The 55,350-nt window shown below is 68.4% G+C and carries 53 protein-coding genes, 1 other RNA gene and 2 riboswitches (2 of these 56 cut by a window edge); of the genes, 27 read left to right on the top strand and 27 right to left on the bottom strand.

The genetic code is table 11. The features are described from left to right. Positions 1 to 296: the 5' end (the start) of a 2-C-methyl-D-erythritol 4-phosphate cytidylyltransferase gene (gene ispD, locus D8S75_RS13555; protein ID WP_119966882.1), read on the bottom strand. It extends 544 nt beyond the left edge of the window; 296 of the gene's 840 nt are visible here — the first part of the coding sequence; it begins with the start codon at positions 294 to 296; the stop codon falls past the left edge of the window. Positions 297 to 439: 143 nt separating this feature from the next. Between ispD and mfd the strand changes: the two genes are divergently transcribed. The 4 genes from mfd to D8S75_RS13535 all read left to right on the top strand — a co-directional run bounded on the left by mfd (position 440) and on the right by D8S75_RS13535 (position 6,069). After that, a complete protein-coding gene (gene mfd, locus D8S75_RS13550) occupies positions 440 to 3,910 on the top strand; it encodes a transcription-repair coupling factor (RefSeq protein WP_119966881.1) in 3,471 nt (1,156 codons plus the stop codon). A 171-nt stretch (positions 3,911 to 4,081) separates the two neighbouring features. Then, complete coding sequence (locus D8S75_RS13545) at positions 4,082 to 4,726, top strand: hypothetical protein (protein WP_119966880.1); 645 nt, start codon at positions 4,082 to 4,084, stop codon at positions 4,724 to 4,726. Between the two features lie 47 nt (positions 4,727 to 4,773). After that, positions 4,774 to 5,490 carry a phosphoserine phosphatase SerB gene (serB, locus tag D8S75_RS13540; RefSeq protein WP_119966879.1) on the top strand — a complete coding sequence of 239 codons (717 nt, stop codon included), beginning with the start codon at positions 4,774 to 4,776 and terminating at the stop codon, positions 5,488 to 5,490. A 15-nt stretch (positions 5,491 to 5,505) separates the two neighbouring features. Further along, the gene (locus D8S75_RS13535) at positions 5,506 to 6,069 is read left to right on the top strand and encodes a TlpA family protein disulfide reductase (RefSeq protein WP_119966923.1); all 564 of its coding nucleotides are present in this window, start codon (positions 5,506 to 5,508) and stop codon (positions 6,067 to 6,069) included. A gap of 16 nt (positions 6,070 to 6,085) precedes the next feature. Here D8S75_RS13535 and D8S75_RS13530 read toward each other — a convergent pair whose 3' ends face one another. Beyond that, complete coding sequence (locus tag D8S75_RS13530) at positions 6,086 to 6,571, bottom strand: RrF2 family transcriptional regulator (protein WP_119966878.1); 486 nt, start codon at positions 6,569 to 6,571, stop codon at positions 6,086 to 6,088. Positions 6,572 to 6,666: 95 nt separating this feature from the next. Between D8S75_RS13530 and ytfE the strand changes: the two genes are divergently transcribed. Then, complete coding sequence (ytfE, locus tag D8S75_RS13525; RefSeq protein ID WP_119966877.1) at positions 6,667 to 7,410, top strand: iron-sulfur cluster repair protein YtfE; 744 nt, start codon at positions 6,667 to 6,669, stop codon at positions 7,408 to 7,410. Between the two features lie 70 nt (positions 7,411 to 7,480). Here ytfE and D8S75_RS13520 read toward each other — a convergent pair whose 3' ends face one another. From D8S75_RS13520 to D8S75_RS13510, 3 genes are read right to left on the bottom strand one after another with little or no spacing between them, the layout of a single operon-like run. After that, the gene (locus D8S75_RS13520; RefSeq protein ID WP_119966876.1) at positions 7,481 to 7,696 is read right to left on the bottom strand and encodes a DUF3820 family protein; all 216 of its coding nucleotides are present in this window, start codon (positions 7,694 to 7,696) and stop codon (positions 7,481 to 7,483) included. Next, positions 7,696 to 8,064, bottom strand: a complete 369-nt coding sequence (locus D8S75_RS13515; protein WP_198673208.1) for a translation initiation factor Sui1 — start codon at positions 8,062 to 8,064, stop codon at positions 7,696 to 7,698. Before D8S75_RS13515 ends, D8S75_RS13520 begins: the two co-directional genes overlap by 1 nt. After that, a complete protein-coding gene (locus D8S75_RS13510; protein WP_119966921.1) occupies positions 8,061 to 8,537 on the bottom strand; it encodes a DUF2721 domain-containing protein in 477 nt (158 codons plus the stop codon). The genes D8S75_RS13515 and D8S75_RS13510 overlap by 4 nt, the downstream gene beginning before the upstream one ends. Positions 8,538 to 8,625: 88 nt before the next feature. On the opposite strand from D8S75_RS13510, the gene D8S75_RS13505 reads away from it, so the two are divergent. The 3 genes from D8S75_RS13505 to D8S75_RS13495 all read left to right on the top strand — a co-directional run bounded on the left by D8S75_RS13505 (position 8,626) and on the right by D8S75_RS13495 (position 11,937). Then, positions 8,626 to 9,894 (top strand): DEAD/DEAH box helicase, encoded by a 1,269-nt coding sequence (locus D8S75_RS13505; protein ID WP_119966875.1) that lies wholly within the window; start codon positions 8,626 to 8,628, stop codon positions 9,892 to 9,894. A 108-nt stretch (positions 9,895 to 10,002) separates the two neighbouring features. Further along, complete coding sequence (locus D8S75_RS13500; RefSeq protein ID WP_119966874.1) at positions 10,003 to 11,295, top strand: sensor domain-containing diguanylate cyclase; 1,293 nt, start codon at positions 10,003 to 10,005, stop codon at positions 11,293 to 11,295. Between the two features lie 42 nt (positions 11,296 to 11,337). Continuing rightward, a complete protein-coding gene (locus tag D8S75_RS13495) occupies positions 11,338 to 11,937 on the top strand; it encodes a 3'-5' exonuclease (protein ID WP_119966920.1) in 600 nt (199 codons plus the stop codon). Positions 11,938 to 12,074: 137 nt separating this feature from the next. Here the strand turns inward: D8S75_RS13495 and D8S75_RS13490 are convergent, their stop codons facing one another. Beyond that, entirely contained in the window at positions 12,075 to 13,265 is a 1,191-nt protein-coding gene (locus D8S75_RS13490; RefSeq protein ID WP_119966919.1) for an aminotransferase-like domain-containing protein, read from the bottom strand. 225 nt (positions 13,266 to 13,490) lie between these two features. Between D8S75_RS13490 and D8S75_RS13485 the strand changes: the two genes are divergently transcribed. From D8S75_RS13485 to D8S75_RS13465, 5 genes are all read left to right on the top strand, one after another. Then, positions 13,491 to 18,254 carry an NAD-glutamate dehydrogenase gene (locus tag D8S75_RS13485; RefSeq protein ID WP_119966873.1) on the top strand — a complete coding sequence of 1,588 codons (4,764 nt, stop codon included), beginning with the start codon at positions 13,491 to 13,493 and terminating at the stop codon, positions 18,252 to 18,254. A gap of 4 nt (positions 18,255 to 18,258) precedes the next feature. Next, positions 18,259 to 18,897, top strand: coding sequence for an endonuclease III (gene nth, locus D8S75_RS13480; protein WP_119966872.1), 639 nt, complete (start codon positions 18,259 to 18,261; stop codon positions 18,895 to 18,897). Between the two features lie 154 nt (positions 18,898 to 19,051). Further along, complete coding sequence (locus D8S75_RS13475; RefSeq protein ID WP_232829046.1) at positions 19,052 to 20,185, top strand: GGDEF domain-containing protein; 1,134 nt, start codon at positions 19,052 to 19,054, stop codon at positions 20,183 to 20,185. A 122-nt stretch (positions 20,186 to 20,307) separates the two neighbouring features. Continuing rightward, positions 20,308 to 20,721: a VOC family protein gene (locus D8S75_RS13470; RefSeq protein ID WP_119966871.1), complete on the top strand. Its 414-nt coding sequence runs from the start codon at positions 20,308 to 20,310 to the stop codon at positions 20,719 to 20,721. 485 nt (positions 20,722 to 21,206) lie between these two features. Next, the gene (locus D8S75_RS13465; RefSeq protein ID WP_119966870.1) at positions 21,207 to 21,896 is read left to right on the top strand and encodes a hypothetical protein; all 690 of its coding nucleotides are present in this window, start codon (positions 21,207 to 21,209) and stop codon (positions 21,894 to 21,896) included. A gap of 215 nt (positions 21,897 to 22,111) precedes the next feature. Here D8S75_RS13465 and cobT read toward each other — a convergent pair whose 3' ends face one another. From cobT to D8S75_RS13395, 14 genes are all read right to left on the bottom strand, one after another. Then, positions 22,112 to 23,176: a nicotinate-nucleotide--dimethylbenzimidazole phosphoribosyltransferase gene (gene cobT, locus D8S75_RS13460; protein ID WP_119966869.1), complete on the bottom strand. Its 1,065-nt coding sequence runs from the start codon at positions 23,174 to 23,176 to the stop codon at positions 22,112 to 22,114. Between the two features lie 97 nt (positions 23,177 to 23,273). After that, positions 23,274 to 24,035, bottom strand: coding sequence for a 5,6-dimethylbenzimidazole synthase (gene bluB / locus D8S75_RS13455; RefSeq protein ID WP_119966868.1), 762 nt, complete (start codon positions 24,033 to 24,035; stop codon positions 23,274 to 23,276). 46 nt (positions 24,036 to 24,081) lie between these two features. Then, positions 24,082 to 24,272, bottom strand: a riboswitch (cobalamin riboswitch). A gap of 21 nt (positions 24,273 to 24,293) precedes the next feature. After that, complete coding sequence (locus tag D8S75_RS13450) at positions 24,294 to 25,763, bottom strand: cobyric acid synthase (protein ID WP_119966867.1); 1,470 nt, start codon at positions 25,761 to 25,763, stop codon at positions 24,294 to 24,296. After that, positions 25,763 to 26,206 carry a 6-carboxytetrahydropterin synthase QueD gene (gene queD / locus D8S75_RS13445; RefSeq protein ID WP_119966866.1) on the bottom strand — a complete coding sequence of 148 codons (444 nt, stop codon included), beginning with the start codon at positions 26,204 to 26,206 and terminating at the stop codon, positions 25,763 to 25,765. Before queD ends, D8S75_RS13450 begins: the two co-directional genes overlap by 1 nt. Positions 26,207 to 26,221: 15 nt before the next feature. Continuing rightward, a complete protein-coding gene (gene queE, locus D8S75_RS13440) occupies positions 26,222 to 26,857 on the bottom strand; it encodes a 7-carboxy-7-deazaguanine synthase (protein WP_119966865.1) in 636 nt (211 codons plus the stop codon). Positions 26,858 to 26,893: 36 nt separating this feature from the next. After that, positions 26,894 to 27,874 carry an aminotransferase class I/II-fold pyridoxal phosphate-dependent enzyme gene (locus tag D8S75_RS13435; RefSeq protein WP_232829045.1) on the bottom strand — a complete coding sequence of 327 codons (981 nt, stop codon included), beginning with the start codon at positions 27,872 to 27,874 and terminating at the stop codon, positions 26,894 to 26,896. Next, positions 27,867 to 28,952 (bottom strand): adenosylcobinamide-phosphate synthase CbiB, encoded by a 1,086-nt coding sequence (gene cbiB / locus D8S75_RS13430; protein WP_119966864.1) that lies wholly within the window; start codon positions 28,950 to 28,952, stop codon positions 27,867 to 27,869. The genes D8S75_RS13435 and cbiB overlap by 8 nt, the downstream gene beginning before the upstream one ends. 88 nt (positions 28,953 to 29,040) lie before the next feature. Next, positions 29,041 to 29,610 carry a cob(I)yrinic acid a,c-diamide adenosyltransferase gene (gene cobO, locus D8S75_RS13425; protein WP_119966863.1) on the bottom strand — a complete coding sequence of 190 codons (570 nt, stop codon included), beginning with the start codon at positions 29,608 to 29,610 and terminating at the stop codon, positions 29,041 to 29,043. A gap of 26 nt (positions 29,611 to 29,636) precedes the next feature. After that, positions 29,637 to 30,416, bottom strand: a complete 780-nt coding sequence (locus tag D8S75_RS13420) for an ABC transporter ATP-binding protein (protein WP_119966862.1) — start codon at positions 30,414 to 30,416, stop codon at positions 29,637 to 29,639. Then, complete coding sequence (locus tag D8S75_RS13415) at positions 30,413 to 31,498, bottom strand: FecCD family ABC transporter permease (RefSeq protein ID WP_119966861.1); 1,086 nt, start codon at positions 31,496 to 31,498, stop codon at positions 30,413 to 30,415. Before D8S75_RS13415 ends, D8S75_RS13420 begins: the two co-directional genes overlap by 4 nt. Then, positions 31,495 to 32,409 (bottom strand): ABC transporter substrate-binding protein, encoded by a 915-nt coding sequence (locus D8S75_RS13410; protein ID WP_119966860.1) that lies wholly within the window; start codon positions 32,407 to 32,409, stop codon positions 31,495 to 31,497. Before D8S75_RS13410 ends, D8S75_RS13415 begins: the two co-directional genes overlap by 4 nt. Beyond that, the gene (locus D8S75_RS13405; protein ID WP_119966859.1) at positions 32,406 to 33,005 is read right to left on the bottom strand and encodes a bifunctional adenosylcobinamide kinase/adenosylcobinamide-phosphate guanylyltransferase; all 600 of its coding nucleotides are present in this window, start codon (positions 33,003 to 33,005) and stop codon (positions 32,406 to 32,408) included. Before D8S75_RS13405 ends, D8S75_RS13410 begins: the two co-directional genes overlap by 4 nt. Then, positions 33,002 to 34,339 (bottom strand): cobyrinic acid a,c-diamide synthase CobB, encoded by a 1,338-nt coding sequence (locus D8S75_RS13400; protein WP_119966858.1) that lies wholly within the window; start codon positions 34,337 to 34,339, stop codon positions 33,002 to 33,004. The genes D8S75_RS13405 and D8S75_RS13400 overlap by 4 nt, the downstream gene beginning before the upstream one ends. A gap of 163 nt (positions 34,340 to 34,502) precedes the next feature. Next, positions 34,503 to 36,416, bottom strand: coding sequence for a TonB-dependent receptor domain-containing protein (locus D8S75_RS13395; protein ID WP_119966916.1), 1,914 nt, complete (start codon positions 36,414 to 36,416; stop codon positions 34,503 to 34,505). An 81-nt stretch (positions 36,417 to 36,497) separates the two neighbouring features. After that, positions 36,498 to 36,736: riboswitch (cobalamin riboswitch) on the bottom strand. Between the two features lie 37 nt (positions 36,737 to 36,773). Between D8S75_RS13395 and D8S75_RS13390 the strand changes: the two genes are divergently transcribed. The 4 genes from D8S75_RS13390 (at position 36,774) to D8S75_RS13380 (ending at position 38,445) form a co-directional block, all read left to right on the top strand. Next, positions 36,774 to 36,995, top strand: coding sequence for a DUF904 domain-containing protein (locus tag D8S75_RS13390; protein WP_119966857.1), 222 nt, complete (start codon positions 36,774 to 36,776; stop codon positions 36,993 to 36,995). After that, positions 36,992 to 37,339, top strand: coding sequence for a cell division protein ZapA (locus D8S75_RS13385; protein WP_119966856.1), 348 nt, complete (start codon positions 36,992 to 36,994; stop codon positions 37,337 to 37,339). Before D8S75_RS13390 ends, D8S75_RS13385 begins: the two co-directional genes overlap by 4 nt. Before the next feature lie 35 nt (positions 37,340 to 37,374). Beyond that, positions 37,375 to 37,554, top strand: a non-coding RNA gene (gene ssrS, locus D8S75_RS17985) — 6S RNA. 72 nt (positions 37,555 to 37,626) lie between these two features. Next, positions 37,627 to 38,445: a sulfite exporter TauE/SafE family protein gene (locus tag D8S75_RS13380; RefSeq protein ID WP_119966855.1), complete on the top strand. Its 819-nt coding sequence runs from the start codon at positions 37,627 to 37,629 to the stop codon at positions 38,443 to 38,445. On the opposite strand, the gene D8S75_RS13375 is transcribed toward D8S75_RS13380, so the two are convergent. The 4 genes from D8S75_RS13375 to hemN form a co-directional block, all read right to left on the bottom strand. After that, entirely contained in the window at positions 38,432 to 40,882 is a 2,451-nt protein-coding gene (locus tag D8S75_RS13375; protein ID WP_119966915.1) for a sensor domain-containing protein, read from the bottom strand. The two genes, D8S75_RS13380 and D8S75_RS13375, sit on opposite strands and share 14 nt — an antisense overlap. An 8-nt stretch (positions 40,883 to 40,890) precedes the next feature. Continuing rightward, a complete protein-coding gene (locus D8S75_RS13370) occupies positions 40,891 to 42,228 on the bottom strand; it encodes an HD-GYP domain-containing protein (protein ID WP_119966854.1) in 1,338 nt (445 codons plus the stop codon). Between the two features lie 113 nt (positions 42,229 to 42,341). Next, positions 42,342 to 43,061, bottom strand: a complete 720-nt coding sequence (locus tag D8S75_RS13365) for a sulfite exporter TauE/SafE family protein (RefSeq protein WP_119966853.1) — start codon at positions 43,059 to 43,061, stop codon at positions 42,342 to 42,344. A gap of 41 nt (positions 43,062 to 43,102) precedes the next feature. Then, a complete protein-coding gene (gene hemN / locus D8S75_RS13360; protein ID WP_119966852.1) occupies positions 43,103 to 44,485 on the bottom strand; it encodes an oxygen-independent coproporphyrinogen III oxidase in 1,383 nt (460 codons plus the stop codon). Positions 44,486 to 44,703: 218 nt separating this feature from the next. Here hemN and fnr point away from each other — a divergent pair, with 218 nt between their 5' ends. The 8 genes from fnr (at position 44,704) to hemP (ending at position 51,798) form a co-directional block, all read left to right on the top strand. Continuing rightward, positions 44,704 to 45,426 (top strand): fumarate/nitrate reduction transcriptional regulator Fnr, encoded by a 723-nt coding sequence (gene fnr / locus D8S75_RS13355; RefSeq protein ID WP_119966851.1) that lies wholly within the window; start codon positions 44,704 to 44,706, stop codon positions 45,424 to 45,426. 233 nt (positions 45,427 to 45,659) lie between these two features. After that, the gene (locus D8S75_RS13350; RefSeq protein ID WP_119966850.1) at positions 45,660 to 45,977 is read left to right on the top strand and encodes an SWIB/MDM2 domain-containing protein; all 318 of its coding nucleotides are present in this window, start codon (positions 45,660 to 45,662) and stop codon (positions 45,975 to 45,977) included. 370 nt (positions 45,978 to 46,347) lie between these two features. Then, complete coding sequence (locus D8S75_RS13345) at positions 46,348 to 48,522, top strand: TonB-dependent receptor (protein ID WP_119966914.1); 2,175 nt, start codon at positions 46,348 to 46,350, stop codon at positions 48,520 to 48,522. A gap of 62 nt (positions 48,523 to 48,584) precedes the next feature. Then, positions 48,585 to 49,268 (top strand): Fe2+-dependent dioxygenase, encoded by a 684-nt coding sequence (locus D8S75_RS13340; RefSeq protein WP_119966849.1) that lies wholly within the window; start codon positions 48,585 to 48,587, stop codon positions 49,266 to 49,268. 406 nt (positions 49,269 to 49,674) lie between these two features. Beyond that, on the top strand, positions 49,675 to 50,373 hold the full coding sequence (locus tag D8S75_RS13335; protein ID WP_119966848.1) for an energy transducer TonB: 699 nt from the start codon (positions 49,675 to 49,677) through the stop codon (positions 50,371 to 50,373). 15 nt (positions 50,374 to 50,388) lie between these two features. Beyond that, on the top strand, positions 50,389 to 51,108 hold the full coding sequence (locus D8S75_RS13330) for a MotA/TolQ/ExbB proton channel family protein (RefSeq protein WP_119966847.1): 720 nt from the start codon (positions 50,389 to 50,391) through the stop codon (positions 51,106 to 51,108). Positions 51,109 to 51,110: 2 nt separating this feature from the next. Continuing rightward, positions 51,111 to 51,518 carry an ExbD/TolR family protein gene (locus D8S75_RS13325; protein ID WP_119966846.1) on the top strand — a complete coding sequence of 136 codons (408 nt, stop codon included), beginning with the start codon at positions 51,111 to 51,113 and terminating at the stop codon, positions 51,516 to 51,518. Positions 51,519 to 51,594: 76 nt separating this feature from the next. Further along, a complete protein-coding gene (gene hemP / locus D8S75_RS13320; protein WP_119966845.1) occupies positions 51,595 to 51,798 on the top strand; it encodes a hemin uptake protein HemP in 204 nt (67 codons plus the stop codon). A gap of 196 nt (positions 51,799 to 51,994) precedes the next feature. Here the strand turns inward: hemP and D8S75_RS13315 are convergent, their stop codons facing one another. Next, a complete protein-coding gene (locus D8S75_RS13315) occupies positions 51,995 to 52,402 on the bottom strand; it encodes a GlcG/HbpS family heme-binding protein (RefSeq protein ID WP_119966844.1) in 408 nt (135 codons plus the stop codon). Between the two features lie 218 nt (positions 52,403 to 52,620). Between D8S75_RS13315 and D8S75_RS13310 the strand changes: the two genes are divergently transcribed. Together D8S75_RS13310 and D8S75_RS13305 are read left to right on the top strand one after the other, a co-directional pair. Further along, entirely contained in the window at positions 52,621 to 53,319 is a 699-nt protein-coding gene (locus D8S75_RS13310) for a Bax inhibitor-1/YccA family protein (protein ID WP_119966843.1), read from the top strand. Between the two features lie 123 nt (positions 53,320 to 53,442). Then, entirely contained in the window at positions 53,443 to 53,796 is a 354-nt protein-coding gene (locus D8S75_RS13305; RefSeq protein WP_198673207.1) for a hypothetical protein, read from the top strand. A 4-nt stretch (positions 53,797 to 53,800) separates the two neighbouring features. Here the strand turns inward: D8S75_RS13305 and rlmD are convergent, their stop codons facing one another. Continuing rightward, entirely contained in the window at positions 53,801 to 55,261 is a 1,461-nt protein-coding gene (rlmD, locus tag D8S75_RS13300) for a 23S rRNA (uracil(1939)-C(5))-methyltransferase RlmD (protein WP_119966841.1), read from the bottom strand. A gap of 44 nt (positions 55,262 to 55,305) precedes the next feature. Then, positions 55,306 to 55,350 carry the final stretch of a hypothetical protein gene (locus D8S75_RS13295; protein ID WP_119966840.1) on the bottom strand. Its footprint extends 264 nt past the window's final position, so the window shows 45 of its 309 coding nt (coding positions 265-309); its start codon lies off the right edge, out of view — the gene reads right to left on this strand; it ends in the stop codon at positions 55,306 to 55,308.

Raw genomic sequence — 55,350 nt, 5'->3', positions numbered from 1 at the left:
ACCGTGAAAAAGGAGGGGTTGGCATAGGCGTCGAGAAAATGATCGCCGGGCGCCACCGCCACCAGCGTCCCACGCAAGCGCGCCACACCGGCGAAGGCCGCCAGCGTGTGCAGCACCATGGGCTGGCCCGCCACCGGCTGGTACTGCTTGGGCAGCCCGGCATGGGCGGCCGGCGCATCGGCCGCCACGGCGCGCGAACCCGTGCCCGCGCAGGGCAGCAACGCCCAGAAGTCCCCCGGCGCCGAGGGAGACACGCCGATGGACGTGGCCAATGGAGGGATCAGGGGTTCGGTCATGGGGGGATTCTAAGAACCTGCCAGCGATCCTGGTGACAGGCCAGCCAGAATGCCGGGCAGGTTTTAAAATCGCCCCCTCCCGCTGCGTCCGGCTGGCGCATCATTGGCTCGCCGCGCATGCCTGCGCGGCGCATTTCCCGCGCATGGATCTACCCAAACTCTCCCCCGGCAAACGTTTCACCCTGCCCCGTCCCGCTGGCAGCGCCGACGCGCTGCTGCTGGCGCGCCTGGGGCAGCAGCAGAAGGCCGCGCACCGCACCATCGCCATCATCACGGCCGACGCCACCGACGCGCAGCGCCTCATCGACGAGATGGCGTTCTTCGCGCCCGATCTGCGCTGCGCGCTGTTCCCCGACTGGGAAACCCTGCCCTACGACCAGTTCTCGCCGCACCAGGACCTCATCAGCGAGCGCCTGGCCACACTCTGGCGCATCAGCCAGAAGGACCGCGACACCGGCGCCGACGTGGTGCTGGTGCCCGCCACCACGGCGCTGTACCGCCTGGCTCCGCCCTCCTTCCTGGCGGGCTACACCTTCCATTTCAAGGTCAAGCAGAAGCTCGACGAAGCCAAGCTCAAGGCCCAGCTCACGCTCGCGGGCTACAGCCATGTGACGCAGGTGGTGAGCCCGGGGGAATACGCGGTGCGCGGCGGGCTGATCGACCTGTTCCCCATGGGTTCGCTGCAGCCCTACCGCGTGGACCTGTTCGACGACGAGATCGACTCCATCCGCACCTTCGACCCCGACAGCCAGCGCAGTCTCTACCCGGTGCCCGAGGTGCGCCTGCTGCCCGGGCGTGAATTCCCCATGGACGAGGCGGCGCGCGCGCGTTTCCGGGCCCGCTGGCGCGAACTGCTGGAAGGCGACCCCACCAAGAGCCGCATCTACAAGGACATGGGTGCGGGCGTGGCCACCGCCGGCATCGAGTACTACCTGCCGCTGTTCTTCGACGAGACCGCTACCGTGTTCGACTACCTGGGCGACGCCGCCACGGTGGTGCTGCACGGCGACCTGGAGCCTGCCTTCCAGGGCTTCTGGCAAGACACGCGCGAGCGCTTCCGCTTGCTGCAGGGCGACCCCGAACGCCCGGTGCTGCCGCCCGATGCGCTGTTCCTGAGCGCCGACCAGTTCTACACCCGCTGCAAGGAGCATGCGCAGCTGGCGCTGCGGCCCGGCGTGGAGGATGTGGCCGACAACGCGCATTTCCAGCCACACACCGACCTGTCGGTGGTGCGCGGCGCCGAGGACCCGCTGGCCCGCCTGCACGCGCACATCCAGAGCACGCAGCACCGCGTGCTGCTGCTGGCCGAGAGCGATGGCCGGCGCGAGAGCCTGCTCGACTTCCTGCGCGCCTCGCAGCTCAACCCGCCGACCTTCGATTCGCTGGCCGAGTTCCAGCAGGACGGTGGCGAGAAGGTGGGCATCGCCACGGCCGCGCTCGCCACCGGATTCCGGTGGATGGAAGAAGGCCTGGACTTCGTCACCGAGACGGAGCTGTTCGCCGCCGGCCCCACCACGCGCCGACGCAAGAAGCAGGAGCAGGTGAGCGACGTCGAGGCACTCATCAAGGACCTCTCGGAACTCAACGTGGGCGACCCCGTGGTGCACAGCCAGCACGGCATCGGCCGCTACCGCGGCCTGGTGAACATGGACGTGGGCAACAAGAACCCCGACGGTTCGCCCGCGCTGCAGGAATTCCTGCACCTGGAATACGCCGGCGAGGCCGTGCTCTACGTGCCCGTGAGCCAGCTGCAGCTCATCAGCCGCTACACCGGCGTCTCCGCCGACGAGGCGCCCCTGCACAAGCTGGGCAGTGGCCAGTGGGAAAAGGCCAAGCGCAAGGCCGCCGAACAGGTGCGCGACAGCGCGGCCGAGCTGCTCAACATCTACGCCCGGCGCGCGGCGCGCGAGGGCCATGCCTTCCGCTACAGCCCACAGGACTACGAGCAGTTCGCCAACGACTTCGGCTTTGAAGAAACCGCCGACCAGAACGCCGCCATCCACGCCGTCATCCAGGACATGATTTCGCCGCGCCCCATGGACCGCCTGGTCTGCGGCGACGTGGGCTTCGGCAAGACCGAAGTCGCCCTGCGCGCCGCCTTCGTGGCCGTCACGGGCGGCAAGCAGGTGGCCTTTCTCGCGCCCACCACGCTGCTGGCCGAGCAGCACTACCAGACGCTGGTGGACCGCTTCAGCAAATGGCCGGTGAAGATTGCCGAGGTCTCGCGCTTCCGCTCGGGCAAAGAAATCACGGCCGCCATCAAGGGGATTGCCGACGGCACGGTGGACATCGTGGTGGGCACGCACAAGCTGCTGTCCGAGTCCACCAAGTTCCACAACCTGGGCCTGCTCATCATCGACGAGGAACACCGCTTTGGCGTGCGCCACAAGGAACAGATGAAAGCCTTGCGCGCCGAGGTGGACGTGCTCACGCTCACCGCCACACCGATCCCACGCACGCTGGGTATGGCACTGGAGGGCCTGCGCGATTTGAGCGTGATCGCCACGGCACCGCAGCGCCGCCTGGCGATCAAGACCTTTGTGCGCAACGAGGGCACGGGCGTGATCCGCGAGGCGGTGCTGCGCGAATTGAAGCGCGGCGGGCAGTGCTACTTTCTGCACAACGAGGTCGAAACCATCGAGAACCGGCGCCAGAAGCTCGAGGAGATATTGCCCGAAGCGCGCATCGCCGTGGCCCACGGCCAGATGCCCGAGCGCGAGCTGGAGCGCGTGATGCGTGACTTCATCGCCCAGCGCTTCAACATCCTGCTGTGCTCGACCATCATCGAGACCGGCATCGACGTGCCCACGGCCAACACCATCATCATGAGCCGCGCCGACAAGTTCGGCCTGGCGCAGCTGCACCAGCTGCGCGGACGCGTGGGCCGCAGCCACCACCAGGCCTACGCCTACCTGATGGTGCCCGACATCGAAGGCCTGACCAAGCAGGCCCAGCAGCGGCTCGAAGCCATCCAGCAGATGGAAGAGCTGGGCAGCGGCTTTTACCTGGCCATGCACGACCTGGAGATCCGGGGCGCGGGCGAGGTGCTGGGCGAGAACCAGAGCGGCAACATGCTGGAGGTGGGCTTCCAGCTCTACAACGAGATGCTGGCCGAGGCCGTGCGCTGCCTCAAGGCCGGCAAGGAGCCCGACCTGCTCGCTCCGCTGTCCGTCACCACCGACATCAACCTGCACGCCCCTGCCCTGCTGCCCGACGACTACTGCGGCGACGTGCACCTGCGCCTGTCGTTCTACAAGAAGCTGGCCACGGCCCGCACCAACGACCAGATCGACAGCCTGCTCGAAGAAATCGTGGACCGTTTCGGAAAGCTTCCCGTCCAGGCACAGACGCTGATCGACGTGCACCGCCTGCGCACCCTGAGCCAGCCCTACGGCGTGGTGAAGGTGGACGCGGCCCCCGGCGTCATCCACATCACCTTCAAGCCGCAGCCACCAGTGGACCCCATGGCCATCATCGGGCTGATCCAGAAGAACAAGCACATCAAGCTGGCCGGCAACGAGAAACTGCGCATCGAGCGCGAACTGCCGGACCCCAAGGCCCGCGCCCAGATGGTGCGCGACGTGCTGCGCAGCCTGGGCCAGCCGCTGGCGTGAAACGGAACACCCCCTGTGTCGCTTCGCTCCTTCCCCCCCCTCTCTCGCTACGCGTTACTTCGCGGGAGGGGGACGACGCCAGTGCGGCGGGGCGGCCCTTGCGCGGCGTCTGCTGGCCTGGGCTGCGCCAGTGGCAGCCATTGCCGGCGATAGGCCACACCGTCTGCCGCCATGTTGATCGAGCTGTTCATCGCCGTGCTGGTGCTCGCCGCATCGCTGGCCACGCGCCCCTGGCGCCTGCTGGCGGGCATGCCAGGGCCGGATGGAACACAGCAGGCCAGCCCGCTGCTCACGCCGCTGCTCGCCACGCTGGTGCTGCAGCCCTGGCTGTGGGCCCTGCCCGCGCTGCACGCCATGCCGCTGCAGTTGCAATGGTCGGGCGCCTGCTTGGTGGTGCTGATGCTGGGCTGGCCGCTGGCCATGCCGGTGATGCTGGGCGTGGGTGCCATCACCGGACTGGTCTCGCCCATGGACTGGCAGCAAAGCCTGCATGCCGCCGTCTGGCAGGGCATGGTGCCCGGCACGCTGGCCCTGCTGCTCGGTTCGCTGCTGCGGCGCCTGACTGGCGAGCAGATGTTTGTCTACATCCTCGGCCGGGCTTTCCTGGGCACCGTGCTGTGCGTGTTCGCCACCGCCGTGCTGGAGCGCTGGCTGGGCAGCCCCCTTCCGGGCGTGGACCTGCAGCTTTCGCTGGTGGCGCACTGGCTCATGGCCTGGGGCGACGCCATCGTCACCGGCATGCTCTGCGCCATCTTCGTGGCCTTCCGGCCGCAGTGGCTAGCCACCTGGTCCGACCGGCTGTACCTGCGCCGCTGACAGCGGCTCGCTTTAAGATTCTCCCTTCACGCAGAGCTTTCCACACCATGACCCACGCCACCGAATTCGCACCCGGCATCATCGTCCAGCGCATCACCCCGCCCCTGAAGCTCTCGGACTTCAAGCTCATCGCCTTCGACATGGACTCCACGCTCATCAACATCGAGTGCGTGGACGAGATCGCCGACGCCGCCGGCCGCAAGGCCGAGGTGGCCGCCATCACCGAGGCGGCCATGCAGGGCGTGATCACCGACTACAAGGAAAGCCTGCGCCAGCGCGTGGCCCTGCTGCGCGGAGTGCCCGTGTCCCACATGGAGCAGGTGCTGCGCGAGCGCATGCAGTTCAACCCGGGGGCGCAAGCGCTCGTGGCGGCCTGCCGCAAGGCCGGCCTGGCCACCCTGCTGGTCTCGGGCGGCTTCACCTTCTTCGCCGAGCGCGTGCAGGCCGGGCTGGGCATCCAGTTCTCCCGCTCGAACCTTCTGGAAATCGAGAACGGCCAGCTCACCGGCCGCATGGTGGACCAGGACTGGGGCGACATCTGCGACGGCGCGGAAAAGCGCCGCACGCTGCTGGAGCTGGCGGCGCTCATGGGCATCCACCCTTCGCAAGCCATCGCCGTGGGCGACGGCGCCAACGACCTGCCCATGATGGAAGCCGCGGGCCTGTCGGTGGCCTACCGCGCCAAGCCCTCGGTGCGCGCGCAGGCCCATGTGGCCATCAACAGCGGCGGCCTCGACCGCCTGCTGGAAGTGGTGCAGGCCTGACCCCGGGCCATGGGCATGCCCTTCGCGGCCCGCCTGTGGGGCCGGCTGCGCCAGAACTGGCGCTCGCACCTGGGCACGCTGCTGCTCGTGCTGGCCGTGTTCACGGGCGCGCACCTCTGGCAAACGCGCCACCTGCCAGCCGGTGCGGCACCTGACCTGTCCCTGCGGCTGAGCAGCGGCGAAACGCTGCGGCTGTCGGATTGGCGCGCCCGGTTCCCGGACCGGCCCGTGGCAATCCATGTCTGGGCCGAGTGGTGCCCCATCTGCCGCGCCGAAGAGCACAGCATCACGCGCCTGCAGGCCGATTGGCCCGTGCTCACGATCGCCATGCAGTCGGGCGGCCCCGAACAGGTGCGGCGCGTGCTGGACCAGCGCGGCCTGCCGTGGGCCACCGTGGTCGATGAAAGGGGCGATGCCGCGCGCCGCCTGGGCGTGCATTCCGTGCCGGCCCTGCTCGTGCTGGATGCACGGGGCCATGTGCGCGCCGCCTCGGTGGGCTATACCAGCGAGGCCGGCATGCGCCTGCGGCTGCTGTGGGCCATGCTGCGCGGCGACGACGCCGCGCCACGGCCGGGCTGATACCGCCGCGCGGCGTTCAATCAGGTGCGCGGGGCAGGCCCGGCACCAGCGGAATGTAGCCGTAGCCTGTGGGCGTGTTCGCCGGCGCCGTGGCCGCCGGGAGCATGAGGTCGGCCAGCGTCAGGTTGTCGAGCACCGAGAAGAAGCTCTTCATGGCCTGCCCCAGCACGCTCTGCAACCGGCAGTGGCTGCTCAGGCGGCACTGGTTGTTCTCGGGGTCGAAGCATTCGACCACCGTGAAGTCGGTTTCCGTGGCGCGCACCACCTTGCCGATGTTGATTTCCTGCGCCGGTTTCATCAGACGCATGCCACCGCCCCGGCCCCGCGTGGTCTCCAGCAGGCCCATGGCGGACAGCTCCTGGACGATCTTGGTCAGATGGCTGCGTGAGATGCCATAACTGTCCGCCACCTCGCTGATGGTGACGGGTTGTTCACGGTCCTCGCAAGCGGCGCAGTACATCAGCACCCGCAAGGTGAAGTCAGTCCACTGGGTAAGCCTCATGGAGATTGCCGTAGATCAAGGAAAACAGGCATGCAAAGTGCATTTTATCATATAAAATGCATACACATTATGCACCTTTATAAGGGATAACCCCCATGAACGCCATCGCCACCCCCCAAGAAATCGCGGCATCTCCGGTCGATGCCAGCCAATCCATCGGCCAGATCGCTGTCGAACTGCCTGGCGCGACCGCCGTCTTCCGCCGCCTCAAGCTTGATTTCTGCTGTGGCGGCCATCTGAGCCTGGCCGTCGCCGTGGCCGAGAAGGGCCTGGACCTGCAGGCCGTGCAGGCCGAGCTGTCGCAGTTGCAGCGCAACGACACCGCGCCGGAAGCATCGGACCCGATCGCGCTGATCGACCACATCCTCACCCGCTACCACGCCGTGCACCGCGAGCAATTGCCCGAGCTGATCCGCATGGCCCACCGCGTGGAAACCGTGCACCGCGCCAATCCCGAGGTGCCCGCCGGCCTGGCCGAGCTGCTGGAGTTCATGCAGGCCGACCTGCTCTCGCACATGCAGAAGGAAGAAGGCATCCTGTTCCCCATGCTCAAGTCCGGCGGCAACCCCTTCGTCACCCAGCCCATCAGCGTGATGCGCTCGGAACACGTGAGCCACCTCGGCGTGATCGAGCGGCTCAACGCCCTGACGAACAACGCCACCCCGCCCGCAGGTGCCTGCAACACCTGGCGCGCGCTGTTCACCGGCATCGGCCAGCTCATCGAGGACCTGATGAACCACATCCACCTGGAAAACAACGTGCTGTTCCCGTACTACGAAGCCAAGGTGCGCCAGAGCGCCGGTGGCTGCGGCGGTTCGGGCGGCTGCCAGTGCAGCTGACCCACGGCAGCGCCGTGCACCCTCCGCCCAGCGGCGGTGGATGACCCCAGGGCCCGTCGCGGGCCCTTTTTTATTCCTTCGGGCGCAGCGGATCGAGCAGCGCCGACAGGCCGTTGTGGTCGATCTCGTGCATGAGCGCCAGCAGGCGCCCGATCTCCCCTTTGGGGAACCCCTCGCGCGCGAACCAGTTCAGATAATTGCCGGGCAGATCGGCCAGCAGGCACCCTGCGTGCTTGCCGAAGGGCATGCGCGTTTCCACCAGTTTCTGCAGCAGCTCGGGGTTCATCAGCCGCCCGCGCGCCGGGCCTTGTGGCCCCACTTCTGCAGAGCCTCCAGCACGCGCTCCACATGGTCGCCCTGCACCTCGATCACGCCGTCCTTCACCGTGCCGCCGCTGCCGCAGGCCGCCTTGAGCTGCTTGCCCAGTTGCGCCAGCGCCACCGCGTCGGCCGGCACCCCCTTGACCACGGTGACGGCCTTGCCGCCGCGTCCCTTGGTTTCGCGCGAGACACGCACGATGCCATCGCCCGCCGGCAGGGGCGCCGCCTTGCAAACGCACTGCGCCTGCGGCTGGCGGCAGCCGGGGCACATGCGGCCATGGTCGGTGGAGTAGACCAGGCCGCCCAGCCCCGCCAGATCGCGCAGCGACTTCATGGCGCGGGCCGCTGCGCCTGTTCGTGCGAGCGCAGCATGTGGAAGTTGAGCAGGCGCGTGGCCATCACCGTCTCCACGAAAAAGATCACCAGCGCCAGCAGGAACGACAGCACGCCGGCCAGGAAGGTGCCCATGGCCCAGGTGTGGCCTCGGAAATTGATGGTCTCGCCAAGGAACAGCAGGATGATGGTCACCCCGATGAGGAAGCCGCACAGCGTTAGCAGGCCGATGCAGCCGTTGGCCATGCGCCCCCGGGTGCGCAGGTAGCCCAGTTCCAGCACCGCGCGCGCCAGGAATTCGCCGTCCTGGGTGCGGTTCGCCCGGTCCTCCACCACCCGGGCACGGTCGATGATGCGCGCCAGGCGCCCGGCCACGGCACCGATCATGCCCGCCACGGCGGTGAGCAGGAACACCGGCGCCACGGCCAGCTGGATGCTGTGGGTGATGCTGGAGGAATCAACGACAAGGCTCATGGTCAAGCGGGACAGAGGCAGGGCCGGGGCCGCGATTATCGGGCACGGCGCGGGCTGCCGGGCCGGCGCCTGGCGCACAATGCCCACCATGCCCTTTTCCTCCCTCGGCCTTTCTCCGTCCCTCGCCAACGCAGCCCATGCGCTGGGCTTCGCGGCCCCCACCCCCATCCAGACGCAGGCCATTCCCGCCATCCTGCGTGGCTCCGACGTCTGGGCCTCGGCCCGCACCGGCTCCGGCAAGACCGCCGCCTTCGCCCTGCCGGCGCTGCAGCAGCACCAGGACCTGTGCCTGCAACGCCGCCCCGGCGGCCCGCGCCCCGTGCACACGCTGGTGGTCGTACCCACGCGCGAACTGGCGGCCCAGGTGGGCGAGGTGCTGCGCAGCCTGGGCCAGCCCCTTGCGCAGCCACCCAAGGTGGCCGTGGTGTTTGGCGGCGTGTCGATCAACCCGCAGATGATGGCGCTGCGCGGCGGCGCCGACATCGTCGTGGCGACGCCGGGGCGCCTGCTCGATCTGGTGGAGCACAACGCGCTGCGCCTCTCAGCCGTGCGCCTGCTCGTGCTCGACGAAGCCGACCGCCTGCTGGACCTGGGCTTCGCCGAGGAACTCCAGCGCGTGCTGGCCCTGCTGCCGGCGCGGCGCCAGACCCTGTTCTTCTCGGCCACCTTCCCCGACAGCGTGCAGGCGCTGGCGGGCAGCCTGCTGCGCGACCCGGTGCGCGTGGAAGTGGACCCCGCCGAGGCCAGCGCGGACGGCGGCGCCACCATCCTGCAGCGGGCCATCGCCGTGGACAGCACCCGCCGCACGCAGTTGCTGCTGCAGTTGACACGGCAGGAGAAGTGGGAACGCGTGCTGGTGTTCGTGGCCACCAAGTACGCGGCCGAGCATGTGGCCGAGAAGCTCTACAAGGCCGGCGTGTACGCCACGCCCTTCCATGGCGACCTGAGCCAGGGCGCGCGCCAGCAGGTGCTCGACGAATTCAAGGCCGACCGCTGGCAAGTGGTGGTGACCACCGACCTGGCCGCGCGCGGCATCGACATCGCGCAACTGCCCGTGGTGGTGAACTACGACCTGCCGCGCTCGGCGGTGGACTACATCCACCGCATCGGCCGCACCGGGCGCGCCGGTGAAAGCGGCCTGGCGGTGAGCTTCGTCACCCCCGCGAGCGAGGCGCACTGGCGGCTGATCGAGAAACGCCAGCACCTGAGCCTGCCGCGCGAGCAGGTGCCCGGTTTCGAGCCCACCGAGAGCCCCCCGCAGGCCAGCGCCGCGGGCACGGGCGGCATCAAGGGCAAGCGCCCCAGCAAGAAGGACAAGCTGCGCGCGGCGGCGGCCCGTGGCACGCCCCCGGGGTAGGCCGGGACAGCTCCCCGGCCCCGTGGCTGGTCGGGCACCGCGCCAGGGTGGCATTCCATAAACCCCGCACTGATGCCACAATGGGTTACAACTCAGGTAGCCCTGCCCATGCTCACCGATCCCGAACTGCTGCGCGTCCTCCCCGTGGCCGTGCTGATCACCCAGCAAGGCGTGATCCGCGTCGCCAACGAAGCCGGACTGGCGCTGCTCGAAGCGGACGGTCCGGAGCAACTGCTGGGGCGGCCGCCCTCGGACTTCGTCCACACGCTGGACAAGCTGCGCTCCAGCAACCGCATCCACCAGGCCAGCGAGCCCGATCAGGCCGGCCGGCCGAACAAGCCCTCCGAGTTCCGCATCCGCACCTGCCAGGGCAACCTGAAGATGGTGCTGATCTCCACCGTGGCCATCGATCTCGACGGCGAACCCGCCCTGCTGATGTGCGGCATGGACGTGACGCACCAGAGCGAGATCCAGGACCAGCTGCGCGAGAGCGAGCAGGCCTTCCGCCGCCTGTTCGAGAGCATGCAGGATGTCTACTACCGCACCGACGCGCAAGGCGTGGTGCAGCACGTGGGCCCCGGCGTGCGCCGCGTGCTGGGCTACGAGCCGCACGAGATCGAGGGCCGCACGGCCGAGTCGTACTACCCGCACAGCTCCGACCGCGACGCCTTCAAGGCCGCCATCATGGCGCACGGCGAGGTGTCCGACTTCCCCGGCCAGATGGTGCGCAAGGACGGCACCGTGATCGACATCTCCATCAGCAGCCACGCGCTGTTCGACCACAACGGCAACTTCGCGGGCGTCGAGGGCATCTACCGCGACGTGACCCAGCGCAAGAACCTGGAGCGCGAGCTGCAGCGCCTGGCCACCACCGACATGCTCACCGGCATGGCCAACCGGCGGGCCTTCCTGGAAACCGCCGAAACCGCCTACCTGCGCGCCCGTGCCGGCGGCGAGCCCCTGACCTTGCTGATGCTCGACCTGGACCACTTCAAGAGCATCAACGACCGCTTCGGCCACCTGGAAGGCGACCGGGTGCTGATTGAGTTCGCACGCACCATCAAGTCCCACCTGCGCGCCAGCGACACCGTGGGGCGCCTGGGTGGCGAGGAATTCGGCCTGCTGCTGCCGCTGACCACGCCGGCCGAGGGCGCCGACGTGGCCGCGCGCATTCTCGACGCCATCCGCGCGCTGGAGCTGACCGACAGCGCCGGCCAGGGCTACCGCATCACCACCAGCATGGGCCTGGGTGCGCTCCACCCCTCCGACCGCAGCCTGCGCGACCTGCTGGACCGGGCCGACCAGGCGCTCTACCTGGCCAAGCACCGTGGCCGCGACCAGCTCGCCATGATCGACAGCGACGACGCCTGCGGCGCGCCGCTGACCGAAGCACCGCACTGACCCGCGCGGCGCGGGCACGGCTCCATGCCGCAGAATGCGCCCATGCAAGCCCATCCCCCCATTCCCGGCAAGGAGCAGATCGCCCTGCTCGAACCCTTCGACCGTCTCGGCCTGGACCGCATCCACCTGGTCAGCACGCGCACGCAGGCCGAGCAGGCCCGCGACGCCCTCGCCGCCACCCGCTTCTGGGGTTTCGACACCGAATCCAAGCCCACCTTCGCCAAGGGGCAGGAATCCGAGGGGCCGCACATCGTGCAGTTCGCCACGCTCGACAGGGCCTGGGTTTTCCAGCTGCACGACCCGGGCTGCAGCGCCCTGGTGGCCGATCTGCTGGCCCGGCCCGGCGTGGCCAAGGCAGGCTTCGGCCTGGGCGACGATCGCAAGCGCATCCAGGCCCGGTTGGGTGTGGCACCCGAGGGCGTGCTGGAACTCAATACCGTCTTCCGCCAGCGCGGCTACCGCAAGGACATGGGCGTGAAGGCCGCCGTGGCCGTGCTGTTCAACCGCCGCTTCATCAAATCGAAAAAAGCCGCCACCTCCAACTGGGCCAGCCCGCGCCTGACCGAGGCGCAACTGGTGTACGCGGCCAACGACGCCTACGCGGCGGCGCATGTGTTCCAGGCACTGGGCCTGGCGGATTGAGCAGGCCCACGGGCGCTACTGATTCAGGAGCGCCTTGCGCTTGATTGGCATGGTTTTCAAATAGAAAACCCTCTGAATCTATTACAGATACTGCGGCTGCAGCTCCTTTTTTGGAAGCAGCCGCATGCAAGCCCCGGTCAGAGCGCCTGCGCCAGGCGCGCCACGCCCTCGCGGATCTTCGCCACATCGGCCGTGGCGAACGACAGGCGCAGCGTGGCGGGGTCGGGATGGGCGCAGAAGAACGGCGTGCCGGGCACGAAGGCCACGCCCTTGTCGATGGCGCGCTTGGCGAACACATTGCCATCCGCCACCTTGCCGCCCGCGCCCGTGAGGCGCGCCCACACGAACAGGCCGCCCTGGGGCTGCACGAACTCGATGGCGTCGCCCAGGTCGCTGCGCAGCGCGTCGCCCATGGCCTGGGCGCGCTCGGCGTACACCTTGCGCACATGGGCCAGCGTGGCGGGCATGCGGCCGGCCTTGAGGTACTGCGCGGCCGTGGCCTGGGCGAAGGTGCTGGTGTGCGCGTCGCTGAACTGCTTGCACATGATGGCCTTGGCCAGCAGGTCGGCCGGGGCGATCATCCAGCCCACGCGCAGGCCGGGCGAGAGCACCTTGCTCAAGCTGCCGCAGTGCACCAGCAGCTCGCGGCTGCCCGGCACGGTGGCCGACAGGTTCAGCAGGCTGGGCGGCGGCGCCTCGCCAAAGTACAGGTCGCCATAGGGGTCGTCCTCGACCACCACGGTCTGGTACTTCACCGCCAGTTCCAGCACCTTCTTGCGGCGCTCCAGGCTCAGCATGGCGCCGCTGGGGTTGCCGAAGGTGGGGATCAGGTAGACGAACTTGGGCTGGTGCTCGGCGATGAGCTTTTCCAGTTCATCGGTCTTCACGCCGTTGCCGTCGATGGGCGCGCTGATGAGCTGCGCGCCATAGAGGCGGAAGCACTGGATGGTGGCCAGGAAGGTGGGGCCTTCGACGATCACCTTGTCGCCGGGGCTGATGAGCGTCTTGCCCAGCAGGTCCAGCGCCTGCTGGCTGCCGGTGGTGACGATGAGGTTCTCGGGCGCCACGCCCTGCGCGCCCTTGCTGGCCATGAACTGGCTGAGCTGCTCGCGCAGCGGCTGGTAACCCTCGGTGGCGCCGTACTGCAGGGCGGCGCCTGCTTCTTCGGCCAGGGCCTGGTTCACGGCGGCCTGGATGCCGTCCACGTCGAACATGGCGCTGTCGGGGAAGCCCCCGGCGAAGCTGATGATGCCGGGCTTGCCCAGCAGCTTGAAGAGCTCGCGGATGGCGGAGGTTTCGACGTTGTTCAGGCGGTCGGCGAATTGCATGGCGTAGGCGAAGAGGGTTGGCGAAGAATCCCGCATTGTCGCCAATCGGCGCGCAGGTTTCCTGCTTGCACGGGTCCGCCCCCGGCCATGGCGCAGCTTGCGTGCGCTTCCATGCCACTCTGGCATGAACCGATGCATTGCCGCGAGCGCGCATGGCGCGACAGGCAGCGCGCTCCTAGAATCCATCAGGACCCGGTTCACGTTCGTCAACCCAAGGAGCACAAGATGACCCATTCCGCGCTCTCGGACCTGCTCGCCTTCACCCAGGAACACGCAGGGCCCCATCCCGGCAGCATGGGTGGCTTCATCGCCGCCTACTACGAAAACGCCGATCCCGACGAACTGCAGACCCGGGGCCCCGCCGCGCTGTACGCCAACGCCACGGCCCACTGGCGCCTGCTGCAGGCCCACACCGCCACCGACAGCGCCCAGGTGCGGGTGTTCAACCCCACGCTGGCCGAGGACGGCTTCGTCAGCGAGCACACCGTGGTGCACATCGTGCACTCGAACATGCCGTTCCTGGTGGATTCGGTCACCATGGCCATCAACCGGGGCAACCGCACGGCCCACTGGATCGTGCACCCGCTGATGGCCATCGGGCGCGACGCCAGCGGCAAGGTGACCGCCGCCTCCAGCGCGGCCAGCGCCAGCGCGGCCGGCGGCGGGACGCCGGTCGAGTCGGTCATCCTGGTGGAATGCGACCGCATCGTGCACGCCCAGGACCGCGAGGCCCTGCGGGCCGATCTGCAGCGCGTGCTGGGCGACGTGCGCGCGGCCGTGCAGGACTGGGAGGCCATGCTGGACCGCGCGCGCACCGTGGCGCAGGCGGCCGCCCACTCCAGCCTCTCGCCCAGCGGCCGGCAGGAAGGCACCGACTTCCTGAACTGGCTGGAAGACCGCCACTTCACCTTCCTGGGCGCGCGCGACTACGACCTGGTGCGCGAAGGCAGCACGGTAAGCATGCGCGCCAAGCCCGGCACCGGCCTGGGCATCCTGCGCGGCGCGGCGCAGACCGCGCAGACCGTGCTGCCGCCCGAGGCCATGGCCCTGCTCGAATCGAACGAGCTGGTGCTGATCACCAAGGCCATGTCGCGCGCCACGGTGCACCGCCCGGCCTGGCTCGACTACATCGCCGTCAAGCGCTTCGACGCGGACGGCCAGATCGTGGGCGAAACCCGCTTCCTGGGGCTGTACACCTCCACGGCCTACACGGCGGCGGTGAGCGAGATCCCCCAGGTGCGCAGCCGCGTGGCCGCCGTGATGGCCGCCGCCGGCGTGGTGCCCGAAAGCCACGCCGCCAAGTCGCTGCAGTCCATCCTGGATGTGTACCCGCGCGACGAGCTGTTCCAGATCGACACCCCCACCCTCACCGAGCACGCCATCGGCATCCTGCGGCTGCAGGAGCGCCAGCGCACGCGCGTGTTCCTGCGCCGCGACGTGTTCGGGCGGTTCACCTCGGCCCTGGTCTTCGTGCCGCGCGAGCGCTTCAACACCGAGCTGCGGCTCAAGATCGGCGAGGAGCTCATGGCCGTGCTCGACGGACAGTCGGTGGAGTTCACCCCCATGCTCACCGACAGCCCGCTCGCGCGCATCCACTACCTGGTGCGGGCCCGGGAGCGCGCGCCGCAGAACGTGGCCCTGCATGCGCTGGAGGCGCGCATCGCCCGCCACACCCAGCGCTGGGAAGACCACTGCACGGCCGAATTCCTGCGCATCCACGGCGAGGGCCCCGGCCTGGCGCTGGCGCACCGCCATGCCAACGCCTTCCCCACGGCCTACCGCGAGCAGTTCTCGCCCCAGGTGGCCGTGGAAGACGCGGACATCCTGGCCACGCTCTCGGCCACGGCCCCGCTGGCCGTCAAGCTCTACCGCCCGCTCGACGCCGGCCCCGGCGCGCTGCGCCTGAAGGTGTACAGCACCGCCAAGGTGGCCTTGTCGGACTCGCTGCCCGTGCTCGAACACCTGGGCGCGCGCGTGCTCGACGAGCACCCCTACCGCATCGGCCACGACGGCGATGCACCCTGGATCCACGACCTGGGCCTGCAGCTGCCGCCCGGCACCGACCTGGCGCGCGTGAAGCAGCGGTTCGAGGAGTTGTACGTGGCCGCCTGGCGCGGCGAGGTGGAGAACGACGACCTCAACCGCCTGGTGCTGGCCACCGACCTGGACGCGCGCGCCATCGGCGTGCTGCGCGCCTACACGCGCTACTTCAAGCAACTGGGCTTCGCCTACAGCCAGAGCTACATCGAGGCCACGCTGGCGCGCAACCCGCAGCTCACGCAGGCCATCGTGGACCTGTTCATGGCGCGCTTCGACCCGGCGCGGGAAGAAGGCCGCGAAGAACGGCAGCAGGCCCTGCGGCGCGGCATCGACGCCGAACTGTCCAAGGTGGCCAGCCTGGACGAAGACCGCATCCTGCGCCAGTTCGTCTCCACCCTGGCCGCCACCCTGCGCACCAATTTCTGGCAGCGCACGGCCGACGGCCAGGCCAAGCCCTACCTCAGCTTCAAGCTCAACCCGCGCGAAGTGCCCGGCGTGCCCGAGCCCAAGCCGCTGTTCGAGATCTGGGTGTATTCCCCGCGCATGGAAGGCGTGCACCTGCGCGGCGGGCGCGTGGCCCGTGGCGGCCTGCGCTGGTCCGACCGGCGCGAGGACTTCCGCACCGAGGTCCTGGGGCTGGTCAAGGCCCAGCAGGTGAAGAACACGGTCATCGTGCCCGTCGGCTCCAAGGGCGGCTTCGTGCTCAAGAACCCGCCGCCCGCCACCGACCGCGAAGCCTACCTGGCCGAAGGCGTGGCCTGCTACCAGACCTTCCTGCGCGGCCTGCTGGACCTGACCGACAACATCGCCAAGGGCGCCACCGTGCCCCCCGCCCAGGTGGTGCGGCACGACGGCGACGACCCCTACCTCGTGGTGGCCGCCGACAAGGGCACCGCCACGTTCTCCGACATCGCCAACGGCGTGTCGGCCGAGTACGGCTTCTGGCTCGGCGACGCCTTCGCCTCGGGCGGCTCGGTGGGCTACGACCACAAGAAGATGGGCATCACCGCGCGCGGCGCCTGGGAGTCGGCCAAGCGGCACTTCCGCGCGCTGGGCGTGAACACGCAGACCACGCCGTTCACCGTGGCCGGCATCGGCGACATGTCGGGCGACGTGTTCGGCAACGGCATGCTGCTGTCCGAGCACATCCAGCTCGTGCTGGCCTTCGACCACCGGCACATCTTCATCGACCCCAGCCCCGACACGGCGGCCTCGTTCGCCGAACGCCAGCGCCTGTTCCAGTTGCCGCGCTCCAGCTGGGACGACTACGACAAATCCCTCATCTCGCCCGGCGGCGGCGTCTACCCGCGCACGGCCAAGTCCATCCCGCTGAGCCCCGAAGCCCAGGCCGTGCTGGGCACCAGCGCGCCCGAGATGGCCCCGACGGAACTGCTCAAGGCCATCCTGCAGGCCCCGGTGGACCTGATCTACAACGGCGGCATCGGCACCTACGTCAAGGCCAGCTTCGAGAGCCACGCCCAGGTCGGCGACAAGGCGGGCGACGCCTTCCGCGTCAACGGCAACGAACTGCGCTGCAAGGTGCTGGTCGAGGGCGGCAACCTGGGCTGCACGCAGCGCGGGCGCATCGAATACGCGCAAAAGGGCGGCCTGATCTACACCGACGCCATCGACAACTCGGCCGGCGTGGACTGCTCCGACCACGAGGTGAACATCAAGATCCTGCTGGGCGCCGTGGTCGAGGCGGGCGACCTCACCCTCAAGCAGCGCAACGACCTGCTGGCCTCCATGACCTCCGAAGTGGCCGCGCTCGTGCTGCAGGACAACTACTACCAGCCCCAGGCCCTGGACATTGCCTGCCACCGCCCGCTGTACGTGCTTGACGGCCAGCAGCGGCTGATGCAATGGCTCGAAGGCGGCAAGCGCCTGAACCGCGCCATCGAATTCCTGCCCACGGACGAAGAGATCGCGCAGCGCCGCGCGCGCAAGCAGGGCCTGACCGCCCCCGAGAACGCCGTGCTGCTGGCCTACGCCAAGATGGCCGTGTTCGACGAACTGGTGGCCAGCAACCTGCCCGACGACCCCTTCTTCGGCCGCGCGCTCCAGGCCTACTTCCCCAGCGTGCTGCGCGAGAAGCACGCGGACGCCATGAACGCGCACCCGCTCAAGCGCGAGATCATCGCCACCTTCATCACCAACACGGTGGTCAACCGCACCGGCGCCACCTTCATCAACTTCCTGGCCGCTGAATCGGGCGCGGCCACGGCCGATGTCATCCGCGCCTTCACGCTGGCGCGCGAAATCTTCGACCTCGAACCCCTGTGGGACCAGATCGACGCCTTGGACTACCAGGTCGGCAGCACGCTGCAGCTGGACCTGCTGCACAAGCTGATCGCCATCGCCCAGCGGGCGTCGCGCTGGATTCTGCGCATCCGCTCTTCGGACCAGACCGACCTGCCCACCCTCATCCAGCGCTACCAGGGCCCGGCGCGCGAACTGCGCACCCACCTGGACGACTGGCTGCCGCCCGGCGCCGTGCAAGGCTGGCAGCAGGCCACGGCCAGCCTGGTGGGCGCGGGCGTGCAGCAGGCGCTGGCGCACAACCTGACCGCGCTGGACTACACCTTCCCGGCCCTGGACTTGGTGGATCTGGCGCAAGACACCCCGGCCAGCCTGGAACAGGCCGCGCGCGCCTATTTCGGCATCGAGGCCCGCCTGGACCTGGCCCAGTGGCGCACACAGATCAACCGCCTGCCCACCGAAACCCTCTGGCAGACCCAGGCCCGGGGCAGCGCGCGCGACGACGTGTACTCCATCGCGCGCCACATCACCCAGGGCCTGCTGCAGCGCCAGGAAAGCCTGCCCAGCTGGGAGGCGCGGCATGCCCGCCCCATCGAGCGGCTGAACCACCTGCTTACCACCGTCGGCACCCAGGCCCCCGACCTGGCCCCCGTATCGGTAGCGCTGCGCGAGCTGCGCCATCTAGCCTGAACCCATGCACCCTTCCAAGATCGAACCCTTCTTCGCCGCCCTGAAGGCCGCCAACCCGCAACCCCAGACCGAACTCGAATACACCAGCGTGTTCGAGCTGCTGGCCGCCGTGCTGCTGTCGGCCCAGGCCACCGACGTGGGCGTGAACAAGGCCACGCGCAAATTGTTCCCGGTGGCGAACACGCCGCAGGCCATCCTGGACCTGGGGCTCGAAGGGTTGGAGGGCCATATCAAGACCATCGGCCTCTACAAGAGCAAGGCGCGGCACCTGATGGAGACCTGCCGCATCCTGGTGGAGCAGCACGGCGGCGTGGTGCCGCGCACCCGCGAGGCGCTCGAAGCCTTGCCCGGCGTGGGCCGCAAGACCGCCAACGTGGTGCTCAACGTGGCCTTCGGCCAGCCCACCATGGCGGTGGACACGCACATCTTCCGCGTCAGCAACCGCACCGGCCTGGCGCCGGGCAAGAACCCGCTGGCGGTGGAGCAGCAATTGCTCAAGCGCGTGCCCGCCGCCTATGCGGTGGACTCGCACCACTGGCTCATCCTGCTGGGCCGCTACGTCTGCCAGGCGCGCAAGCCGCGCTGCTGGGAATGCGTGGCGGCACCGCACTGCGACTTCCGGCCCAAGACCCCCGCCCCCTGAATTAGCTACATATTTGATAGCTGCAGGCGCTTGATGTGCAAGGCGCCATGCCGTTTTTCGTCAAAAAACAGACGCGCGCGCGCCCCGTGACGTTTTCCGGCGGCCATGGCTATACTGAATCGCATCGCTCCCACACAGCGCCACCACCCGCCCGATGACACAGCTCGATCCGCGCTCACTGATCGCCATGGCGGGCTTCATGGCGGCCCTGATGGCCGTGGTGCTGCTGCTGATGCGGCGCTACTACCCGCCCAGCATCCTGGGCGTGGGCGCCTGGGCCTGCGCACCCCTGCTGTGGCTGGTGGCCTCGGCGCTGTTCAGCGCCCGGGGCGTGCTGCCCGACCTGCTGACCCTGGTGCTGGCCAACCAACTGCTGTTCCTGGGCTCCACCATCTACTACATCGGCTGCCGGCGCTTTCTCGGCCACACGAACGGCTGGCACCCATGGGCCGTGGTGGTGGTGCTCACCACGCTGGCACTCACCTGGCTGACCTACGTCCAGCCCCACTACGCCGCGCGCCTGGTGCTTTTCACCGCGATGATGATCAGCGTCTATGCCGCCAGCCTGCGCTTCCTGCTGCGCCATGGCGGCAACCGCTTTCCCGTGCGGCTGGTGGAGGCCGTGATGGCCCTGCACATCCTGGCCCTGCTGGTGCGGCTGGCCACCGCGCTGACCGGCAAGGCAGGCACCGACCTGATGGAGGCCTCGCTGTACCAGACGCTCCACGTCGGCGCCTACGCGCTGGCGGTGCTGCTGCTGTCCATCGGCGCGGTGCTCATGGCCACCGACCGCCTGGCCACCGAACTGCAGCACCTGGCCACGCACGACACGCTCACGCAGTCCCTCAACCGCCGCGCCCTGCTCGAACGCTGCACCGACGAGCTGGAGCGCTGCGAGCGCTCGGGCAAGGGCCCGGCCCTCATGATGCTGGACCTGGACCACTTCAAGGCGGTGAACGACACCCACGGCCACCAGCATGGCGACGCCGTGCTGGTGCACTTCGTCCAGCGCGCCCAGGCCGTGCTGCGCCGCGCCGACCGGCTGGGCCGCTACGGCGGCGAGGAATTCCTGGTGCTGCTGCCCGAGACCGACGCCTACGCCGCGCGCGGCGTGGCCCAGCGCATCCACGCCGCCGTGGCCACGGGCCACGCGCTGGACTGCCAACTGAGCATCGGCGTAACCACCTGGCAAGGCCCGCAAGACACGCTCGACGCCATGCTGGCGCGCGCCGACAAGGCCCTGTACCAGGCCAAGGAACAGGGGCGCAACCAGACCTGCGTGGCCTGACGGCGGCGCGCTTGCACCCACCCGCCGCCTGGGCGGGACCACGGCCTCTTGCCAATTTAACTGTATGCAAATACAGTATCGATGTGCGGCTCGCGCACGCCCATCCCACACAGGAGCACACCATGCTTGACCACATGACCTTCCGCGTCACCGACATCCAACGCGCCAAGGCGTTCTACAGCGCAGCCCTCGCACCCCTGGGCTACAGCGTTTGCCTTGAAGGCAACTACGGCATGAACATCCTCGGATTCGCCTACCCCGACCCCGCCGAGCCCGACGGCAAGAAGGCCGACGTGTGGTTCATCGACGGCCCCTCCCCCTACGGCGGCCCGCCGGCCACCACCGGCTGCCACCTGGCCTGGAAGGCCCAGACCCGCGCCCAGGTGGACGCCTTCTACGCCGCCGCCATCGCCGCCGGCGGCAAGGACAACGGCGCCCCCGGCCTGCGCCCCGAGTACCACGCGCACTACTACGGCGCCTTCGTCATCGATCCCGAGGGCAACAACATCGAGGCGGTGTGCCATTTGCCGGGGTAGCTAACGCACGGTACCTCGGCGCGGCAGGGCGGGAAGGCTTGGATTCAAATTAGCCTTGAACGCCCGCACCTATTGCGCAGAAAGCTATTTATTTCATAGCTACTGGCGCATTCCGTTTCCCCACTAACCCAGTGGCCACCACCGCGTTTGGTGCCACTCGTCATATAGCAGCGAAGGCTGCGCGGTGCTGGGTATGGAGGTCTGCAAGCGACCCTGAGCCGCCGCTCATAAGCGCCACCCGGAAGCCGTTATTGACTTGCTGCAGTGGCTGTTGGAACTCCCCGCGCCTGCTGGCTGGCAAGCTATAGTTTGCCAAGTTAACGCGTTCAGGGTTTTGCAGGATTTTTATACCTGGACGTTTGAACAGGCCGTCCCTGGCAAACCTTTGCTGCAAGCCGCTTCCAGGAGGATGCCTTGTCCAGAGTATCCCGCATGGTCCAGTTTATTCCGCAGGTTTTGCGGGATACATCACGTTAGCCATCATCATGAAATTCCGCCCACTCGACCATCCGCTGAACTGGTACCGATACGATGTGAGCGGCTCAATCGAGATGCTTGATGTGTACATCTCTGATGTCGAGCAACAGGTAGACAAGAGTGCTGCCGATTTCGAGACAGACTCAGAGGAAGTTGTAATTGAAGGTTTGCATGAGGACGAGCCACCCACTTTCATCACAGTGCATAAAGGACTAGATGATGGCACTTGGGACCTTGGCGCCATTTTTCTTGAGTACTTTCCGAACTTGCAGCGACGCTCTGCCTTGATCACCCTGTTTGCCTTCTTCGAGCATGAACTTAATAAGCTCTGTGCACTGTTTCAGGCCACGGAGAGCTATCAATTCTCACTCAAAGACGTGGCTGGCACCGGGATTGAAAGAGCCAGGACCTACTTGAGCAAGGTGGCTCTCGTAGATCTTACAGATCCACCCAAACCGTGGAGCGACATCAAGAACATCCAGGCACTAAGAAATCTTGTTGTCCATGCTGATGGAAGGATCCCGCGAGATGGGCAGAACGACCGCTCTGCCTTGCGTAAGTATGTTGAGGACAACGAGTTATTGACCGGAAATCCAGTCGTAGTGCTTCGCGCTGGCTATCTCAAATACGCGTTGACTTGCTTCGATGAGTATTTCAAGCAAGTCGACAGGGCCATCCATCGGCGCTATGGCGCCTAACTCAAAAGTTGAGCGTCCGCTTCAATCTGCTTCCACAGGCCGCTTCTGGCCGAAAGCCGCTCCACAGACAACGCCATTCCGCGCCAGCTCAATCTCTCCCGCCCCGCGTAAATCAACAGCCAAATTACCCTGTAGCTCTCGCCCCACAAGCGTTAGCAGCTATTGATTCAATAGCTGCTAACGCATTCCACTACCAGCAACACCAGTGCAGCCCCTCACGCTGCAACAGATTGCCCCGACACCCCCGCCGCCTCAAAACTCGCCATCTCGCGCAGGATGGCGCAGGCCGATGGCAGCAGCGGCCAGGCCAGCGCTGCACCGGAGCCTTCACCCAGGCGCAAGCCCAGGTCCAGCAGCGGCTCGGCCTGCATCTGCCCCAGCATGAGCTGGTGGCCGCGCTCGCCCGAGCGGTGGGCGAACACGCAGCGTTGCAGCACCAGGGGCTGCAGGCGGCTGGCGACGAGCACGGCGGCGCTGGTGATGAAGCCGTCCACCAGGATCACGCGGCGCTCATGCGCGGCCTGCAGCACGGCGCCGACCATGGTGGCCACCTCGTAGCCGCCCAGGGCGGCCAGGGCGTCGAGCGGCGTGGCGGCGGCAGCGTTGGCGTCCAGCGCCTGTTGCAGCACGGCGCGCTTGCGCTCGATGCCCGCGGCGTCCAGCCCGGTGCCCGCGCCGGTGCAATCCTGCAGGGACAGGCCACACAGGCGCGCCAGCAGCAGCGAGGCGACCGAGGTGTTGGCGATGCCCATTTCGCCCAGCAGCAGCGCGTTGCCGGGCAGCTCGCGCACCAGTTCGATGCCGTGGTTCAGGGCCTGGGCGCACTGCGCGGCGCTCATGGCCGGGCCTTGGCTGGCGTCATTGGTGCCGGGGGCCACCTTGCGCAGCAGCAGGCGCGGCTGGCCGGCTGCTGCCTCGCGCGGGGCGATGTCGCGCGCCACGCCGCAGTCCACCACGGTGAGCGCCAGGCCGTGCTGGCGCGCCAGCACGCTGACGGCGGCGCCGCCGGCGAGGAAGTTTTCCACCATCTGCCAGGTCACGTCACTCGGGAAGGCCGAGACGCCACGCACCGCCAGACCGTGGTCGCCCGCGAAGACAACCATCTGCGGCTGCTCCAGCCGGGGGGATGCGGTGCCCTGGATCTGACCCAGGCGCAGCGCAAGCTGCTCTAGGCGGCCCAGCGAGCCCAGGGGTTTGGTCTTGTGGTCCAGCTTGTGCTGCAGGGCCTGGGTGAGCTGCGGGTCGGCGATGTCGGCAATCAGGGGCAGGTGAGCATTCATGGCTTGTTCAACTTTCAATCGGGGTGGGGCGCGGCCCGCACACGCAGGCCCGCGCGGTCAATGGCGGTGCGCGCCGGGTCGGCGCGTGGTGGCAGGGTCAGGCGGTGGCTGCGCGCCCGCGCTGGGCGGCAGCCTGGTCGCGCTGCAGGTGGGCGATGAGGGGCTGCTGGTCGTCGCGCTGGCCCCATTGGTCGAAGTACACCAGGTCTTCCATGGGCAGGCGCGGCAGCCAGCCGGCGGTTTCCAGCTCGGGCTTGGCGTGGAAGTGGCTCACATAGCCCACGCACAGGTAGGCAATGGGGGTGATGCCCTTGGGAATGCCCAGCGCCTCTTGCAGGTCCGCCTGGTGGAAGATGCTGACCCAGCCCACGCCCAGCCCTTCGGCGCGCGCGGCGAGCCACAGGTTCTGCACGGCGCAGACGCTGCTGTACAGGTCCATGGTCTTCATGTGGGTGCGGCCCACCACCACCGGGCCTGTGCGCTCGCGGTCGCAGGTGATACAGATGCCGACGGGCGACTCGACGATGCCTTCGAGCTTGAGTTTTTGGTAGGTGGCGCGCCTGTCGCCCTCGAACATTCCCGCGGCCTCGGCATGGGCCTTGGCGAAGGCGCCGTGGACGCGGCGCTTGGTGTCTGGCGAGCGCACCACGAGAAAGTTCCAGGGCTGCATGAAGCCCACCGAGGGCGCGTGGTGCGCGGCGGTGAGGATGCGGCTGAGCACCTCGTCGGGCACGGGCGTGGGCAGGAACTGCCCGCGCACGTCGCGGCGTGAAAAGATGGCGTGGTAGATGGCGTCGCGCGCTTCTTGCGTGAAGGCGTGCGCGCTGGGCGTGGCTTGCGCCACTGCGCTGGTATTCATGGCAGTCCCCTGTGCGTGAATAGTGGCAGCGCTGCCCGGCCTTGCAGCGCCAAAAATGGCTCAGGCCGGTCTTCTGGCTTGGAGTCGTCTGCCTTGGCACACCTTCCCGGCTGGGCAGCCAGTGGTATTTGTGCGCGGCATCGTCCTTACAGCGTTGGGCACGCGGCGGAGTTGCACCGCCTTCCCGATTCTCCCTTTGCCATCGTGGCATTGGGCACCTGAGGGGCGGGATGATAGCAGCCGCCCACTGCGGAATGCTTACGCGATCAGCGCGTCCAGCACGCCCGGATTGAAGTGCCGAGTCACGCCCTCGGCCAGGCCGTCGAACACGGTCTCCAGCGTGGGCGCCTGGGCGCCAAACAGGGCGTGCAGCACGGCGGCGTCCTCGAACAAACCGTGCAGGTACACGCCCAGCACATTGCCCGCCGGGTTCTGCCAGGCGATGCCGGGCATGACCTCGCGTGCCACGTCGCCCTTGGCGGCCATGGCGGGGTGCTGGGCGGTCTGGCCGTGGTGGATTTCGTAGCCGCACGCAGCCACGCCCGAGAGCGGCGCCCAGGCACCGGCCAGCGGGCCAAACTGCGCGGCCGTGCGTTGCACGGTCTTGGCGGGCTCGAACACGGTGACCAGGGGCAGCAGGCCCAGGCCGGGGCCGTTGCCGTCGATGCCCTCGGGGTCGATCAGCGCCTCGCCCAGCATCTGCAGGCCGCCGCACACGCCCAGCACGGTGCCACCCTGCCCCGCGTGCGCGGCGATGGCTTGGTCCAGCCCCTGCGCGCGCAGCCAGGCCAGGTCGGCCGCCGTGGCCTTGGAGCCGGGCAGCACGATCCAGTCGCTGGGCCGCAGGCCCGCCACGTCGGCCGGGCTGCGCACCCACTGCAGGCGCAGGCCGGGCACGTTCTTGAGCGGCTGGAATTCGTCGAGGTTGCTGATGCGCGGGTAGGCCACCACGGCCACGGTGGTGTGCACGGCGCCGGGCGTGGTGCTGCGGTCGTCGAACACGCCGTCTTCCTCGGGCAGGCCGTGGTGCCACTGCATGGGGATGGTGGCCACGGTGGGCACGCCGGTGCGCTCCTGCAGGTGCTGCGGCGCGGGCGCGAGCAGGCTGGCGTCGCCCCGGAACTTGTTGAGCACGAAGCCGTGGATCAGCGCGCGCTCGTCCTCGGGCAGCAGCGCCCAGGTGCCGTAGAGGTGGGCAAAGGCGCCGCCCCGGTCGATGTCGGTGACGAGCAGGCAGCGCGCATTGGCATGGCGCGCCACGCGCATGTTCACGATGTCGCTGGCGTGCAGATTGGTCTCGGCGGGCGAGCCCGCGCCCTCGATCACGACCACGTCGTTCTCGGCGCGGAGCTGGTCGAGCGCGGCGGCGATCTGCGGCCACACCACGGCGCTGCGGCCGCGCCAGGGCAGCGCGGTGAGCGGCTCGCTCACCTGCCCGAGCAGCACCACCTGGCTGTGTGTGTCGGCCTCGGGCTTGAGCAAGAGCGGGTTCATGCGCACTTCAGGCACGGCGCGCGCGGCCAGGGCCTGGAAGTACTGCGCCGAGCCGATCTCGCCCCAGGCGCCGTCGATGCCCTCGACCACGCGGGCGTTGTTGCTCATGTTCTGCGCCTTGAACGGCGCCACCTTGAGGCCCAGGTTGCTGTAGTAGCGGCACAGCGCGGTGGTGAGCCAGCTTTTGCCGGCGCCGCTGGTGGTGCCCAGCACCATGACGCATGCCGCCGCCATCAGCCGTCCACCTCCGCCCAGCAATTGGGCGTCTCGTACAGGGTCACCTTGGTCAGCGACATGTGGCGGCCGAAGCGGTCGTGGTACACATCCTTCAGGATGTCGAAGGCGGCCTGGGCCAGGTTTTCCACCGTGGGCACGCGGTCGATGACCACCGTCTTGTGGCCCGGCATGCTGTCCAGGAAGGCGCGCACGGCGGTGTCTTTTTCATAGACGATGAAGGCGTGGTCCCACAGGTCCACCAGGTGCGTCTTGGCCAGCGCCTTGATGTCGCCAAAGTCCATGATCATGCCGTTGTCGGATTCGCCGTCCTTCTGCACCACGTCGCCCGTGAGGGTGATGAGCAGCGTATAGCGGTGGCCGTGCAGGTTGCGGCACTGGCTGTTGTGGTCGGGAATGCGATGCCCGGCATCGAACTCCATTTTTCGGGTAATGGTCAGCATGGGTGGGTCCGTGATTCAGGGGATCTGCAGCAGCTTGTGGGTCTGCACCGACAGGTTCCATTGCGGGTGGGCTTTGCAGTAGTCGATGGCCAGGCGCAGATTCGTGGCCTGCAGCGGCCCGTCCATGGCCTGCACGAAATGGTGTTCAAAATCCAGCGCGGCATAGTCGTCCAAGGGCTGCCCGGGCTGCGGAATGACGACCTTGATCTCATTGCCCCGGCGCACCACCAGGTCCGCGCCCATCTTGGGGCTGACGCAGACCCAGTCCACGCCGCCCGGGACCGGCAGCGTGCCATTGGTTTCGATGGCCACGGCAAACCCGGCCGCGTGCAGGGCGTCGATCAGCGGGGCATCGAGTTGCAGCAGCGGCTCGCCTCCGGTGCACACCACGTATTTCTGCGCGGGGTAGTCCGCTGGCCACAGGGCGTTGATGCGCGCGGCCAGGCTGGCGGCATCGGCGAACTTGCCACCGCCTTCGCCGTCGGTGCCCACGAAGTCGGTATCGCAGAACTGGCACACCGCGCTGGAGCGGCCCTCTTCCACCCCGCTCCAGAGGTTGCACCCGGAAAACCGGCAAAACACCGCCGGGCGACCGGCATGGTGGCCTTCGCCTTGCAGGGTATAGAAAATTTCCTTGACGCTATAGGCCATGGGGGCACTCACACATCGACACGCGGGGGCGTATTGTCACCGCCCTGGGGCCGCCACCCGCAAGGCATCCTGCGACGCGGGCGGCAGCACGCCCATGCGCACCACGCCGGGGAGGCCGAACGAGGCGCAGTCGCGCAGCTTGATGCCCTGCGCGCGCAGGTCGCGCAGCAGTTCGGGCAGCGCGGCCACCGGGGGCCGTGCGCAGAAGTAGTTGGCCTGGCTGCCGGGCAGCACCTGCCAGCCCAGGGCGGCGCACAGGGCGATCTGGCGTTCTTTCCAGTCGCGCAGCCGGGGCAGGCAACCGGCCAGCCATTGCTGGGTGGCGGGCTGCACCCAGGCCTGCAACAGCGCCACGCCATGCGCGCCCACGGGCCACGAGGGGGCCAGGGCCGCCAGATCGGCGGCGTCGGCACCGCTGCCCTGGGGAGCGATGGCGTAGGCGGCGCGCACGCCCGTGAGGCCCAGGGCCTTGTTGGGTGTCCAGAGCTGCCAGACCCCCTCCAGGCGCTCCGGTAGCGGGGCGGCGCCTTCGAGGCGCAGCGGCTGGTAGGCGCAGTCGAGCACGCGCAGCGCACCGGCGGACGCGCACGCCAGCGCCGCGTCGCCCTGGCCCAGCGGGCTGGAGGGCTCGCAAGCCCAGTGCAGCGCCGCGCCGGCATGGGGCGCGGGGTGCACGGCCAGGCCCCAGGCACGCGCGGCCTGGGCGTAGTCGCCATAGCCGTGCGCGGGCACGGCCACGGCGCGCGCGCCGCGCCGCGCGGCCAGCGCCGTGACGCGGTGGATGAACTCGCTGGCGCTGCCCGCCAGCACGATGCGCGCGGCCTCCACGCCATGGAAGGCGGCGAGTTGCACGCGCAGCGCGGTATAGGCCGGGTCGGGGTAGCGCGTGGCGTCGGCCTGCTGCACGGCGGCCAGCGCGGCCGGGCACGGGCCGCAGGCGTTGCTGTTGGTGGAAAAGTCGTGCGGCGCGGCGCCCAGCGCGTCGGTGCCGCCATGCACCGCCAGGCTTTCAGGCACTGAAGGCCCCCTCCATGGCGATGAGCGACACGGTCAGCACGGCCGCGAACGCGATGCTCCGCGACACCCGCACCGCGAGCCGGCGCGCGCGCCAGGCATCGAGCGCCGAGGGCTCCCGCCCCCGCGCATGCAGCTGGTACACGCCGGGCTTGCTGAGCCGCACGCCCAGCGCCAGCGCCATGGCCGCCATGGGCCAGCCGCTGTTGGGCGACGGGGTGCGGCGCGCCTCGCGCGCCAGGGCGCGCAGGCGCACGCCCCGGCCCGCCAGCGCCAGCAGCAGCGCGGTGATGCGCGCGGGCAGCCAGGAGAGCGCGTCGTCGGCATGGGCCGCCCATTTGCCGGCCCATTCCCAGTAGCGGCCGTCGCGCATGCCCCGGTAGCCCCACATGGCGTCGGCGGTGTTGGCCAGGCGGTACAGCGCGGCGCCCGGCAGGCCCGCCACGGCGAACCAGAACAGCGGCGCGACGACCGAGTCGTTGAGGTTCTCGGCCAGCGATTCGATGGCACTCTGGCGCACCTCGTCGGCGCTGAGCTGGGAGACATCGCGGCTCACCAGCCAGGCCAGGCGCGCGCGGCCGGCATCGAGCGAGCGCGCCAACGCATCCTCGACGGCGCGCGCCTCGTGCAGCAGCAGCGAGAGCGCGAACAGCGGCTTGAGCAGCAGCCCGAGCAGCAGCGCGGCCAGCAACAGGCGCAAAACGCCGACCACGGCGGACGCGCCCTCCAGGCCCAGGCCCGGCACATCGACAACCACGCTGCAGACCTCGGTGGGGGCGCCCCAGGCATAGAGCGCTGCCGCCTGGAGCAATGCGGCAACTATCAAAACAATAGCTGCTAGCGCACACCAGGCAAGCGCTCCAAGCCAAAAACACTTCAAATCTCGCCCCGTGGGCTGCGCCGGTGCGATGCGCCGCCCCAGCCACGCGAGGGCCTTGCCCATCCACACCACGGGGTGCCAGCGCGCGGGCGGTTCGCCCCACAGCCGGTCCACGGCCAGCGCCACCAGGCCGGCCAGCGCCAGGCAGGCCACTCCCAGCCCGGGGCGGGCGATCAGCGGGTGCAGCCAGTGCCAATGCATGGGGGGGACGCTCCTACGGGTCGGCCATCGAAGGGGAAACGCCGCGCGGGAAAAAACAGCGTTTTACAACCCCGATTGTGACGCCGTCTCAGTCCTCGATGCCGCGCTGCGCCGGAATGCCTGCCTGGAAGGCGTGCTTGACGAGCTTCATCTCGGTCACCGTGTCGGCGATGGCGATGATTTCCTCGGGGCAGCGGCGGCCCGTGAGGCACACATGCACGTCCTTGGGCCGCGCGGCCAGCGTGTCGAGCACCTCCTGCAGCGGCAGCCAGCCGTAGATCAGCGGGTAGGTGATCTCGTCGAGCACCACCAGGAAGCGCTCGCCGCCGAGGATGTCGGCGCGCGCCTTGGCCCAGCCGTCGCGCGCGAGCTGCGCGGAGTGCTCCAGGTCCTTGCTCTTCCACGAAAAGCCGTCGCCCAGGCCCTCGATGGGCAGGCCGATCTGCTCGAACATGCGGTGCTCGCCAAAGCGCGCGCTGGGCACTTTCATGAACTGGTACACCTTCACCGCCTTGCCCCGGCCGTGGGCGCGCAGCGCCAGACCGAAGGCGGCCGTGCTCTTGCCCTTGCCGTCGCCGGTGTTCACGATGACCAGGCCCCGGCGCTCGCCCTCGGCTTTTTCGTAGCGCTTCTCGGTGGGTGGGGTTTCGATCTGCATGGGATGTCTTTCAAAAACGCAAGAAACTACAAGCGCGGCAGCGCCAGCCACTGGCCGTCCACGCCGTGGATGGCGATGCGCTGGTCGAACACCTGCTCCAGCGCGCGGTGCGTGGCGGCCTCCTGGGCCGCGCCGTGGTGGCACAGGCGCCCCCGGGCCACGATGGCCACGTCGTCGGCCTGCAGCGCCATGGAGATTTCGTGCAGCACGCTGACCACGGTATGGCCGCGCGCCACCAGTTCGCGCACCAGCAGCAGCCAGTCGGCCTGGTGTGGCGGGTCGAGGTTGGCCAGGGGTTCGTCCATCAGCAGCACCCGGGCCTGCACGGCCAGGGCGCGCGCCAGCAGCACGCGCTGGCGCTCGCCGCCCGAGAGCTGGCCGAGCGCGCGCGCGCGCCAGTCCCAGGCCTGGGTGGCGCGCAGGGCCTGCTCGACGGCGGCATGGTCCTGCGGGCTGGCGGGCTGCATCCAGCCCTGGTGCGGCAGGCGGCCGAGCATGGCCACGTCGTACACCGTCAAATCCTCGGCGGCGGCCTCGTTCTGGCCCAGCCAGGACAGGTGCAGCGCGCGCTCGCGCCGGGGCCAGGCGTGCAGTTCGCGCCCGTGCAGCAGCACCTGGCCGCCGCTGTGCGGCAGCAGCCCCGCCAGCACCTTGAGCAGCGTGGACTTGCCCGCGCCGTTGGGGCCGACGATGCTGGTCCAGCGGCCCGCCGCCAGCGGCAGCGTGATACCGTGCAATATGGGGTGTTTTCCGATGCCAGCACAGATGGAACAAGCGCTGATAGCTATGTTTTCAGGAGCACTCACAGCAAGCCTCCAGCGGCCGTTCGGCGGTGCATCAGCCACAGCAGGTAGCCGCCGCCGAGCACGGCGGTGAGCACGCCCACGGGCAGCTCCTGCGGCGCCATCAGGCCGCGCGCCAGCAGGTCGGCGCCCGCCAGCAGCGCCGCGCCCATGAGGCTGGCCAGCAGCATCAGGCGGCCATGGCGCACGCTGACCACGGCGCGCACCAGGTGCGGCGCGGCCAGGCCGACGAAGGCGATCAGACCGGTCTGGGCCACCGCCGTGCCGGTGGCCAGCGCCAGCACCGCCACCAGCGCGGCGCGCAGGGGGGCGAGCGGCAGGCCCAGGCTCAGCGCGGTGGCCTCGCCCAGCGCCAGCCCGTCGAGCACCCGCGCCAGCAGCCAGGCCGCCACCAGGCACAGCAGCCACACGGCCAGCATGAGCAGGCAGGCCGTCCAGCCCACGAAGCCCGTGGAGCCGAGCAGGAAGGCCTGCATGGCCTGCAGCGAGTCGGGCGACATCAGCAGGATCAGCGAAGTGCAGGCCCCCAGCACCACGCCCACCACCACGCCGGCCAGCAGCAGGCGCAGCGTGTGCTGCACGCCGCGCGCCAGCGCCAGCGTGAGCAGCACGGCCAGCACGGCGCCCAGGAAGGCGGCGCCCGTCAGGCCCAGGCGCACCAGCCAGTGGCTGGAATACACCGACACGGCCATGGCCGCGCGCGCGCCGCCCACCATGCCCGCGCCGCCGCCCATGAGCGCCAGCACGGAGGCCACGCCCAGCGAGGCGCCCGAGGCGCTGCCCAGCAGGTAGGGGTCGGCCAGCGGGTTGCGGAACAGCCCCTGGGCCACGGCGCCGGCCAGGCCGAGCAGCGCGCCCGCGGCCCAGGCGCCGATGGTGCGCGGCAGACGGATGTCCCAGACGATCTGCAGCGCCATGGCGTGCGCCGCCGGATCGGCCTGCGCGTCCATCAGCGCGGGCCAGAGGTTCTCCAGCCCCATGCTGCCCACGCCGGTGCCGAGCAGCACCAGCGCCAGGCCCGCCAGCGCCAGCACCACGGCCAGCCAGAGGCCGCGCGCGGCGTGCGGCAAGGGCGGCGTGCTCACGGGCGCGCCCCCTTGGCGGCGCCGGCGGTCTTCTCGGCCAGGCAGGCGGCCATGAGGCGCGCGGCCTCGGCCATGCGCGGGCCGGGGCGGATCAGCACGTCGGATTCCTCGGGCGAGAACACGCACAGGCGCTGCTCGCGCAGCGCGCGCATGGTGTTCCAGCCGGGGCGCGCGGCCAGGCCCTCGGCGCTGCGCGCGCCGACCATGATGAGGTCGGGGTCGGCGCGCACCACGAATTCGGGGTTGAGCTTGGGGAAAGGACCGTGCGATGCGCCCAGGATGTTGCGCGCGCCCAGGCGCGTGAGCGTCTCGCCGATGAAGGACCCGGGGCCGGCGCCGTAGGGGCCGGGGTTGACCTCGAAGTACACGCGCGCGCCGCGCGCGGCCGGCGGCAGCGACTGCGCGGCGGCCTGCACGCCGGCGTCGGTGGCGCGCCAGACGCGCTGCGCGTCCTGCACGCCCAGCAGTTGGCCCACCTTGCCGAGCACGCGCTGCATGTCGGCGTGGGTCTTGGGCTCCAGCGCCACCACCGGGATGCCCAGGGCTTCGAGGCGCGCGGAAGCACGCGAGGAGGTGGCCATGACGACCACGTCGGGCCGCAGCGCGACGATGGCCTCGATGTTCGGGTCCAGTCCGCCACCGACCTGCGGCAGCTTGCGCACGCTCTCGGGCCAGTTGGTGTAGCGGTCCACGCCCACGAGGCGGTGGCACTGGTCGAGCGCGCACACGGTCTCGGCCAGCGAGGGCAGCAGGCTCACGATGCGCTGCGGCACGCGCGCGAGCTGGACGGTGCGGCCCCGGTCGTCGGTGAGCTGCACGCCTTGCGCGCGCGCGGTGCCGAACATCAGCAGCAGCAGCGCCAGCAGCACGGCGACCACGATGAGGATGCGTTTGACGGGGGTAGGTTTCACAAAGCGGATTCTTTCAGGGTCAGCGGCAGCCCTGCCGCCATGAGCGTGACGCGCTGGCACGCCTGCGCGGCCTGCTGGTTGAGCAGGCCCAGCGCATCGACGAAGACGCGCACCTCGCGCCCCATCGGGATCACCCCCAGGCCGATTTCGTTGCCCACCAGAACAACGGGCCCGGGGGCGCGCTCGATTGCTATAAAAAACTGAGCTGCCTGCGCTTGCCATTCCTGGGCTGCAGCCTTGTTTTGCTCAAAATCCAGGGTGGTGGCGCCGGCCGGCATGGTCCAGTTGGTGAGCCACAGCGTCAGGCAGTCCACCACCAGCAGGGTCTCCGGCGTGGAGCAGCGGGCGATGGCGCCGGCCAGGTCGCGCGGCTCCTCCAGCGTGGCCAGGCCGGGCACGCGCTCGGCGCGGTCCTGCTGGTGGCGCGCGATGCGCGCGCGCATCTCGCCGTCCCAGGGCTGGGCCGTGGCGACGAGCAGCGCGCGGTGCCCGGGCGAGCGCGCCAGCCAGTCGCGCGCGAGCAGCTCGGCACGACGCGACTTGCCGCTCTTTTGCCCGCCGAGGATGAGTTCGCTGCGCGCGATCGATGCGTTCATGCGCCCTCCCCGCCCAACAGGTGCGCCACGGCGCGCGGGCTGGAGGCAAACCAGGCATGGAAGTAGCTGGCGTGCAGGCTGCCTGCGCGGTACAGCGCCTCGCCGGCATCCGGCGCGCTGGGCTCGCCAGGCCGGCTGCTGCGCGCGACGATGGGCGCGCTGCTCGCCAGCGTGGAATAGTGGAAGGTATGGCCGCGCAGCACTTCGCCCGCCACGGGCAACTGCTGCGGCCCCAGGCCCGCCAGACGCTTGTTCAGCGTGGCCTGACCCGGCAGCAGGCCCCACAGCGGCTGCACCGTGCCGTTCTGCAGTTGCACCGATTCGCACAGCGCCACCATGCCGCCGCACTCGGCCCACAGCGGCAGGCCCGCGTCCAGGTGGCGCAGCAGATCGGCGCGCAGGCCGGTGTTGGCGGCGATGCGCGCGGCGTGCAGCTCGGGGTAGCCGCCGGGCAGCCACACGGCGTCGCAAGGCGGCAGGCGGTCGCCCGCCAGGGGCGAGAAGAAGCTCAACCGCGCGCCAAGCTGTTCCAGCGTCTGCAGGTTGGCGGCATAGATGAAGCTGAAGGCCGCGTCGCGCGCGACGGCCACGGTGCGGCCTGCCAGCAGCGGGGGCACGGCCTCGGTGGCCTGGGGCGCGGGAAAGTCCACTGCCCAGCGCCGCAGGTCGGCGGGGCTCATCTGGCCCAGCGGCGTGGCGGCCAGCGCATCGGCGGCGGCGTCCAGCCGCTGCAGGGCATCCTGCAACTCGTGCGCCGCGACCAGGCCCAGGTGGCGCTCGGGCAGCAGGGCCGGCCCCTCGCCCAGCGTGATGCGCGCCAGCGCGCCCAGCCAGTCCCGTGGGTCGCGCAGGCCGGCGCGCAGCATGTCGGCATGGCGCGCGCTGCCCACGCGGTTGGCCAGCACGCCGGCCCAGGGCAGGCCGGGCCGGTAGTCGCGCAGTCCGTGGGCCAGCGCGCCGAAGGTGCCCGCCATGGCCGAGGCATCGACCACGGCCAGCACCGGCACGCCGAAGCGCTGGGCCAGGTCGGCCGCGCTCGGGTCGCCGTCGAACAGGCCCATCACGCCCTCGATGAGGAGCAGGTCGGCCTCGCGCGCGGCGTCGTGCAGGCGCCGGGCGCAGTCCTGCGCGCCGTTGATCCACAGGTCCAGCGAGTGCACCGGCGCGCCGCTGGCGAGTTCATGCCAATGCGGGTCGAGAAAATCCGGCCCGCACTTGAACACGCGCACGCGCCGGCCCTGCCGCGCATGCAAGCGCGCCAGCGCGGCGGTGACCGTGGTCTTGCCCTGGCCCGAGGCCGGGGCGGCGATCAGCAATGCGGTGCAGGAAGTCATCGCATCGCACCCTGGCACTGGAAAACGCCGACAAGACTTGAACCAGGCACGCCCCAGGCGCGGGCCGCCGTGCAAGGGCCGCCCCGCCGCACTGGCGGCGTCCCCCTTCCCACGCGAAGCGTGAGAGAAGGGGGAAGGCACGAAGCGCCACAGGGGGTTGGTCTCACAACGGTGCCCACTTGAGGCCGATGTAAAGCGTGCGGCCCGGCGTGGCATAGGTGCGCGCCAGTTCGTAGGCCTTGTCGCCCAGGTTGTCGATGCGCGCCAGCAGCGTGTAGTCGCGCGCCACGCGGGTGCTGGCGTGGAGGTTGACCAGCGCATAGCCGCCCAGCACGTGGGTGTTGGCCGCGCTGTCGAAGCGGCGGCCCGAGGCCTGCAGCTCGGCGCCCAGCGTCCAGCCCGCGAGCTGGGTGTCGGCCCCGAAGGTGGCGTGGCGCTTGGCGCGGCGCGCGAGCTGTTTGCCGGTGGTCAGGTCGCGCGGATTCTGCAGGTCGATGGAACCATGCCATTGCACGCCCGCCCAGTGGTGCGAGGCCGCGAGCGTGAGCCCCTGGTACTGCGCGCGCGCCACGTTGGCATAGCAGCCAAAGGTGGAGGCGCAAGGGCCCGCGCCGCTGAACAGGATCAGGTTGCTGAGCCGGTTGCGGTACACGGTGGCCGAGAAGCTGCTGCGGCCCTGGGCGTAGCGCAGGCCCAGTTCGGCGTTGTGGCTGGTCTCGGGCCGCAGCGTGGGCACGCCGTATTCGCTGAAGCGTTGGTACAGCGTGGGCGCGCGGAAGGCCGTGCCCACCGAGGCGGTGGCGCGCCATTGCGGCGTGATCGCGTAGCCGTAAGCCGCGCTGCCCGTGCCCTTGCCGCCGAATTCGCTGTCGTCGTCATGGCGCGCATTGAGCTGCAGCGTGTGGCCGCCCCTTTGGTAGCCGTAGCCCAGCGCCAGCGCGTCCTGCGAGCGGCTGCGGTCCAGCGTGGTGCTCCAGGCGTCGAGCGCGGGGTTGTTCAGGTGGTCCTCGCGGCGCTCCAGCGCGGCGCTGAAACGGTGCGCGCCCAGGCGATAGTCGTTCTGCCACAGGTAGCCGCGCAGGTTGGTCTCCGTGCGGTAGGGCGAGGGGGTGGTTTCATAGCGGCTGGACGAATCCGTGACCGACACGCGGGTGCTGTAGGCCTCGGTCCACCGCGCGGCCCAGTTCAGCCCCGCCGTGTGCAGGCGGCTGAGGTTGCGGTCGTCCACCGGGCTGGCGGGCTTGTGCGTGAAACCGTCGTAACCCGAGTCCATGCGGCTGGCCAGCAGCGTGGCATCGAGCTTGTGGCGGGCATTGATCTGGTAGCCCAGGCGCGCATGGCCCGAGGTGCTGCGGTAACCATCGCGGTCGAGGTTGTGGCTTCCGCTGGTCTTGGAATCAAAGCCGTCGCTGCGCGCGTGGGCCAGGCCCAGGGAATAGTCCAGCGCCTTGTCCGCACCGGCAACGCCGCTGATGCCGGCCTCCAGCTTGCGCGTGCCCTGGTTGCCCAGGCCCACGCCGACATAAGGCATGGCGGCGCCCTCCCCCTTGCGGGTGAAGAGCTGGATCACGCCACCGATGGCGTCCGATCCATAGACGGCGGCGGCCGGGCCGCGCAGCACCTCGATGCGCTCGATCTGCGACAGCGGGATCTGCTCCCACTGGGCACCGCCCGTGGATTGCGAATCCACGCGCACGCCGTCGATATAGACCGCCGTGAAGCGCGACTCGGCGCCGCGCAGGTACACGCTGGTGGCATTGCCCAGGCCGCCATTGCGCGCGATCTCGATGCCGGGCAGGCGCGCCAGCACATCGGCCAGGCCCGTGGCGCCGCTCGATTCGATGGTTTCGCGGTCGACGATGGACACATCGGCCACCAGGTCCGACAGGGGCTGCTCGGTGCGCGTGGCGGTCACCACCATGTCCTGCAGCGAGGGCATGCGGGCGTTCTGCGCCAGCAGCAGGGGCCGCATCGGCTCCTGGGCTTGGGCCGCGCAGACAGCGGCGAAGGTCAGCACGGCCAGGGCGGCAGGACGCAGCGGCGCGACGCGGCGCGCACGAAGGGGACGGTTTTTCATGGAAATCAGGATCAGCAAACAACCCGCGCCGGCTTCCCCGCCGGCAAATAGGCGATACGGCCGCACGCAAGCCCGTAGGCGCGCGCGGCCACCGTGTTGGCCGGTATCCGGGCTGACGGAACGCCCTCCAGCGCCTTCCCAGGCGCTTGTTCAAGGCGCCCAGTGGCTGTGTGCTGGAGAGAGAATCGGAAGATTCGTCCGCTGACCGTTGCGGGGGCAGCGCAGGCTCGGAGCCGCCATGGCTGGCGACGACCTCCCTGCTTCCCGTTGAACTGCGGCATGTGAACCACACCGCGAGCACCAACACCCGAGATTTTACGGCGCTTTGAAAGCCAACTGCCTACAATCTGGGGCTCTATGGCTTCTTTGTCTCCCCTCGACCAGATCGCCGAGCGCGTGGAGCGCCTGCTGGTTCGCCACGAGCAGCTTCAGCGCACCAATGAGCTCATGGCCGAACAGGTCGCGGCGCTCACCCAGGAACGCGATTCCCTGCGCTCGCGCCTGCAGGCGGCGCGCCACCGGATCGATGCCCTGATAGAGCGCCTGCCCGCCACGCCCGAACCGAAGGACGACGCATGAAACAGCTTGAGGTGCAGATCATGCAGCAAAGCTATCTGCTGGGCTGCCCCGAAGGCCGCGAGGCGCGCCTGCTCGAAGCCGTGGAGCGGGTGGACACCGCCATGATGCGCATCCGCGACGCCGGCAAGGTGCGTGCCCGCGAGCGCATCGCCGTGCTGGCGGCGCTGAATCTGGCTTTCGAGCTGGCCGACCGCGAGGTCGCCGATCTGGCAGCGGCGGCCCAGCCGCCTGCCCCGCGGCCAGCCGCCGAGCCCGGCAGCGCCCCGGCCAGCGACGATGAACGCCTGCTCGCCCTGGTGCACCGTCTCGACGAAGCCCTGGACCACGACGGCCGGCTGATCTGAACGTCTGCCCGGGTTCCGCGCAAGGCCTACAATGGCGGTGTCTGCGGTGCTGCCGGGCTTTATATTTCCTTGAACCAATGCTCCATGAGCCCGGGCTTGGTACATTGCCCGGTGAGCGTGATCATCTCGCGTCAGATGAACCCAACGCCTGGCTGCCCTCGCCCACCTGAACCCCCGGTTCAGGATGACGGTCCGGTGGCATTCGCAGACACCTTTTCCGCGCAGGTGCCCCGGGCACCGCGCAGCCTCCCGCAGGGCGCGCGCCCTGCCTCCCAGCGCGACGCCGCATGCCATTCGATCCAATCCTGATCACCGAACTTGCCCTGCTGGGCCTGTGCACCGGTTTCCTGGCCGGGCTGCTGGGCATCGGCGGAGGCATGGTGCTGGTGCCCTTCCTGACCTATTTTCTCGGCCAGCAGCAGGTGGCGCCCGGCCTGGCGGTGAAGATGGCCATCGCCACCTCGATGGCCACCATCGTCTTCACCTCCATCTCCAGCGTGCGTGCGCACCACCAGCGCGGCGCGGTGCGCTGGGACATCGCGCGGCGGCTGGCGCCCGGCATCGTGCTGGGCAGCATGGCGGCGAGCCTGGGGGTTTTCGCCCTGCTCAAGGGGTCGTTCCTGGCCCTCTTCTTCGCGGTGTTCGTCGGCTTCTCGGCTTGGCAGATGCTGCGCAACAAGCGGCCCGCTCCCTCGCGCCAGATGCCGGGCACGGCCGGTCAGCTGGCGGCGGGCGGCACCATCGGCTTTCTCTCGGGGTTGGTGGGAGCCGGTGGTGGCTTCATCAGCGTGCCGTTCATGGTGTGGTGCAACATCCCCATCCACCATGCCGTGGCCACGAGCGCGGCTCTGGGTTTTCCCATCGCGCTGGCCAACGCGGCGGGCTATATGGTGAGCGGCCAGTCGGTCGCCGGGCTGCCGCCGCTGTCGCTGGGCTATGTATGGCTGCCCGCGCTCGCGGTGATCGCCATGTGCAGCGTGCTCACCGCGCCGCTGGGCGCGCGCGCGGCGCACCAACTTCCGGTGGCGCGGCTCAAGCAGGTGTTTGCGATGCTGCTGATGGCCCTGGCGGCCTACATGCTCTGGAAGGGCATCACGACGGGCTGACGGCCTCGCCCCCGGCGGCATCGCTGCGCAGCGGCTGCGCGCCCTCCGACAGCAAGCATCCGAATGCCTCGGCGGGCAAGGCCGGCGAGCACAGGTAGCCCTGGTAGACATCGCAGCGCATCTGCTGCAGCACGCCATGCTGCGCTTCGGTTTCCACGCCTTCGGCCACCACGCGCAGTTGCAGCGCGCGGCCCAGGTGCACGATGGCGCTGACGATGGCCCGGTCGCCGTCATGGTCGGGCAGCCCGCGCACGAAGGACTGGTCGATCTTGAGCTTGTGGATGGGCAGGTTCTTCAGATAGGCCAGGCTGGAATAACCGGTGCCGAAGTCGTCGATGGCCAGGCCCACGCCCAGCTCGGCCACCATGCCCAGGCGCTGCGCGGCCTCCTGGGCGTCCTGCAGCAGGATGGATTCGGTCAATTCCAGCTCCAGCAGGCCGGCGGGCAAGCCGTGCTCGCGCAGCAGATGGGTCAGACGCTCCAGGAAATCGGGCTGGCGCATTTCCAGTGCCGACACGTTCACCGACACGACGATGGGGGTGCCCGCCTGCATCCAGCGCACGGCCTCTTGCACGGCCTGCTCCAGCACCCAGGCGCCGAGGGTGACGATGTAGCCGGTTTCCTCGGCCAGCGGAATGAAGACCCCGGGCGTGATGACGCCCAGTTCGGGATCGGTCCAGCGCAAGAGCGCCTCGGCGCCGATGATGCGACCCGACACCATGTCCACCTGCGGCTGGTAATGCACGCTCATGTGCTGGTGGCCCAGGGCCTGCCGCATGGCGTGCTCCATCTGCATGCGTTCGAGGAGGTTGGCGTTCATCTGCGGCTGGTAAAAACCGAAATTGCCACGGCCACGCTCCTTGACCCGGTACATGGCCGTGTCGGCCTGCTTGATCAGCTCGTCCAGCGTGCGTCCGTCCTGCGGGTACAGCGCAACGCCGATGCTGCACTGGATCGAGAAGCCCAGGTCGTCGAGCATGAAGGGGCGCCGCATCACGTCGAGCATGCGGCGCGCCACCTGCTCGGCCCCCGTGGCGTCGCCCGCGTGCAGGTACATGGCGAACTCGTCGCCACCGATACGGCACAGCATGTCGCTCTGGCGCAGGCAGGTCTGCAGGCGCGAGGCCACGAGCTGCAGCACGCGATCACCGAACTGGTGGCCCAAGGAGTCGTTGATGACCTTGAACCGGTCCAGATCCAGGAACAGGATGGCGAAGCCCGCTCCGCCCGGGCGTGCCGAGCGGATGGCGGCTTCCACGCGCTGCGTCAGCAGCAGGCGGTTGGGCAGACCGGTGAGGACGTCACTGTAGGCCAGTTCGTCGATGCGCTTCTGCGCCGCGTGCTGCTGCGTGAGGTCGCGCACGAAACCGATGCTTTGCTCGATCTTGCCACCCTCGCCCCGCAACGCCACCCAGGACAGGTGCACGGCGCAGCCGCTTTCGCCTTCGCGCGGTAGCCACAGCTCGCCGTTCCAGATGCCGCTGTTCTGCCAATCGGCCTGCACGCAGTCCATGAAATGCCGCGACACGCCCATGCCAAAAAAAGCGGTGACCTCGGTGCCATACAGCGTCTGCGAAGTGCGCCCCGACAGCTGCTCGCAGGACGGATTGAGCCGCGCGATGCGGTGCTGGTCGTCGGCGATGAAGATGGCGTAGGGGCTGGAATCGAACACCCGGGCGGCCAGGCGCAGTGCCGCTTGTGCCTGCATCTCGTGCGTGATGTCGCGGAACGAATACACCCGCCCGGTCACGTTGGCATGGCTCCACTGGGGCACGCTGCGGCGCTCCACCACCTGACCCCCGTGTAGCTCGATCACGTCCTGGCTCTGCCCCTTGGGGTCCTGCATGATCGCGTTCAGGCGCTCCTGGTAGGCCTGGGGGTCGCGCACGCGCGATGCCAGGAATGCGTGGACAGAGGCATCGTTGCGTTGCAGCAGCAGCTCCTGCGGCAGGCCCCAGATCTGCACCAGGCGCTGATTGAAAGCACGCACTTGGCCATCGAGCCCGCACACGAGCATGCCGTCGGCCGCGGAGTCGAGCGTGGCGCGCAGTTCCGCCAACAGCGTCTCCAGCTCGCGCTCGGCGGCCTGGCGCGCCGTGCAATCGGTCATGGTGACCAGCAAGGCCGATTCGCTCGCCCCCAGGGAGAACGGCGCGACCCGGCGCTCCACGGGAACCAGCTGCCCGTCGGCCCGCAGCAGGCTGGTCATGGAGTCGATGCCCCGGGCCAGCACTTCTTCGGTGTCTTCCCAGAAGCATTGGTCCTCGGGCGTGGCCGCCAGCCGCAAGACGGGCATGCCGACGAGCTCGTCACGCTGCAGCCCTACGAGGCGGGCCGCGCTGCGGTTGGCGAACAGGATGCAGCGCGTGCGTGCATCCACGAGCCAGATGGCCTCCTGCAGCCCGTCGAAGATGGCCTGCCAGAGGGTGTCCTGCATCTGGCCGGTCACAACCCCGCCTCGACCGCTGCCGGATTCACGGCTCTCTCGAAAAAGTAGCAAATGCGCTTGCGTGGCGACAGGTATTCCAGCGCGTCGCGGGGCAGTTGCGAAGGCCGCAGGCTGCGCCGTATGCCCAGCTCGGGGACTGTCTCCAGATCGAGCACCAGCGCCTCGTCCTTGGGCACGCGCGAGTCATGCACGATCACCCGGGGGCGCAGAGGGCGCGAGGAATTGACCGACACGACCATGGCATAGCGGTCATTGACCAGCTGCACCACCGAGCCGGGTGGATAGACCCCCATCATGCGGATGAAGATACCCAGCTCCACCGGATCGAAGCGGTTTTTCTGCTGCGCGAACATGACAGAAAGCGCCTCGTGCGGCGTCATGGCCTGGGCGCTGCGACCCGGATTGCACAGGCGCTCGTAGTGGTTCACCAGCGACAGGATGCGGCCGGCCAGGCAGATGGCATCGCCCTTGAGCTTCAGCGGGAATCCGCTGCCATCGGCCATTTCGTGGTGCTGTGCAATGGCCAGCAGCACGCCGCTCGACAAGCCCATGCTCTGCCCCAGGCGCACCGATTCACCCACATGGCTGCGGTAGCGCGCTTCTTCCGCAGGAGTCATACCCGGGAAGGGGCCATTGCTGATCGCCGGGGACAGGCGCAACTTGCCCATGTCGTGGAGCAGCGCCGCCATGCCCAGATCCTGCATGGTCTCGGGCGAGAGCCCTTGCGACTTGCCCATCAACAGGCACAGCACCATGACATTGACGGGGTGGAGCGTGTTTCGCTCGCCCACCCCCTCGGAGAGCAGGCTGATCACGGACTCGGTATTGCCCAGCAGCTCGTGCACGCAGTCGGCGACGAGCGCCTCGCTCTCGACCCTTGCCATCGCCGGGCTGCCTTCCGCGCTGTCGGCCAGTTTGCGGTACTGCCGCGTGGCCGCCAGGAAACGCTGATCGCATGCATCCAGGCGCCGCTGCTGTTCCAGCAATTGCATCTTGAGCTGCAGGGCCGCGCGCTTGGGATCGGACAGCGCCTCGGTCGCATCGGGGGGCATCTCTTCCGCGGCATCCGCCAGGGCCGAAAGGGCCTCCTGGGCCGCGGCTTCCTGCTCCAGCCCCGCCGGATACTGCGAGTCCACCGGGGGAAGGTCGCTCTTGGAAGGGTTGTAGCGGATCTGGCTCAGGCCCAGGCCGCGCAGGATCTCGATCTGGGATTCGGAGGCAATGCGAAAACTGCTGACCGGAAAAGGATGGCTCATCCAGTTCAGATCGAGCTGGATGTACATGCCAATGCGCAACTGGCCAATGTCAATCAGTACGTCGGTGTTTTCATCCATTACAAGGCCTCGCGGTCATTTGCCGCAGCAGACGACTTTCTGCATTATCAAGGCATCCTGCATTCACTTTTTCCGTTCGCGTACCCTTGTGGCGCTTTTGAGCAACAGGTGCGCTACTGGCAGATCAGCGACGGGCGGTACACCAGGTCCATCCACAACGCCCAGCCAGCCACGCCGCACAGCAGCAGCCCCGCCAGACGGGTCCCCCAGCTGGCGCGCAGGGCATCCATGCGCTGGCGCAGATGCTGCCAGAGCCAGGGGCCAGCCAGCAGCCAGGCGCCACTCCCCATGGCAAAAAACGCCATGGTCATGGCGCCCTCCCAGATTCCGCCACTCAGGGCGGCGACCAGCAAGGCGGAATAGAGCAGGCCGCAGGGCATCAACGCCCACAGGAAACCCGTGGCGAAAACGCCACCAGGCGCCTGGACCAAGGGCCGGACACGCCCCCATACCGCGCGGCCAGCGCTCTCGACCCAGGCTGGCTGGCGGGCCTGGAGCACCATCATGAGCCCCCAAGCCAGCACGGCCACATGCATGAAGGTCCAGAGGGGCCGCAGGGCCGTTGCCTGCTGCGTGAGCCAGGCCAGGCTCTGCATGGCCATGGCCGCCAAGGCGCCGACGGCGGCATAGCCGAGCAGGCGGCCGGCATGGTAGGCGGCGAGACGGCGCGCATGCCCGCCCCGGGGCACCCATCGCACCCTGTGCTCCGTCGAGGCCGACGCTGCCTGGGGCGAACCTGTGACCACGCTGCAGGGCGCGGCGCACATGGCAAGGCAGTGGGGCCCGCCCGCGAGCCCCATGAGCAGCGCGGTCGAGGCCAGGGTTGCAAGCATGGATCAGGGTCTGTTCACACCATTGCCGGTGCGAGCAGCCTTTAGATGATGCGGGAAAACCGTGCCCGGTTCCTGTCGGCCTGCAAATACTTGTCGAACACCATGGCGATGCCGCGCACGAAGTACCAGCCCATGGCCGTCACCGTGACACCCTCGTCGCTCAGCGTGACGAGCCCTTGCTGCTCCATTTCCTGCATCTGTTCCAGCTCGGGCGCGAAATACTTGCGGAAATCGATCAGCCAGGCCTGCTCCAGGGGCTCGAACAGCAGCTCGCCCTGGCACATCAGCGCCATGATGACCGCGCGGCGCACCAGGTCGTCGCGCGTCAGCGCCAGGCCGCGCACCACGGGCAGGCGGCCCTGGTTCAGGCGGTCGTAATAGTCTTCCAGCGTCTTGGCGTTCTGGCTGTAGGTAGCGCCCACGCGGCCGATGGCCGAAACCCCCAGGCCGATCAGATCGCAGTCGGGCTGCGTGCTGTAGCCCTGGAAGTTGCGGTGCAGGCGGCCCTGGCGCTTGGCGATGGCCAGCGCATCCTCGGGCAGGGCGAAATGGTCCATGCCCACGTAGACATATCCCGCACTGCTGAACGCTTCCAGGGAGCGCGCCAGCATGGAGACCTTGGCCGAGGCCATGGGCAGATCGGCCCAGATGATGCGTCGCTGGGGCTTGAAGCGGTCGGGCAGGTGCGCGTAGGCATAGAGCGCGATGCGATCGGGCCGCAGCTGCGCGACCTGCGCCAGGGTGCGGTCGAACGACTCGGGCGTCTGCTTGGGCAGGCCGTAGATGAGGTCGACGTTGACGGAATCGAAACCGATGGCACGCGCGGACTCCACCAGGGCGAATACCTGCTCTGCGGGCTGGATGCGGTGCACGGCCTTCTGCACCTCGGGATCAAAATCCTGCACGCCGAAGCTCAGGCGGTTGAAGCCCAGTTCGCGCAGCACGGCCAGGCGGCTGGCATCCACGGTGCGGGGATCGACCTCGATGGAGTATTCCCCTCCCTCGATCAGGGTGAAATTGCTGCGCAGCATGCCCATGAGCTCGCGCAGCCCCTCGTCGGAAAGGAAAGTGGGCGTGCCGCCCCCGAAGTGGATCTGGCTCACCACCTGCCCCACGCCCAGGTGCGCGGTGTGCAGGTCGATCTCGCGGCTCAGGTAGCGCAGGTAGACATCGGCACGGTCATGGTGCTTGGTGATGATCTTGTTGCATGCGCAGTAGTAACAAAGCGACTCGCAGAACGGAATGTGCACATAGATCGACAGCGGCAACGCCTTGCCCACAGCGCTCTGGCGGCGCTGCTGCAAGGCCAGCACATACTCATCCTCCCCGAACGCATCGACGAACCGGTCGGCGGTGGGGTAGGAGGTGTAGCGCGGTCCGGATACATCGAACCGAGTGAGCAATTCAGGGGTGACAACGGTCATGTGGGTTTCCTAGCAGCCTGCGTAATGTGCCCTAGATTCCCCGGCCGTCTCTTGATTCCAGTCAAGCACATGCAGGAGAACAGGGTTGTGGATCCAAAGGGGAAGAATGGGTGATAATTTGATATATGTCAGCCCCACCTCGCATACCCATCGTTCCCGCGCCCAGCGCCGCTTCTTCTTCCAGCGCGCCGCCCGAGACCGGGCAGGTGCCCGTTCACATGACCCAGCAGACCATCAAGGTGGCCTGTTCGAACTGCAATCTGCGCGAGCTGTGCATGCCCGTGGGTCTGAGCGACGACCAGCTCAAACGCATCGACGACGTGGTGGCCATACGGCGGAAAATCAAGCGCGGTAGCACTTTGTTTCGCAATGGCGAAGCGTTCACCTCGCTGTTCGCCATCCGCACGGGCTTTTTCAAGACCTGCGTGGCCACCGAGGATGGGCGCGATCAGGTCACGGGCTTCCAGATGGCGGGCGAGATCATCGGGCTCGACGGCATCGTCAACGACCACCACACCTGCGACGCCGTGGCGCTGGAGGATGCCGAGGTCTGCGTGATGCCGTTCGATCGCATCGAGGAACTCTCGCGCGAGGTCAATGCGCTGCAGAACCATGTGCACAAGATCATGAGCCGCGAGATCGTGCGCGAGCACAGCGTGATGCTGCTGCTGGGCAGCATGCGCGCCGAGGAGCGCCTGGCAGCCTTCCTGCTGAACCTCGTGCAGCGCTTGCACGCGCGCGGGTTCTCGCAATCCGAGCTGGTGCTGCGCATGACCCGCGAGGAAATTGGCAGCTACCTGGGCCTGAAGCTCGAAACCGTGAGCCGCACCTTCTCGAAATTCGTCGAGGACGGCATCGTCGAGGTCAAGCAGCGCCATGTGCGCATCATCAGCCCCGACGCTCTCAAGCGCATCGTCAACAACCAGCAAGCCTGCCACTGACAGGCCCCAGCCTCATCTCCCCCCTGACCGCGTCCGGGCGCCGGCACCGGGCCGCACATCCATGCCCAGCCCGCGCCAGCCCGGTGCTCCAGCATGGCGCCGCTGCAACATGGCGAAGCAAAAAAAGGCGTTTGCGGCTTGGAAAGCGGTTTTTTTGCCAGTAGCATCACCGTGCCAGTGGAGAAGCAGGTTTTCGCTGGTGAAACGACCACTCCCAAAAAGGAAAACCCAACATGGCAACTGCTAAAAAAGCCCCGGCCAAGACGGCCGCCGCTGCCAAGACCGCAGCCCCCGCCAAGAAGCGCACCCCCAACGCTGCGTTCATGAAGGCATTGACCCCCAGCCCCGCACTCGCTGCCGTGGTCGGCGCCACCCCCCTGCCCCGCACGGAAATCATCAGCAAGCTGTGGGTCTACATCAAGGCGCACAACCTGCAGGACGCCGCCAACAAGCGCATGATCAACGCAGACGCCAAGCTCAAGGAAGTGTTCGGCAAGCCGCAAGTGTCGATGTTCGAGATGGCCGGCCTGATCGGCAAGCACGTCAAGTAAGCACTGCCCCGCAGTCCTCCGAGGTCGGCTCTGCCGGCCTTTTTTTTTGCGCGCTCGGTTCCCGCTGCGGCATCCGCGGGGAGCACCGGCGCTTTTTTTTGAAGGGCGCTGTTGCAGAATTACATCAATGCGAATAAGAATGAATGTTATTTGATTTAACATTATGGTGTGCGATGCAAAGCCACGCTCACGCCAGCCACTGCCTCTCGCCTGACCACGGCGCCGCCCCACCTGCGGTGCCCCAGCTACGAACCATCCGACGGAGGCCAGATTGGCACATCACCGCGCTCAGCGCCGCAGCCCTTCGCTGCAAAAATCCCCCCTCTCCCAGCACCCCAAGACCACCACGCTCCTGCCCCTGGGCGCGTTGATGCTGGCCGCCTCGGTGGGCGTGCAGGCCCAGACCGCCGCTCCCGCCGAGAAGTCGCTGGGCACCGTCACGGTGAAGGAACAGGCGGAGACCCCCGAGGGCAAGGACAGCGTGCGCGCCACCCAGACCACCATCGGCAAGGGCAAGCAGCAGCTGCGCGACATTCCGCAGTCGGTGACCGTGGTGACCGAGCGCCTGATCGATGACCGCAACCTGGACACCGTCAAGGAAGCCCTGAAGAACACCGCCGGCATCACCTTCCTGGCGGCAGAGGGCGGCGAGGAAGACATCCGCCTGCGCGGCTTCGCGCTGCAAAGCACGGGCGACATGTTCATCGACGGCATGCGCGACCCTGCTTTCTACGACCGCGACACCTTCAACCTCGACCGCCTGGAACTTCTGCGCGGTTCGGCTTCCATGCTGTTCGGCCGAGGCTCCACGGGCGGCGCGGTCAACCAGGTCAGCAAGACCCCGCGCCTCATTGATGCGCACCAGGTGGACGTGACGCTGGGCAGCCACCAATACCGCCGCGCCACGGGCGATTTCAATATCCACACCGGCGAAAACGCCGCCCTGCGCATCAACGCGATGAGCACCACCGCCGACAACAACGGCGCGGGCAGCAGCATCGAGAAAAAGGGCATCGCGGCCAGCTACGCCTGGGGCATCGGGACACGCGACGAGTTCACGGCCAGCCTGTACCACCTGGACAACAAGAACGGCATGAACTACGGCCTGCCATGGATCCGGCGCACCGCCACCTCGGCGGTCAGCGACACGACCATGCTGCCCCTCGACCCCACGGCCTACTACGGCGCCGCCAGCGACTACAACGCGGGCAGCGCCACCATGGCCACGCTGCAGCATGTGCACCGCTTCGATGGCCAGGCCGAGCTCAAGACGCAACTGCGCGCGGGCAGCTTCGAGCGCGACCAGCGCGCCGGTGCCGTGCGCCTGGCAGCCGCGGCCCAGCAACCCGGCGGCGTGGCCGCCAATCTGTCGAACTTCGGCCCTGGCACGCGCCTGACACGCGGCAACCACCTGAAGATGCAGGACATGGACACCGTGCACCTGCAAAGCGACTTCAGCAACAAGTTCGAGGCACTGGGCCTGCGCCACGAACTGCTCGCCGGCGCCGACTTCGCCCAGGAAAAGAAGCGCGTCTACGCGGCGCGCAGCGCGGCCCAGGGCGGCATCGACGTCAGCAAGCCCAGCACCACGGTCGGCACGCCCAACGACGGCGCGGCCGTGAACGAAGCCGGCCGCGTGCTGCGCACGTCGAGCGACTTCGAAGCCAAGGGCTGGGGCGTGTACGCACAGGACCTGGTGCAGGTGGCGCCGCATTGGAAGATCCTGGGCGGCCTGCGCTACGACAGCATGGAAGGCAACTACAACGCCTTCGCCATTCCGGCCACCGCCGCCGGCCCCGTCACCACCACCAGCTACCGCCAGAAGATCTCGGAATGGAGCAAGCGCGTCGGCGTGCTGTACCAGCCCACGCCGCTGCACTCCTACCATTTCTCCTATGGCACTTCGTTCAACACCTCGGGCGAAACCTATTCGTACAGCCCGCAGACGGTGAACACCCCCCCGGAATCGAGCCGCAACATCGAGATCGGCGCCAAGATCGACTCGGCCGACAAGCGCTTCACCACGCGCCTGGCCGTTTTCCATTCGACCAAGCTGCATGAGCGCAACGTCGACCCCGACCTGAACATCGCCGTGCTCTCGGGCAAGCGCCATGCCGCGGGCGCGGAAATCGACATCACCGGCCGCCTCACGCCCAAGTGGGAAGTCTACGGCTCGTACATGTGGATGCCCAGCGCCAAGATCGACATCGGAGCCCAAGGCGCGGAAGGCCAAGGCAGCCGCCCCTCGCTCACCCCGCGCCACAGCGGCACGGTCTGGACCACCTACCAGATCACGCCCCAGTTGCGCGTGGGCGGTGGCCTGAACTTCCGCAGCGCGCAAACGCCCAACCGCAACCCCGGCTGGGAAGTCCCGGGCTACGTGACCGCCGACCTGATGGCCGAATACAGCGTGAACGACAGCCTCACGATCAAGGCCAACCTGACCAACGTCACGAACAAGCTCTATGCCGACGCGGTCTACAGCGGCCACTACGTGCCCGGCGCGGGCCGCCTCTTCCAGATCACGGCCAGCATGAAGTTCTGACCCGGTCTGCACGTTACTCCAAGGTTTGCCGCCCCGTCCGGGGCGGCTTTTTGCTTTCCGCCATGCTGCTCACCCTGCCCCACCTGCTCTCCCCCACCGATCTGCAGACCGCCCGGCGCCTGCTCGCCAGCGCCCCCTGGGCCGACGGAAGCGACAGCGCCGGCCCGCAAGCGCGCCTGGCCAAGAACAACGAACAGCTGCCACGCGACTGCGAAGCCGCGCAGGCCATCTCGGCCATGGTGCTGGCGGCGCTGGACCGCAGCGCGCTGTTCCTCACCGCCACACTGCCCAAGCGCGTGTTCCCGCCACGCATCAACCGCTATGGCGGGGCCGCCAACCACTACGGCGACCATGTCGATGCCGCCATCCGCCAGATGCCCGGGCGGCGCGAACGGCTGCGCACCGACATCTCCTGCACCGTCTTCCTGTCCGACCCCGAGGAATACGAGGGCGGCGAACTCTGCATCGCCGACACCTTCGGCGAGCAGCAGGTCAAGCTGCCCGCCGGCCATGCCGTGATCTACCCGGGCACCAGCGTGCACCAGGTCCGCCCCGTCACGCGCGGCCACCGCATGGCCTGCTTTTTCTGGATCGAGAGCATGGTGCGCAGCGACGAACAGCGCCGGCTGCTCTACGAGATGGACATGGCCCTGCTGCGCCTGCGCGAGCAGCACGGCGACTCTGCCCAGACCGTGGCCCTCACCGGCACCTACCACAACCTCCTGCGCATGTGGGCCGACACCTGAGCGCCTTTCCCACCTGTCTTGGGCGCCATCACCTGGTTGCCTGTCGTTGCAAATAATATGGATTCTCATTTACAATAACATCCATTCCATCGCAGCAACGCACCATGGCACCGCACACTTTCCCCTCCTCCCTGGGGCGCCCCCATCGCCACGGCCATCCGGCGGCCCAGGCTGGTTACACAATGACCGCAGGGATACTGGCCCAAATGGTTGCCGCACTGCACAATACCGGCTGCGCGCGGGCCGCCCGCACCGGAGTGGCGGAGCATCCATGGCATTCGTGACGACACTGCTGGCGGGCCTGCTGATCGTGGCGGGCTCGGCCTGGTGGGTTCTGCGCCCGTAATTCTTAGATCCTTTTCGGCCCCTGGCGCAATGCTGCATTGCGCGGACAGCTATCATTTTTATGTCAACCTACGACCGCTTCGAGCAGCCCCAGGGACTGAGCCGCAATGCCCTGATCGCCATCGGCGTGGTGCTCCTGCATGTCGCAGCCCTGTGGGCGCTGCAAACGGGCCTGCTGCGCCGCGCCGTGGAAGTCATCGTGCCGGCGGTGCTGCTGACCGAATATGTCTCGCCGCCCGCCCCGGTGACCAAGGCCGAACCGCCCCCACCGGCGCCCGCGCCCAAGCCCCAGCGTGTCCAGACCAAGGCTCCCGCCCCGCGGCCAGCCCCCGAGCCACAGCCCATCGCCGACACCACGCCCTCGCCCAACGCCATCCAGGTCAGTCCCGCCAAGAGCGAGCCGGCGCCGCCCGCGCCGATCACCGCCACCGGCCCTGAAACGCCGGTCGCGGCCCCTCCGGCGCCCGCCGCGCCCAAGATCGAGCTGCCATCGAGCAACGCCGCCTACCTGCAAAACCCGGCCCCGGCCTACCCGGCGATCAGCAAGCGCATGGGCGAACAGGGCAAGGTGGTGCTGCGCGTCTACATCGACGCCGAAGGGCTGCCGCAGAAGATCGAAATTAACCGTTCCAGCGGCTTCGACCGCCTGGACCGCCAGGCGCAAGACACCGTCATGCGCTGGAAGTTCGTTCCCGGCAAGCGCAACGGCGTGCCCGAGGCCATGTGGTACCTCGTGCCCATCAATTTTGTTCTCGAATAATCTTCAGGAGTTCTCATGGAAACCCAATTCGGTCTCGCCAACGTCTGGACGCAGGGTGACTTCGTCACCCGCGCCGTGGCCGTGCTGCTGCTGGCCATGTCGCTGGCCTCGTGGATCGTCATCATCATCAAGGCGCTGGACATCGTGAAGTTCAAGAAGCACGCCAGCGCCGTGCAGACCTTCTGGCACAGCGAGGATTTCGCCGCCGGCATGACCCGCCTGGGCTCCGACCCAGCCAACCCCTTCCGCCAGCTCGCCGTCGAGGGCCGCGAGGCCACCGCCCACCACCGCAACACCAAGGGCCAGCTGCATGACAGCCTGGACGTGAGCGACTGGGTCACCGGCTGCCTGCGCAATTGCATCGACGAATTCACCGCGCGCCTGCAGTCGGGCCTGGCCATCCTGGCCTCGGTGGGCTCCACCGCGCCGTTCATCGGCCTGTTCGGCACGGTGTGGGGTATCTACCATGCGCTGCTGGCCATCGGCACCTCGGGCCAGTCCACCATCGACAAGGTCGCCGGCCCCATTGGCGAGGCGCTCATCATGACGGCCCTGGGCCTGGCCGTGGCCATCCCCGCCGTGCTGGGCTACAACGCGCTGGTGCGCGGCAACAAGTCCATCCTGATCCGCCTCAACAGCTTCGCGCACGACCTGCACGCCTATTTCGTGACCGGTGCCCGCGTCGGCGCCAGCAGCGACAACGGCAAGGTGTTGCCGCTCAAGAAAGGCAGCTGACCATGGCCTTCGGTACCCAGGACGATGCCGACGAGGTGATGAACGAGATCAACATGACGCCGCTGGTCGACGTCATGCTGGTGCTGCTGATCATCTTCATCATCACCGTGCCGGTGATGAAGCACTCGGTCAATGTCGATCTGCCCCGGGCCACCAACCAGCCCGAGCAGGTCAAGCCTGAAACCCTGCGCCTGAGCGTGGCGGCCGACGGCAGCTACTACTGGAACGGCCAGACCATCGCCGATGCCGAGCTGGCCACGCGCCTGCAGGACGAGGCCGCCAAGGAGCCCCAGCCCGACCTGCACATCCGCGGCGACAAGGAAGTGCGCTACGAGCGCGTGGCCCAGGCCATGGCCGCAGCGCAGCGCGCCGGGCTGCGCAAGATCGGCTTCGTCACCGATCCACAGTAAAAAAACCGCAGAAAGGACTGGACAAGTTATTGAGAATCGTTATCATTAACGGATCGCACTGTTCAGGACCTCTTTCATGCAAGCCACCCTGCACCTTCCCGCCATGTTCAGCACCGCCCGCGCCGAGTCGGCCCACTCCGCGCAGGGCGCCCAGGAGCGCATGCCCTCGGTGGACAGCCACGCGCTGCTGCAGGGCCAGAAGGCCGTCACCATCAGCCACAACGGCGCGCTCTACCGCCTGCAGGCCACCCGGCTGGGCAAGCTGATCCTGACCAAATAAGTTCATCGTGGGGCGACTCCCGGACCGCCACCGGTCCGCAAGAGTCGTTTTTGCCAGCCAACGGGGTCCCCGCGTAGCCAGGCTTTTTTTCCCCGCACCCACAAAAAAAAACCGGCCCCTGGCCGGTTTTTTCATTCAAATTCGGCTTTGACGCCCGTGTGGAAAGCGCTAGCAGCTATTTAATCAATAGCACAAATCACAGCTCCAGCGCCGCGATGCCGGCCTTGGCGATCTGTGCGTCCTCGGTGGACTTCACGCCGCTCACGCCCACGGCACCCAGGCACTGGCCGCCCTGCAGGATGGGCACGCCGCCTTCGAGCAGGCCCTCGATTTCCGGCGCGCTCAGGAACGAGGTCCGGCCATTGTTGATGATGTCCTCGTACACCTTGCTCTCGCGCCGGCCCAGCGCCGCCGTGCGCGCCTTGGCGGGCGCGATGTGCGCGGACACGGGCGCGGCGCCATCCAGGCGCTGCAGCCACAGCGGGTGGCCACCGGCATCGACGATGGCGATGGTCACGGCCCACTGGTGCCGCAGGGCTTCGGCTTCGGCGGCGGCGGCGATCTTCTTGACATCGGCCAGTTCAAGTTCGGGGGTGGTTTTCATGGGTCATGCGGCCTGGTGGGCCGTGGTTCGGTCGGCCCAGCGGCCGGGGAGGGGTAGGCTGGAAAGCATAGCGCCGCCCCCGTTCCGCGTCACCCACGCGCCGGGCAAAAGAACCTTGACCTAAACCGGGGTATTGCGTCCCGGTATTGCAACCCCTGTATGGAACCCCATCTAGAATGCAGCCACCTGCGCAGTGCAGGTCACTCAGGAGAGCAACGATGAACGACCGGATCACCACCCTCCCCTCCGCGGACTATGGCTACGGCATTTCGCAGGAGCAGCGCCACAAGGTGCTGCGCAACACCTATTGGCTGCTGGCGCTGAGCCTGCTGCCCACCGTGCTGGGCGCCTGGCTGGGCGTGGCCACGGGCATCACCCAGGCGCTGCGCGGCGGCGTGGGCCTGATCGTCTTCCTGGGCGGCGCCTTCGGCTTCATGTTCGCCATCGAGAAGACCAAGAACTCGGCCGCCGGCGTGCCCGTGCTGCTGGGCTTCACCTTCTTCATGGGCCTGATGCTCTCGCGCCTGATCGGCATGGTGCTGGGCTTCAAGAACGGCACGGACCTCATCATGACGGCCTTCGCCGGCACGGCGGGCGTGTTCTTCGTCATGGCCAGCCTGGCCACGGTGATCAAGCGCGACCTCTCGGGCATGGGCAAATGGCTGTTCGTGGGCGCCATGGTGCTCATGGTCGGCAGCATCATCAACGTGTTCGTGGGCTCCTCGGCCGGCATGATGGCCATCTCGGTGGCGGCCATCGGTATCTTCAGCGCCTACATGCTGTACGACCTCAAGCAGATCCTCGACGGCGGCGAGACCAACTACATCAGCGCCACGCTGGCCCTGTACCTGGACATCTTCAACGTGTTCCAGAGCCTGCTGGCCTTGCTGGGCATCATGGGCGGCGAGCGCGACTGAAATCCCCGCGCCCGGTGTTCCAAGGCTCCTTCGGGAGCCTTTTTTGCGTCCGGGGCCCGGGGCGGACTCAATCGGCCGGACGCCCGGCCGATAATGGACAAAGACGCCCCCGAAAGTACCGCCATGCCACGCCGCATCCTTCCCGCCTTCCTCCTGCTCGCGCTGCTGGCGGGCTGCGACAAAATTTCCGCGATCCCGGGCCTGGGCCCCGACCCCAAGATCGCCCAGCGCGAGGAAGAAGCCAAGGCCATCGGCGGCGCCTGCCGCCATGCCCTGCGCGGGCTGGAGGACTGCTACGCGCTCAACCCCAAGGCCAGCAAGGCCTTCGTGTTCACGGGCTGGAAGGAAATGGACCAGTACATGCGCGAGAACAAGATCGAAGGCACGCCCTCGGTCATCAGCCTCCCGGCCAAGCCGGCCGCGTCCGACAACATCGAGACGGAAACCCGCAGCGCGCCCACGGGCAAAAAGTCCTGACCCCTCAATCCCGCTCGAACACCGCGATGCTCTCGACGTGCGCCGTGTGCGGGAACATATTGACCATGCCCGCCGCAGTGCAGCGGTAGCCCGCCAGGTGCACCAGCAGGCCCGCGTCGCGCGCCAGCGTGGCCGGGTTGCAGCTCACGTAGACGATGCGCCTGGGCGGCGTCCAGTGCGCGGCGCCCTCGGGCAGCGGCGGCGCGTCCTCGGCGCCGCGCCGCGCCTGCTCGATGTCGGCCAGCGCCTTGGCCAGCGCGAAGGCGCCCTCGCGTGGCGGATCGACCAGCCATTTGTCGGCCGCGCCGTCCTGCACCAACATCCCGGGCGTCATCTCGAACAGGTTGCGCGCTACAAATTTCGTAGCTGCCAGCGCTTTACCAGAATGCCTTACAGCCTGATTTGACGCATAGTTTTGGCGCGAGCGCGCCACCAGCGCCTCGCTGCCCTCGATGCCCAGCACCTCGCGCGCCTGCGTGGCCAGCGGCAGCGTGAAGTTGCCCAGGCCGCAGAACCAGTCGATCACGCGCTCGTCGGCCCGCACATTGAGCAGGCGCAACGCGCGCGAGACCAAAACGCGGTTGATGTGCGGGTTCACCTGGGTGAAATCGGTGGGCTTGAACGGCATGGTGATGCCGAAATCAGGAAGACCGTAGGCCAGCGGCTCGCCGCCGTCGTCAAGCAAATGCACCGTGTCCGGCCCCTTGGGCTGCAGCCACCACTGCACGCCATGCTCGGCGGCGAAGGCGCGCAGCAGGGCCACGTCGCCCGCGCAGAGCGGCTCCAGGTGGCGCAGCACCAGTGCGGTGACGGTATCGCCGCAGGCCAGCTCGATCTGCGGGCAGGTGTCGCGCGCCTCCATCGACGCGATCAGCGCGCGCAGTGGCATCAGCATGGCGCTGACATGCGGCGGCAGCACGGGGCAGACCTCCATGTCGGCCACGTAGCGGCTCTTGCGCTCGTGGAAACCCACCAGCACCGTGCCCTTTTTGACCACATGGCGCACCGACAGGCGGGCGCGGTAGCGGTAGCCCCAGGCGGGCCCCTCGATGGGGCGCAGCAGCATCTCGGCCTTGACCTTGCCCAGGTGCCACAGGTTGTCTTCCAGCACGCGCTGCTTCACCGCCACCTGGGCGCCTACATGCAAGTGCTGCATCTTGCAGCCGCCGCAGGCCCCCGCATGCAGGCCGAAATGCGGGCAGGCGGGGCGCACGCGCTGTGACGATTCGCGGTGGATGGCCGTCAGGCTGGCCTGCTCCCAGTTGTTCTTCTTGCGGTGGGTGTTGGCGCTCACCACCTCGGTCGGCAGCGCGCCGTCGATGAAGACCACCTTGCCGTCAGGCCGGCGCGCCACGCCCTGGGCGTCCAGGTCGACGGACTGCACCAGCAACTGGCCCTCGGGCAACGCGGCGCTGGGGATTTCGGACGGTTCGAAGGCGGGGGAAAGTTCGGTCGGTTCGCTCATCCCCCGATTGTCTCAGGCCCACGGGGGGCCGGACGGATACCCGCTCAGCCGGGGTTGGTGCCGGGGGTTTTTCCACCGCCCAGGGCCGC

Source organism: Simplicispira lacusdiani (assembly GCF_003604195.1).
Lineage (GTDB): Bacteria > Pseudomonadota > Gammaproteobacteria > Burkholderiales > Burkholderiaceae_C > Simplicispira > Simplicispira lacusdiani.
This window is presented reverse-complemented; position numbering and strand designations above follow the sequence as displayed.

What these genes read in the sequence shown, in the direction of transcription:
- mfd (WP_119966881.1), top strand. Translation starts at nt 440, where the DNA reads ATGGATCTACCCAAACTCTCCCCCGGCAAACGTTTCACCCTGCCCCGT.
- D8S75_RS13545 (WP_119966880.1), top strand. Translation starts at nt 4,082, where the DNA reads ATGTTGATCGAGCTGTTCATCGCCGTGCTGGTGCTCGCCGCATCGCTG.
- serB (WP_119966879.1), top strand. Translation starts at nt 4,774, where the DNA reads ATGACCCACGCCACCGAATTCGCACCCGGCATCATCGTCCAGCGCATC.
- D8S75_RS13535 (WP_119966923.1), top strand. Translation starts at nt 5,506, where the DNA reads ATGCCCTTCGCGGCCCGCCTGTGGGGCCGGCTGCGCCAGAACTGGCGC.
- D8S75_RS13530 (WP_119966878.1), bottom strand. Translation starts at nt 6,571, where the DNA reads ATGAGGCTTACCCAGTGGACTGACTTCACCTTGCGGGTGCTGATGTAC.
- ytfE (WP_119966877.1), top strand. Translation starts at nt 6,667, where the DNA reads ATGAACGCCATCGCCACCCCCCAAGAAATCGCGGCATCTCCGGTCGAT.
- D8S75_RS13520 (WP_119966876.1), bottom strand. Translation starts at nt 7,696, where the DNA reads ATGAACCCCGAGCTGCTGCAGAAACTGGTGGAAACGCGCATGCCCTTC.
- D8S75_RS13515 (WP_198673208.1), bottom strand. Translation starts at nt 8,064, where the DNA reads ATGAAGTCGCTGCGCGATCTGGCGGGGCTGGGCGGCCTGGTCTACTCC.
- D8S75_RS13510 (WP_119966921.1), bottom strand. Translation starts at nt 8,537, where the DNA reads ATGAGCCTTGTCGTTGATTCCTCCAGCATCACCCACAGCATCCAGCTG.
- D8S75_RS13505 (WP_119966875.1), top strand. Translation starts at nt 8,626, where the DNA reads ATGCCCTTTTCCTCCCTCGGCCTTTCTCCGTCCCTCGCCAACGCAGCC.
- D8S75_RS13500 (WP_119966874.1), top strand. Translation starts at nt 10,003, where the DNA reads ATGCTCACCGATCCCGAACTGCTGCGCGTCCTCCCCGTGGCCGTGCTG.
- D8S75_RS13495 (WP_119966920.1), top strand. Translation starts at nt 11,338, where the DNA reads ATGCAAGCCCATCCCCCCATTCCCGGCAAGGAGCAGATCGCCCTGCTC.
- D8S75_RS13490 (WP_119966919.1), bottom strand. Translation starts at nt 13,265, where the DNA reads ATGCAATTCGCCGACCGCCTGAACAACGTCGAAACCTCCGCCATCCGC.
- D8S75_RS13485 (WP_119966873.1), top strand. Translation starts at nt 13,491, where the DNA reads ATGACCCATTCCGCGCTCTCGGACCTGCTCGCCTTCACCCAGGAACAC.
- nth (WP_119966872.1), top strand. Translation starts at nt 18,259, where the DNA reads ATGCACCCTTCCAAGATCGAACCCTTCTTCGCCGCCCTGAAGGCCGCC.
- D8S75_RS13475 (WP_232829046.1), top strand. Translation starts at nt 19,052, where the DNA reads ATGACACAGCTCGATCCGCGCTCACTGATCGCCATGGCGGGCTTCATG.
- D8S75_RS13470 (WP_119966871.1), top strand. Translation starts at nt 20,308, where the DNA reads ATGCTTGACCACATGACCTTCCGCGTCACCGACATCCAACGCGCCAAG.
- D8S75_RS13465 (WP_119966870.1), top strand. Translation starts at nt 21,207, where the DNA reads ATGAAATTCCGCCCACTCGACCATCCGCTGAACTGGTACCGATACGAT.
- cobT (WP_119966869.1), bottom strand. Translation starts at nt 23,176, where the DNA reads ATGAATGCTCACCTGCCCCTGATTGCCGACATCGCCGACCCGCAGCTC.
- bluB (WP_119966868.1), bottom strand. Translation starts at nt 24,035, where the DNA reads ATGAATACCAGCGCAGTGGCGCAAGCCACGCCCAGCGCGCACGCCTTC.
- D8S75_RS13450 (WP_119966867.1), bottom strand. Translation starts at nt 25,763, where the DNA reads ATGGCGGCGGCATGCGTCATGGTGCTGGGCACCACCAGCGGCGCCGGC.
- queD (WP_119966866.1), bottom strand. Translation starts at nt 26,206, where the DNA reads ATGCTGACCATTACCCGAAAAATGGAGTTCGATGCCGGGCATCGCATT.
- queE (WP_119966865.1), bottom strand. Translation starts at nt 26,857, where the DNA reads ATGGCCTATAGCGTCAAGGAAATTTTCTATACCCTGCAAGGCGAAGGC.
- cbiB (WP_119966864.1), bottom strand. Translation starts at nt 28,952, where the DNA reads ATGCATTGGCACTGGCTGCACCCGCTGATCGCCCGCCCCGGGCTGGGA.
- cobO (WP_119966863.1), bottom strand. Translation starts at nt 29,610, where the DNA reads ATGCAGATCGAAACCCCACCCACCGAGAAGCGCTACGAAAAAGCCGAG.
- D8S75_RS13405 (WP_119966859.1), bottom strand. Translation starts at nt 33,005, where the DNA reads ATGAACGCATCGATCGCGCGCAGCGAACTCATCCTCGGCGGGCAAAAG.
- D8S75_RS13400 (WP_119966858.1), bottom strand. Translation starts at nt 34,339, where the DNA reads ATGACTTCCTGCACCGCATTGCTGATCGCCGCCCCGGCCTCGGGCCAG.
- D8S75_RS13395 (WP_119966916.1), bottom strand. Translation starts at nt 36,416, where the DNA reads ATGAAAAACCGTCCCCTTCGTGCGCGCCGCGTCGCGCCGCTGCGTCCT.
- D8S75_RS13390 (WP_119966857.1), top strand. Translation starts at nt 36,774, where the DNA reads ATGGCTTCTTTGTCTCCCCTCGACCAGATCGCCGAGCGCGTGGAGCGC.
- D8S75_RS13385 (WP_119966856.1), top strand. Translation starts at nt 36,992, where the DNA reads ATGAAACAGCTTGAGGTGCAGATCATGCAGCAAAGCTATCTGCTGGGC.
- D8S75_RS13380 (WP_119966855.1), top strand. Translation starts at nt 37,627, where the DNA reads ATGCCATTCGATCCAATCCTGATCACCGAACTTGCCCTGCTGGGCCTG.
- D8S75_RS13375 (WP_119966915.1), bottom strand. Translation starts at nt 40,882, where the DNA reads ATGCAGGACACCCTCTGGCAGGCCATCTTCGACGGGCTGCAGGAGGCC.
- D8S75_RS13370 (WP_119966854.1), bottom strand. Translation starts at nt 42,228, where the DNA reads ATGGATGAAAACACCGACGTACTGATTGACATTGGCCAGTTGCGCATT.
- D8S75_RS13365 (WP_119966853.1), bottom strand. Translation starts at nt 43,061, where the DNA reads ATGCTTGCAACCCTGGCCTCGACCGCGCTGCTCATGGGGCTCGCGGGC.
- hemN (WP_119966852.1), bottom strand. Translation starts at nt 44,485, where the DNA reads ATGACCGTTGTCACCCCTGAATTGCTCACTCGGTTCGATGTATCCGGA.
- fnr (WP_119966851.1), top strand. Translation starts at nt 44,704, where the DNA reads ATGACCCAGCAGACCATCAAGGTGGCCTGTTCGAACTGCAATCTGCGC.
- D8S75_RS13350 (WP_119966850.1), top strand. Translation starts at nt 45,660, where the DNA reads ATGGCAACTGCTAAAAAAGCCCCGGCCAAGACGGCCGCCGCTGCCAAG.
- D8S75_RS13345 (WP_119966914.1), top strand. Translation starts at nt 46,348, where the DNA reads ATGCTGGCCGCCTCGGTGGGCGTGCAGGCCCAGACCGCCGCTCCCGCC.
- D8S75_RS13340 (WP_119966849.1), top strand. Translation starts at nt 48,585, where the DNA reads ATGCTGCTCACCCTGCCCCACCTGCTCTCCCCCACCGATCTGCAGACC.
- D8S75_RS13335 (WP_119966848.1), top strand. Translation starts at nt 49,675, where the DNA reads ATGTCAACCTACGACCGCTTCGAGCAGCCCCAGGGACTGAGCCGCAAT.
- D8S75_RS13330 (WP_119966847.1), top strand. Translation starts at nt 50,389, where the DNA reads ATGGAAACCCAATTCGGTCTCGCCAACGTCTGGACGCAGGGTGACTTC.
- D8S75_RS13325 (WP_119966846.1), top strand. Translation starts at nt 51,111, where the DNA reads ATGGCCTTCGGTACCCAGGACGATGCCGACGAGGTGATGAACGAGATC.
- hemP (WP_119966845.1), top strand. Translation starts at nt 51,595, where the DNA reads ATGCAAGCCACCCTGCACCTTCCCGCCATGTTCAGCACCGCCCGCGCC.
- D8S75_RS13315 (WP_119966844.1), bottom strand. Translation starts at nt 52,402, where the DNA reads ATGAAAACCACCCCCGAACTTGAACTGGCCGATGTCAAGAAGATCGCC.
- D8S75_RS13310 (WP_119966843.1), top strand. Translation starts at nt 52,621, where the DNA reads ATGAACGACCGGATCACCACCCTCCCCTCCGCGGACTATGGCTACGGC.
- D8S75_RS13305 (WP_198673207.1), top strand. Translation starts at nt 53,443, where the DNA reads ATGCCACGCCGCATCCTTCCCGCCTTCCTCCTGCTCGCGCTGCTGGCG.
- rlmD (WP_119966841.1), bottom strand. Translation starts at nt 55,261, where the DNA reads ATGAGCGAACCGACCGAACTTTCCCCCGCCTTCGAACCGTCCGAAATC.